The 50,124-nt window shown below is 53.5% G+C and carries 49 protein-coding genes, 7 tRNA genes, 1 rRNA gene and 1 other RNA gene (1 of these 58 cut by a window edge); 46 read left to right on the top strand and 12 right to left on the bottom strand.

Features of this window, described 5'->3' with window-relative positions; genetic code table 11:
* The 15 genes from DFP95_RS22435 to DFP95_RS22365 form a co-directional block, all read left to right on the top strand.
* A 23S ribosomal RNA gene (locus tag DFP95_RS22435) occupies positions 1-84 on the top strand; the annotation flags it as partial.
* Between the two features lie 104 nt (positions 85-188).
* Positions 189-265 (top strand) — tRNA-Met (locus DFP95_RS22430).
* Between the two features lie 18 nt (positions 266-283).
* Positions 284-359: transfer RNA gene (locus DFP95_RS22425), tRNA-Val, on the top strand.
* Positions 360-382: 23 nt separating this feature from the next.
* Positions 383-459, top strand: a tRNA-Asp gene (locus DFP95_RS22420).
* Positions 460-475: 16 nt separating this feature from the next.
* Positions 476-551 (top strand) — tRNA-Phe (locus DFP95_RS22415).
* 37 nt (positions 552-588) lie between these two features.
* Positions 589-672: transfer RNA gene (locus DFP95_RS22410), tRNA-Tyr, on the top strand.
* Between the two features lie 69 nt (positions 673-741).
* Positions 742-817: transfer RNA gene (locus tag DFP95_RS22405), tRNA-Lys, on the top strand.
* A 180-nt stretch (positions 818-997) separates the two neighbouring features.
* Entirely contained in the window at positions 998-1,945 is a 948-nt protein-coding gene (locus DFP95_RS22400; protein WP_115994925.1) for an MraY family glycosyltransferase, read from the top strand.
* Between the two features lie 81 nt (positions 1,946-2,026).
* Complete coding sequence (locus DFP95_RS22395; protein ID WP_115994924.1) at positions 2,027-3,121, top strand: PucR family transcriptional regulator; 1,095 nt, start codon at positions 2,027-2,029, stop codon at positions 3,119-3,121.
* 91 nt (positions 3,122-3,212) lie between these two features.
* Entirely contained in the window at positions 3,213-4,334 is a 1,122-nt protein-coding gene (locus DFP95_RS22390; protein ID WP_115994923.1) for an ABC transporter ATP-binding protein, read from the top strand.
* 167 nt (positions 4,335-4,501) lie between these two features.
* Positions 4,502-5,434, top strand: coding sequence for an HPr(Ser) kinase/phosphatase (hprK, locus tag DFP95_RS22385; protein WP_115994922.1), 933 nt, complete (start codon positions 4,502-4,504; stop codon positions 5,432-5,434).
* An 18-nt stretch (positions 5,435-5,452) separates the two neighbouring features.
* A complete protein-coding gene (gene lgt, locus DFP95_RS22380; protein WP_115994921.1) occupies positions 5,453-6,451 on the top strand; it encodes a prolipoprotein diacylglyceryl transferase in 999 nt (332 codons plus the stop codon).
* Positions 6,414-7,082 carry a pyrophosphatase PpaX gene (gene ppaX / locus DFP95_RS22375; protein WP_115994920.1) on the top strand — a complete coding sequence of 223 codons (669 nt, stop codon included), beginning with the start codon at positions 6,414-6,416 and terminating at the stop codon, positions 7,080-7,082. Before lgt ends, ppaX begins: the two co-directional genes overlap by 38 nt.
* Complete coding sequence (locus tag DFP95_RS22370) at positions 7,079-7,552, top strand: acyltransferase (protein WP_115994919.1); 474 nt, start codon at positions 7,079-7,081, stop codon at positions 7,550-7,552. Before ppaX ends, DFP95_RS22370 begins: the two co-directional genes overlap by 4 nt.
* Before the next feature lie 35 nt (positions 7,553-7,587).
* A complete protein-coding gene (locus DFP95_RS22365) occupies positions 7,588-9,486 on the top strand; it encodes an FAD-dependent oxidoreductase (protein ID WP_115994918.1) in 1,899 nt (632 codons plus the stop codon).
* 44 nt (positions 9,487-9,530) lie between these two features.
* On the opposite strand, the gene DFP95_RS22360 is transcribed toward DFP95_RS22365, so the two are convergent.
* From DFP95_RS22360 to DFP95_RS22345, 4 genes are read right to left on the bottom strand one after another with little or no spacing between them, the layout of a single operon-like run.
* A complete protein-coding gene (locus DFP95_RS22360; RefSeq protein WP_115994917.1) occupies positions 9,531-10,721 on the bottom strand; it encodes an ArnT family glycosyltransferase in 1,191 nt (396 codons plus the stop codon).
* A 28-nt stretch (positions 10,722-10,749) separates the two neighbouring features.
* Entirely contained in the window at positions 10,750-11,097 is a 348-nt protein-coding gene (locus DFP95_RS22355) for an EamA family transporter (RefSeq protein WP_342768280.1), read from the bottom strand.
* Positions 11,098-11,454, bottom strand: coding sequence for a DUF2304 domain-containing protein (locus DFP95_RS22350; protein ID WP_115994916.1), 357 nt, complete (start codon positions 11,452-11,454; stop codon positions 11,098-11,100).
* Positions 11,455-11,469: 15 nt separating this feature from the next.
* Positions 11,470-12,171: a glycosyltransferase family 2 protein gene (locus DFP95_RS22345; RefSeq protein ID WP_115994915.1), complete on the bottom strand. Its 702-nt coding sequence runs from the start codon at positions 12,169-12,171 to the stop codon at positions 11,470-11,472.
* Positions 12,172-12,393: 222 nt separating this feature from the next.
* Between DFP95_RS22345 and DFP95_RS22340 the strand changes: the two genes are divergently transcribed.
* The 18 genes from DFP95_RS22340 to DFP95_RS22255 all read left to right on the top strand — a co-directional run bounded on the left by DFP95_RS22340 (position 12,394) and on the right by DFP95_RS22255 (position 29,088).
* The gene (locus tag DFP95_RS22340; RefSeq protein WP_115994914.1) at positions 12,394-13,617 is read left to right on the top strand and encodes an ATP phosphoribosyltransferase regulatory subunit; all 1,224 of its coding nucleotides are present in this window, start codon (positions 12,394-12,396) and stop codon (positions 13,615-13,617) included.
* The gene (gene hisG / locus DFP95_RS22335; RefSeq protein ID WP_245987856.1) at positions 13,614-14,276 is read left to right on the top strand and encodes an ATP phosphoribosyltransferase; all 663 of its coding nucleotides are present in this window, start codon (positions 13,614-13,616) and stop codon (positions 14,274-14,276) included. Before DFP95_RS22340 ends, hisG begins: the two co-directional genes overlap by 4 nt.
* A 45-nt stretch (positions 14,277-14,321) precedes the next feature.
* Entirely contained in the window at positions 14,322-15,611 is a 1,290-nt protein-coding gene (gene hisD, locus DFP95_RS22330; RefSeq protein ID WP_115994913.1) for a histidinol dehydrogenase, read from the top strand.
* Positions 15,608-16,216: an imidazoleglycerol-phosphate dehydratase HisB gene (gene hisB / locus DFP95_RS22325; RefSeq protein ID WP_115994912.1), complete on the top strand. Its 609-nt coding sequence runs from the start codon at positions 15,608-15,610 to the stop codon at positions 16,214-16,216. Before hisD ends, hisB begins: the two co-directional genes overlap by 4 nt.
* The gene (gene hisH / locus DFP95_RS22320; protein WP_115994911.1) at positions 16,217-16,831 is read left to right on the top strand and encodes an imidazole glycerol phosphate synthase subunit HisH; all 615 of its coding nucleotides are present in this window, start codon (positions 16,217-16,219) and stop codon (positions 16,829-16,831) included. It begins immediately after the preceding gene.
* Positions 16,832-16,850: 19 nt separating this feature from the next.
* Complete coding sequence (gene hisA, locus DFP95_RS22315) at positions 16,851-17,618, top strand: phosphoribosylformimino-5-aminoimidazole carboxamide ribotide isomerase (protein ID WP_115994910.1); 768 nt, start codon at positions 16,851-16,853, stop codon at positions 17,616-17,618.
* 24 nt (positions 17,619-17,642) lie between these two features.
* Positions 17,643-18,401 (top strand): imidazole glycerol phosphate synthase subunit HisF, encoded by a 759-nt coding sequence (gene hisF, locus DFP95_RS22310; protein WP_115994909.1) that lies wholly within the window; start codon positions 17,643-17,645, stop codon positions 18,399-18,401.
* Entirely contained in the window at positions 18,398-19,069 is a 672-nt protein-coding gene (hisIE, locus tag DFP95_RS22305) for a bifunctional phosphoribosyl-AMP cyclohydrolase/phosphoribosyl-ATP diphosphatase HisIE (protein ID WP_115994908.1), read from the top strand. The genes hisF and hisIE overlap by 4 nt, the downstream gene beginning before the upstream one ends.
* 24 nt (positions 19,070-19,093) lie before the next feature.
* Positions 19,094-19,897, top strand: a complete 804-nt coding sequence (hisJ, locus tag DFP95_RS22300; protein ID WP_115994932.1) for a histidinol-phosphatase HisJ — start codon at positions 19,094-19,096, stop codon at positions 19,895-19,897.
* A 98-nt stretch (positions 19,898-19,995) separates the two neighbouring features.
* Positions 19,996-20,949, top strand: coding sequence for a ribose-phosphate diphosphokinase (locus tag DFP95_RS22295; RefSeq protein WP_115994907.1), 954 nt, complete (start codon positions 19,996-19,998; stop codon positions 20,947-20,949).
* Between the two features lie 181 nt (positions 20,950-21,130).
* Positions 21,131-22,861, top strand: coding sequence for a tetratricopeptide repeat protein (locus DFP95_RS22290; protein ID WP_115994906.1), 1,731 nt, complete (start codon positions 21,131-21,133; stop codon positions 22,859-22,861).
* A gap of 47 nt (positions 22,862-22,908) precedes the next feature.
* On the top strand, positions 22,909-23,859 hold the full coding sequence (gene trxB, locus DFP95_RS22285) for a thioredoxin-disulfide reductase (protein ID WP_115994905.1): 951 nt from the start codon (positions 22,909-22,911) through the stop codon (positions 23,857-23,859).
* A gap of 41 nt (positions 23,860-23,900) precedes the next feature.
* On the top strand, positions 23,901-24,854 hold the full coding sequence (locus DFP95_RS22280; protein ID WP_115994904.1) for an ROK family glucokinase: 954 nt from the start codon (positions 23,901-23,903) through the stop codon (positions 24,852-24,854).
* A 138-nt stretch (positions 24,855-24,992) separates the two neighbouring features.
* Positions 24,993-25,883, top strand: a complete 891-nt coding sequence (gene rapZ, locus DFP95_RS22275) for an RNase adapter RapZ (protein WP_115994903.1) — start codon at positions 24,993-24,995, stop codon at positions 25,881-25,883.
* 10 nt (positions 25,884-25,893) lie between these two features.
* Positions 25,894-26,877 carry a gluconeogenesis factor YvcK family protein gene (locus DFP95_RS22270; protein ID WP_115994902.1) on the top strand — a complete coding sequence of 328 codons (984 nt, stop codon included), beginning with the start codon at positions 25,894-25,896 and terminating at the stop codon, positions 26,875-26,877.
* A gap of 6 nt (positions 26,878-26,883) precedes the next feature.
* A complete protein-coding gene (whiA, locus tag DFP95_RS22265; protein WP_115994901.1) occupies positions 26,884-27,819 on the top strand; it encodes a DNA-binding protein WhiA in 936 nt (311 codons plus the stop codon).
* Between the two features lie 101 nt (positions 27,820-27,920).
* On the top strand, positions 27,921-28,190 hold the full coding sequence (locus DFP95_RS22260) for an HPr family phosphocarrier protein (RefSeq protein ID WP_115994900.1): 270 nt from the start codon (positions 27,921-27,923) through the stop codon (positions 28,188-28,190).
* A 121-nt stretch (positions 28,191-28,311) separates the two neighbouring features.
* Positions 28,312-29,088, top strand: coding sequence for an SIMPL domain-containing protein (locus tag DFP95_RS22255; protein ID WP_115994899.1), 777 nt, complete (start codon positions 28,312-28,314; stop codon positions 29,086-29,088).
* Between the two features lie 149 nt (positions 29,089-29,237).
* Here DFP95_RS22255 and sda read toward each other — a convergent pair whose 3' ends face one another.
* From sda to DFP95_RS22235, 4 genes are all read right to left on the bottom strand, one after another.
* A complete protein-coding gene (gene sda, locus DFP95_RS22250; RefSeq protein ID WP_245987855.1) occupies positions 29,238-29,498 on the bottom strand; it encodes a sporulation histidine kinase inhibitor Sda in 261 nt (86 codons plus the stop codon).
* A 221-nt stretch (positions 29,499-29,719) separates the two neighbouring features.
* Positions 29,720-30,304 carry an ATP-dependent Clp endopeptidase proteolytic subunit ClpP gene (gene clpP, locus DFP95_RS22245; RefSeq protein WP_115994898.1) on the bottom strand — a complete coding sequence of 195 codons (585 nt, stop codon included), beginning with the start codon at positions 30,302-30,304 and terminating at the stop codon, positions 29,720-29,722.
* Positions 30,305-30,452: 148 nt separating this feature from the next.
* Positions 30,453-30,854: a hypothetical protein gene (locus tag DFP95_RS22240; RefSeq protein ID WP_115994897.1), complete on the bottom strand. Its 402-nt coding sequence runs from the start codon at positions 30,852-30,854 to the stop codon at positions 30,453-30,455.
* A gap of 327 nt (positions 30,855-31,181) precedes the next feature.
* A tRNA-Arg gene (locus DFP95_RS22235) sits at positions 31,182-31,256 on the bottom strand.
* Between the two features lie 228 nt (positions 31,257-31,484).
* On the opposite strand from DFP95_RS22235, the gene DFP95_RS22230 reads away from it, so the two are divergent.
* From DFP95_RS22230 to eno, 6 genes are all read left to right on the top strand, one after another.
* On the top strand, positions 31,485-32,507 hold the full coding sequence (locus tag DFP95_RS22230) for a sugar-binding transcriptional regulator (RefSeq protein WP_115994896.1): 1,023 nt from the start codon (positions 31,485-31,487) through the stop codon (positions 32,505-32,507).
* 128 nt (positions 32,508-32,635) lie between these two features.
* Complete coding sequence (gene gap, locus DFP95_RS22225) at positions 32,636-33,646, top strand: type I glyceraldehyde-3-phosphate dehydrogenase (protein ID WP_115994895.1); 1,011 nt, start codon at positions 32,636-32,638, stop codon at positions 33,644-33,646.
* A 160-nt stretch (positions 33,647-33,806) separates the two neighbouring features.
* Positions 33,807-34,988 carry a phosphoglycerate kinase gene (locus DFP95_RS22220; RefSeq protein WP_115994894.1) on the top strand — a complete coding sequence of 394 codons (1,182 nt, stop codon included), beginning with the start codon at positions 33,807-33,809 and terminating at the stop codon, positions 34,986-34,988.
* Between the two features lie 12 nt (positions 34,989-35,000).
* Positions 35,001-35,756, top strand: coding sequence for a triose-phosphate isomerase (gene tpiA / locus DFP95_RS22215; protein WP_115994893.1), 756 nt, complete (start codon positions 35,001-35,003; stop codon positions 35,754-35,756).
* 1 nt (position 35,757) lies between these two features.
* Positions 35,758-37,290: a 2,3-bisphosphoglycerate-independent phosphoglycerate mutase gene (gene gpmI / locus DFP95_RS22210; RefSeq protein WP_115994892.1), complete on the top strand. Its 1,533-nt coding sequence runs from the start codon at positions 35,758-35,760 to the stop codon at positions 37,288-37,290.
* A gap of 43 nt (positions 37,291-37,333) precedes the next feature.
* Positions 37,334-38,626, top strand: a complete 1,293-nt coding sequence (gene eno, locus DFP95_RS22205; protein ID WP_115994891.1) for a phosphopyruvate hydratase — start codon at positions 37,334-37,336, stop codon at positions 38,624-38,626.
* Between the two features lie 97 nt (positions 38,627-38,723).
* Here eno and DFP95_RS22200 read toward each other — a convergent pair whose 3' ends face one another.
* The 3 genes from DFP95_RS22200 to DFP95_RS22190 all read right to left on the bottom strand — a co-directional run bounded on the left by DFP95_RS22200 (position 38,724) and on the right by DFP95_RS22190 (position 41,358).
* The gene (locus tag DFP95_RS22200; RefSeq protein WP_245987854.1) at positions 38,724-39,287 is read right to left on the bottom strand and encodes a dihydrofolate reductase family protein; all 564 of its coding nucleotides are present in this window, start codon (positions 39,285-39,287) and stop codon (positions 38,724-38,726) included.
* An 88-nt stretch (positions 39,288-39,375) separates the two neighbouring features.
* Positions 39,376-40,170: a helix-turn-helix transcriptional regulator gene (locus DFP95_RS22195; protein WP_115994889.1), complete on the bottom strand. Its 795-nt coding sequence runs from the start codon at positions 40,168-40,170 to the stop codon at positions 39,376-39,378.
* A 153-nt stretch (positions 40,171-40,323) separates the two neighbouring features.
* On the bottom strand, positions 40,324-41,358 hold the full coding sequence (locus tag DFP95_RS22190; RefSeq protein WP_115994888.1) for an LCP family protein: 1,035 nt from the start codon (positions 41,356-41,358) through the stop codon (positions 40,324-40,326).
* A gap of 219 nt (positions 41,359-41,577) precedes the next feature.
* Between DFP95_RS22190 and DFP95_RS22185 the strand changes: the two genes are divergently transcribed.
* The 7 genes from DFP95_RS22185 to ssrA all read left to right on the top strand — a co-directional run bounded on the left by DFP95_RS22185 (position 41,578) and on the right by ssrA (position 49,672).
* The gene (locus tag DFP95_RS22185) at positions 41,578-42,342 is read left to right on the top strand and encodes a sugar phosphate isomerase/epimerase family protein (protein ID WP_115994887.1); all 765 of its coding nucleotides are present in this window, start codon (positions 41,578-41,580) and stop codon (positions 42,340-42,342) included.
* Positions 42,343-42,501: 159 nt separating this feature from the next.
* Entirely contained in the window at positions 42,502-43,692 is a 1,191-nt protein-coding gene (locus DFP95_RS22180; protein ID WP_115994886.1) for a GNAT family N-acetyltransferase, read from the top strand.
* A 124-nt stretch (positions 43,693-43,816) separates the two neighbouring features.
* Positions 43,817-44,053 (top strand): preprotein translocase subunit SecG, encoded by a 237-nt coding sequence (gene secG, locus DFP95_RS22175; RefSeq protein ID WP_115994885.1) that lies wholly within the window; start codon positions 43,817-43,819, stop codon positions 44,051-44,053.
* Between the two features lie 135 nt (positions 44,054-44,188).
* Entirely contained in the window at positions 44,189-47,194 is a 3,006-nt protein-coding gene (gene rnr / locus DFP95_RS22170; protein ID WP_115994930.1) for a ribonuclease R, read from the top strand.
* 149 nt (positions 47,195-47,343) lie between these two features.
* On the top strand, positions 47,344-48,279 hold the full coding sequence (gene pyrB, locus DFP95_RS22165; protein WP_115994884.1) for an aspartate carbamoyltransferase: 936 nt from the start codon (positions 47,344-47,346) through the stop codon (positions 48,277-48,279).
* Between the two features lie 360 nt (positions 48,280-48,639).
* Complete coding sequence (smpB, locus tag DFP95_RS22160) at positions 48,640-49,122, top strand: SsrA-binding protein SmpB (RefSeq protein ID WP_115994883.1); 483 nt, start codon at positions 48,640-48,642, stop codon at positions 49,120-49,122.
* A 187-nt stretch (positions 49,123-49,309) separates the two neighbouring features.
* Positions 49,310-49,672: a transfer-messenger RNA gene (gene ssrA, locus DFP95_RS22155) on the top strand.
* A 384-nt stretch (positions 49,673-50,056) separates the two neighbouring features.
* On the opposite strand, the gene DFP95_RS22150 is transcribed toward ssrA, so the two are convergent.
* A protein-coding gene (locus DFP95_RS22150; RefSeq protein ID WP_115994882.1) for a sensor histidine kinase crosses the window boundary here: on the bottom strand, positions 50,057-50,124 show its 3' portion. The gene runs 1,081 nt beyond the window's last position; only the last 68 of its 1,149 coding nucleotides appear in the window; the start codon falls outside the window, past its right edge — the gene reads right to left on this strand; its stop codon occupies positions 50,057-50,059.

Raw genomic sequence — 50,124 nt, 5'->3', positions numbered from 1 at the left:
AAGAACACCAGGTTGATAGGCTCGGGGTGGAAGCGCGGTAACGTGTGCAGCTGACGAGTACTAATCGGTCGAGGGCTTATCCTAACGAATGGACATGGTAAGGCATATGTACCTCAGCATCTCTTCACCTTTGCTTGCTTCGCATCCAGTTTTCAAGATGCAAGTGCGCTTTAACGTCTTATTAATGTGGCGGTGTAGCTCAGTTGGCTAGAGCATTCGGTTCATACCCGGAGGGTCGGGGGTTCGAATCCCTTCGCCGCTACCACTGATTTCTTAATCCCATGGAGGCTTAGCTCAGCTGGGAGAGCATCTGCCTTACAAGCAGAGGGTCGGCGGTTCGATCCCGTCAGCCTCCACCATATCTTTACCCCTTAACTAGCATGGAGCTGTGGTGTAGTGGCCTAACATGCCTGCCTGTCACGCAGGAGACCGCGGGTTCGAATCCCGTCAGCTCCGCCATTATTACCCTGTTTAAGGCTCGATAGCTCAGCTGGTAGAGCAGAGGACTGAAAATCCTCGTGTCGGCGGTTCGATTCCGTCTCGAGCCACCATTTTCTTTACCCGGTTTACCAGACCGGCTTGTATTGCGGAGGATTAGCGAAGTGGCCAAACGCGGGAGACTGTAAATCTCTTCCTCACGGTTCGGTGGTTCGAATCCATCATCCTCCACCATTTTCACCCCAAAAAGTGAAGTTAAACGCTGTAGCGAATTCCAGATACTTTTCAGGGAACATGCAATAAGAGCCATTAGCTCAGTTGGTAGAGCACCTGACTTTTAATCAGGGTGTCGTAGGTTCGAGTCCTACATGGCTCACCAGTAAACAATTTCGGCAGACGCTTAGACGTCTGTTTTTTTGCGTTCACGGAATAATCGCTTCATTAATATACCGTGAAATATTAATTCCGCTAATATCCGGTAACAATGATCGTCAGGGCGTATGCCTGTAAGCGAGATGGGGGAATTTAAGTACAAACCGCCCAACCCGGAGGAACTTCTATGAATTATCTGTATGCGCTGGCATTCTCGTTTGCACTAGTAATGGTCCTTGTCCCGTTAGTTCGTCGACTCGCCGTACGGACGGGATTCGTCGATCGGCCGACGCGCCGTAAAATACACGAAGAGCCGATTCCGTTATCCGGGGGAGTCGCGATTTTCGCGGGCGTAATCGTGACATCTTTTCTGTTCATGGGACATCCTGCTTTGTTTAGGACGCTTCTAATCGGAGGAGCAACATTGGTTGCGATCGGTCTAATCGATGACGGATATAAGTCGCGAAGCCTGGAATTCCCGGTATGGCCGAGGCTCTTGGTTTACATTCTGGTCGCTTTGGTTCCTGTCTGGCAAGGCATTTCCATCCAAGGCGTATCATCGCCTTCCTCATCCGCTATGATATTGTTTTCGCCGGCAGTCGCAACGATATTCACGGTCGTATGGGTGTTCGCACTTATTAACATGCTTAACTTTATCGATGGAATAGACGGATTGGCATCTGGAGTATGCGTGATATCCTCTCTGACCTTATTCGCAGCGTCGTTAATCTCGAGCCATGCCGATACCGCATTGGTTGCTGTCGTGCTTGCGGGTTCCTGTTTGGCTTTTTTGGCGTACAACTTCCACCCCGCGCGTATTTTCATGGGGGATGCGGGAGCAACGTTTCTAGGATATACGCTTGCGGTTACCGCTATCGACGGAACGCTCAAGGGCGCAACGCTTCTATCCTTATCGGTTCCTTTGCTTGCATTGGGAGTGCCGATCCTGGATACGGTAATCGTCTTTAGCAGAAGGCTCTTGGAAGGCAAAGGATTGCACCGCGCGGACAATCTTCATACTCATCACAGTCTCATGAAGTGGGGGCTGACGCAAGTTCAAACGGTTTCATTCCTTTACCTGATTGCCGCGGTATTCTCTTTGCTGTCGATCGTCGTTCTCTTGGTGCTTCGCTAACGCTGACGATCCCCTTATAGGTGTCAAATATGTTACAATGACGCATATATCGCTTATCTGCGCTGACGAGGGGCTTCAAGAATGAATAAAACCAGGCTGCAGCAATTGGGACAACTTTTGAATGCAACCGTCGTGTCCAAGATACTGACGGCAGCGGATTGGGAGAAGGACGGCGGGAAAAGGCATCCCGAAATCGGAGACTCCGTCGATCTGAAGAAATCATGCTTAATGGTTATCCGCGTGAACGGTTCGGAGCTTCATTGCATCGAAATCGCGGCGACTTTGACTCAGGTGGAAAAACAACTTCTAGGTTGGGCCGTTCAGCAAGGTGGGACCATCCGTCCGGTTTCCGGAGCTTCGGATCTGGAAAGGCAGGCAAGGCGTCTCGGCGAGTGGATCCAACAATCCGTGACAGCGGGCGAATGGCGGGCGGAGCTTCCCGACCGCATGGAACTGAGGAATCGTCTCTTCGACGGGATGGTGCCTTTCCTGCTCCTGTGCGAACAGGTCGAGGAGAAGGAACCCTCCTACGGAGAACTGGAGAAAACGATCCGTACGTTTATTTCCGACGAAACTTTGCTCATTCCTCTAAGGGAACAAGAGTGGCTTATTCTGAGTAGCGACAGGGTGTTGACAGAGGCCGATACGGAAGGCGACGAGGTTCTCGGGCACGAGGAGACGAAAGAAGTATTATCCACGTTGGCGGAAGGCCTTCATCAGCTGATAACGGGCGAATGGGGCGGCGATTGCCACATTGCGGTGGGAGAGCCGATCGTTCCGTCCGAAAACGTCGTGCGAATAGTGGGAACGTTAAGAGAAACGATATTCCTTGGCCGCAAGTTCCACGTGGGGATGCAAATTCACTTGCCATGGCTCGTGCATTTGGAACGTCTGTTAAGCGGAATACCCGAACTCGTAAGATCGCGGTTCGTCGAAGAGATGATGGGCAGACCCGATCTATTCACCGATTCGGAAACGGTATCCACGCTTGACGCCTTCTTCTCCATGGATTGCAACGTAAGCGAAACTGCCAAAAAGCTCTACATTCACCGCAATACTTTATTGTACAGATTGGATAAAATAAAGCACGAAGCAGGCTTGGACGTACGGTCGTTTAATGATGCAGTCTTAGTCCGAATCTTATTGCTATTGTACAAAGTCACGAAAAGGAAATGAATTTTTTGTACGCTTTGTGCATAGTCAGTAAGCCCGGGTGTGAGGTAAGATAATCCTGTACCTTCAAACGAAGTTTAGGGGGAAATGTACAATGGCAGGCGTTCGCTTAGAAAAAGTGTACAAAAAATATGCTGGAACCGACAAAGCTTCGGTAACCGATTTTAACCTGGATATCCAGGACAAAGAATTTCTAGTTCTCGTTGGTCCTTCCGGTTGCGGTAAGTCGACCACTCTGCGTATGATCGCAGGTCTTGAAGAAATTTCCGAAGGCAAATTGTACATCGGCGACCGCGTCGTTAACGACGTAGCACCGAAAGATCGCGACATCGCAATGGTGTTCCAATCGTACGCTTTGTACCCTCATATGAACGTGTATCAAAACATGGCATTCGGTTTGAAATTGCGTAAATTCCGCAAGGACGAAATCGATCGCCGCGTACGCGAAGCAGCTCGCACGCTCGAAATCGAGCACTTGCTCGATCGCAAACCGAAAGCTCTTTCCGGGGGCCAACGCCAACGTGTTGCCTTGGGTCGCGCAATCGTTCGCGAACCGCAAGTATTCTTGATGGATGAGCCGCTTTCCAACTTGGATGCTAAGCTGCGTACGCAAATGCGCGCTAACATCTCCAAGCTCATGAAACGTCTTGAAACAACTTGTATCTACGTTACCCATGACCAAACGGAAGCAATGACAATGGGCGATCGCATCGTAGTTATGAAAGACGGATTCATTCAACAATCGGCAACTCCTGAAATTTTGTATAACCACCCGGTTAACCTGTTCGTAGCTGGATTCATCGGCGCTCCTTCGATGAACTTCATCACTGGTCAACTGGTTGAAGACGGCGGCTCGGTTCGTTTCCGCGCTACGGGCTTCAACGTTGAAATTCCAGAAGGCAAAGCAAAAGCGCTTCGCGCTAAAGGCTACATCGGCCGTGAGATCATTCTCGGAATTCGTCCGGAAGATTTCCACGAAGAGCCGGTATTTATCGAAGCTTCTCCGAACAGCGTCGTTAACGCAACGATCGAGGTTTCCGAGAACTTGGGTCACGAAATGTTCCTCTACTTGAACGGCTTGGGTAAAGAGAACGTAATCGCTCGCGTAGATGGCCGTGCCGGTCTTCGCGAAAACCAAAACATTAAGCTTGCCATCGACATGAACAAAATTCATGTATTCGATAAGGACTCGGAGCTTAACGTATTCGAGAACTAATATTCGATTAAAGCGGAAACCGTTCGGCCAATTGGTCGGGCGGTTTTTTTGCGAGAACGATTCGATGTATGGTAAGTACGCTGGATCGGAAAGAAATGAAGTATAAATTGCTTTGTTCGTTTTTTTTCGTTACGATAAATAGGGGAAATCAAGAAAGGAGCTGTACGATGGCTAAGAAAGTGAGAGTATCGGAGCTCGTGCAGCAATTTCACCTTGAAATTGTCGCCGGCGAAGACGGATTGCGGCGTACGATCGTGACGGACGACTTGAATCGCCCGGGCTTGGAGATGGCGGGATATTTCAATTATTATCCTGCGGACCGGGCACAAATGCTAGGTCGAACGGAGCTTGCGTTCCTTGAAACGTTAACGACGGAGGAACGGCGCGACCGCATGGAGCGTCTATGCCATGAGGAAACTCCTTGTATTATAGTTACGCGCGGATTGGATATTCCGGCGGAATTGATCGAAATCGCCAACGAGCGGCATTTTCCGGTACTGAGAAGCTCGGTCGCGACGACGATTCTGCTCAGCCGTATAACGAACTTCTTGGAGAAGAAGCTGGCTCCGTCGGCAACGATCCATGGGGTGCTCGTAGACGTATACGGAGTGGGTATGCTCATCACCGGAGGCAGCGGAATCGGTAAAAGCGAGACGGCTCTTGAGCTTGTAAAGCGAGGACATCGCTTGATCGCCGACGACGCGGTGGAAATCCGCCAAACCTCCGATAATAATCTATTCGGTACTGCACCTGACTTGATTCGCCACTTGCTCGAAATCAGGGGATTGGGTATTTTGAACGTAATGACCTTGTTCGGCGCGGGAGCGGTCCGTAATCAAACGGGTATCAGCCTTGTCGTTAAGCTCGAGAACTGGCAACAGGATAAGCAATATGACCGTTTGGGCTTGGACGAAGAAACGACCAAGATCATCGAAACGGAAGTGCCGTTGTTGACGGTTCCGGTTCGGCCTGGACGGAACTTAGCGGTTATTCTGGAAGTAGCGGCGATGAATTTCCGTCTGAAGCGGATGGGGTATAACGCGGCTCTGCAGTTCACGAATAAATTAACGGAAGCGATCTCCGACGACGAATACGAATAGATTTATTGGAGGATGACCATGTTCACTTTATTGTTGGATCCGATTGCGTTCACCCTTGGGCCGTTGACGGTGCATTGGTACGGTATCACCCTCGGTTTGGCCGCTCTGGCCGGGCTGCTGATAGCGGTGCAAGAAGGCAAACGGTTCGGACTCAGTCCGGATTTCTTCTTGGATTTGATGTTATACGGAGTGCCTTCTTCGATCATCGTGGCGCGTCTTTATTACGTTGGTTTCAAATGGGGATATTACAAGGATCATCCCGGCGAGATCATACAGATTTGGAACGGCGGCATTGCCATATACGGGGCATTGATCGGCGCATTGCTGTGCGGGTTCTTCTATATTCGCGCCAAGGGATTCGACTTCTGGCGCATAGTCGATATTTGCGCGCCTTCCCTGCTTATCGGTCAAATGATCGGACGTTGGGGCAACTTCATTAATCAAGAGGCATACGGCGGGGAAGTAGAACGTTCTTTCCTCAGCGATACCCTACATATTCCATCCTTCATCGTTAATCAGATGAACGTGCAAGGCGTTTACCACCATCCTACATTCTTATATGAATCCTTGTGGAGCTTGCTTGGATTGGTAATCTTATTCATTATTAGACGCCGGAATTTTCTTCGCGCCGGCGAACTGTTCTTCTGTTACATCATCTGGTATTCGATCGGACGGTTCTTCATCGAGGCGCTTCGTACCGATAGCTTGGCGTTTAAAGGACCGCAATGGTTGGTCGACTTATTGAGCGCTTTGTGGTCACCGATGAAGGGGTTATTCGAACAAGGTTACCTGAACCCCGATGAAGGGAACATTCGCATCTCGCAATTCCTTGCCCTCATGATTATCGTCGGCGGCATCATAATCGTCGTCGTGCGTCGTCAGTCGGGAGCGGCTAAGGAGAAGTATAACGACCCTCTTATTAATCATAAGAAAAAGGAAGCCGTAATCGCACCGCCGAAGGAAACGGAGAGCATCGAAGATGACGCAGAGAAAGAAAATCACGACCGTCCTGTTTGATCTTGACGGAACGATTATCGATACGAATGAATTGATTATCCAATCGTTCTTTCATGCTCTAAAAGGCGTCGTTCCCGAAGGCTTCGGAAGAGAGCACATTATCCCGAGCATGGGGCAACCACTAACGGTGCAACTGCAAGAGTTCTCCGGGCGGCAAGACGTAGCGTCGTTAACCCAAGCGTACAGGGAGTATAACCATTTGCGTCACGACGAGATGGTTGCTCTCTTTCCGGGCGTGTCGGAGACGGTTCGAAGGCTGCACGAGGAAGGGTTTCGTCTCGGGATCGTCACGACGAAGATGAGATCTACGACGCTTAGGGCGCTGGAATTGTTAGGCTTACTTCAGTACATGGATACAATCGTGACTCTGGATGACGTGGAGAATGCAAAGCCGCACCCGGAGCCGGTAGCAAAGGCCGTTCAAGCTCTAGGCTCTGATCCGGCGCAAACGCTAATGGTCGGAGACAGCTCCGTAGACATCAAGTCCGCTATCGCGGCGGGTGCTATTCCTGTGGGCGTCGCTTGGTCGTTAAAGGGAGAGCGTCATTTATTAGAGTCCGGTGCCGAGCATATGCTGCACGAGATGGACGAGCTTCTAGATCTATGCGGAATTGAAGGTGTAGGCGGTTGAGAAACGTAGAGCGATATCCGGTGGAAGGACCGAATGCGCTTTGGCAAATGTATCGAACCGTCTCGCGGTTCAAGGCTGTTCGCAATTTCATGTTCATTCAATTGAGCCGATACTGCCCGAGCTTGCCGGTGAAAAATTGGATCTACAGACGTGTCCTCGGCATGAAGGTGGGACGCCATACGGCGTTCGCGCTCATGGTGATGGTCGACGTCTTTTTTCCTGAGCGGATCACGATCGGGGACAATTCGATCATCGGATACAACTCGACTCTTCTTACGCACGAATATCTCATTAAGGAATATAGACTTGGAGATATCCATATCGGTTCGAACGTCATGATCGGAGCAAACGTAACGATTCTTCCGGGCGTGACGATCGGAGACGGGGCAGTCGTGGCGGCCGGATCGGTCGTCCATAAGGACGTTGCGCCTAATGCTCGCGTGGGAGGCAACCCGATAAGGGAGTTTTAACGGAAAGGTAGTCGCATTAAGGAGAGAAGTCGAACATGTCCGGCAAGCGATTCCGCCAATTTATAATGTTTCTGTGTCTCATCCCGTTATTCTTAAGCTTCACGTATTGCTATCGAATTAACGAGTCTACTTATCGACCCATGCAAGAGCAGCTTGAGACCGTATTATCTAACGAGAAAATCAAGGACGCGTATGACGTCATCGTGGCGGGGACGGATCCGGAAGGCGTCATGGCCGCTATTTCCGCGGCGCGTAACGGCCTTAAGGTACTGTTGGCGGATAATAGGGATCGCCCTATTCTTGGCGGCTTAATGACCTTAGGCTGGCTTAACTCGTTGGACCTCAACAAAGCGCCGGTCTCTTACCGTTTCTGGAACAAGCCGGTCTACTTGAATCGAGGATTATTTCAGGAATGGCATAACGGAATCGGGGGATCTTCGTTCGACGTTAACCATGCCGCGAATTTATTCCATCGCATGGTGGCGGCGGAACCGAACATCGATCTATTAATGAACGTCCGACAAATAGAACCCGTAACGGCCTTGAATAAAGTTGTCGGCATGCATATCGTTAAGGCTGACGGTTCGGATTTAGAAATCCATTCGAAATTCGTCATCGACGCGACGCAAGACGCGGATATCGCCGTAGCCGCAGGGGCGGAATATACGACCGGTCGCGAAGACCTCGGCGAGTCGGATGCGCAGATGGCGGTTACGCTGGTCTTTAAGCTGAGCGGGGTCACGAATGACATATGGAATGCCCTCAAACGTCATGAGAATACGGGTTATGACGATCGAAGCATATGGGGATATCAGGACGCCCGTGAATATAAGTCCTCCGATCCGAGCAGGGTCAAAATCCGCAGCTTGAATATGGGGCGGCAGGATGGAGATACCTTGCTCATCAATTCTATGCAAATCTACGGCGTCAATCCGCTCGATCCGGCTTCGGTGAAGGACGGCCTAAGATTGGGAGAGACAGAAGCGCCGCTTATCGTTGATTTTCTGAAGAAGAAATTCAAGGAATTCCGCAAGCTGGAATATGCGGGAACGGCTCCCGAGCTATACGTTAGGGAAACCCGGCATATTCGCGGAGAATACCGGTTGAGCATGGCTGATTTGATGGAAAACCGGGATCAGTGGGACGCGATTGCTTACGGCGCGTACGAAGTGGACATCCAGAGCTTAAACGCGAGCAGTAAAGGCTCGATTCTTATGGTGCCCGAACAATACGGAGTTCCGTTCCGTTGCTTGGTACCGCTTAAGGTAGACGGACTGCTCGTCGTCGGAAGATCCGCTAGCTTCGATACGCTTCCACATGGAAGCGCACGGGTCATGCCTCTCGGCATGGCAACGGGAGAAGCGGCTGGAGCGGCGGTAAAGCTTGCGCTCGATCTCGATCTCAGCTTGAGAGAGTTATCGCGTTCAAAGACGGGGATCTCGGAGCTTCGGCATCGGCTGGAATCCAATGGCATGGATCTGCGGATGAGAAGTTTCCCGACTCCTGCATACGCCAAACACAAGGATTATAAAGGGTTACTGGCGGCGACAAGCCTATCACTGACCATCGGGGGTTACTCCAACGATGGCTGGGAGCTTGATAAGGCATCGAGCCCGAGGAGATTTGCAAATGTAGTCCGTATCGTCCAGAAGAGATACCCGGAATTTTTCCCGGAGCCGTTGAAGGCGTCGATAATATCAGGACAATCGCGGGAGGATCCGCTCGATCTGGAGAGCGCCGCGCGCATGATCGTCGCAGCCGCGGGTCTTTCCGCCGGATCCGGAGAAGCTATTCAAACCATTACCGAGCGGGGATGGATTCGCGAGGATACCGTTCGCAAGCTTATCGTCGATCCTAGTAAGCTTACGAACGGGGATACGTTCACGATCATTCGCGATTTGATGGAATACGGATTAGGAATAACGTTCGAGTGACGGTGTAGAAGCTTTCAGAGAGCCGCTTGGTGCCGGAAACGGCATTAGGCGGCTTTGACGTATCGGACATAGAACCAGTTCAGGACTCGTACGATGAGCACGGCCGAGAATATGGCGAGTAGAGGCATGACGGTGAAATTATACCGGTATTCAGGCACGAACAGAAGCCGAAGAGCCGACATTACGACAACGACTACGGTAAGAGCGGTTAAGGGACGTCGCCAATGGCGGAGGCAAGCTAGCATAGATAGCAAAGACGATATAACCAAGCCGACATGGAAGGCTCCGCCGAAAGGGATCGGGCGATAACGAGGCGTATGGCCGCTTCCGACGAACATATTGGAATAGATGTAATAGAGCTTGCCGACCGTGTACCATTTGACGAACGTCCAGGTATGCTCGGTGAACCCGAATTTCAAACGCTCTAAAGCGTACTGACGTTGGGTCATCCCCGCTCGATCCACCATGTTGTCGTTATAGTTTTTACCGGGAAAGGTCCCCGCCGCGAAAGGATTGGTCTGCGTTGCCGTCAAGACAACGCGATGAAGAGTGGCGATATTGCGTATCCACCAAGGCGACATGACGATGCATAGACCGATTAGGGCGATGAGCAAAGGTTTCCAAAACTGGCGATCGCGAGTCCACAATCCGTAAAATAAATAAATCGGAACGCAAAGAGGCATGAACTCGGGGCGAACGAGCGAGGTTAGGCCAAGCAGCGCCCCGGCTAATCCTGCATGCAAGAGGCGTCGAGACTCGAAGGCTATCAATTGCACGTAGAGATATAGCATAAGCAGAAAGGCCGCGGGTACTTCGGTTAAGATCGCGCCGTTCGTCCAGACGAAGGCCGGGTAGATCGCGACCAAGAACGAGGCAGCCAGCGCTACGAACGCCCCGGCTACTCTACGAGCGATTAGGAAGACAAGACATAAGGTAGCCAAACTAAGAAGAACGTTCAGATACCTAAGGTATGGAAACGGTTCGCGGACCTTATAATCGACTATTCGATATACGGCGGCCATGATCAAAGGAAGGCCCGGAGTTACCTTGGCGTTCGGCTCGAGGCTCTTGTAAGCGTAGATTCCATGCTCCAAAAGCTGGCGAACCATGATATCGTAGTATTTGGAATCATGGGTGACCAAATGATAGACGGATACCAAGAAGTCGAAGCGCAGCCATGCGGCTAACAGAAAAATGCCGGCAAACGCGATCCCGATCTTGTAGTTAGAAGCCATCGATAATCTCTCCTGCCGCGTACCGGAATTATTTCCAACTGAGAACGGTAATGCCGGCCAATACGATACCTGCGCCGATCCAACGGTTAAGAGGAACACTCTCTTTGAATAAATAGAAGGCGATGAAAAGAGCGAACACGTAGGCGCAGCTTTGCATGGGATAGGCGATGCTCAACGGCAGCCGCGATAAGACGTAGAGCCAAAGAACGGTGGCCAAACCGTAGAGGACGATACCCAGAAGGATAAAGGGGGACGTCATCACCTCGAACCCGTTGCCAAGGCGAAGGCCGCCGGCTTTTTCCAGTCCTATTTTCCAAACCGTCTGACCGACGACCAGAAGCACTATGTTCGCGAACAAGATGAGGTAGACCATCATTTAGCGGGTGTTCGCTTTCTCATAGAGCTCGTGCTCGTGCTTCATGAGGCCCAATTCCTGAGTAAGAAGTACGATGCGTTCCGTTAACTTGGACACGACTACGGTCAAATGCAAGATCAAGACAAAGCTGAGCGTAATCCCGACCAGAAAAAGAAGAGATGGCGCATAGACGATTCGAGCATAGGATGCAAGTTGCTCCAGCCAGCCGGTGTTCATGGATAGGACAAGCATGACTACGCCGAATAGCAGCCATAACAAGCAGTATTGTTCTTTGATCACCCTTCTTCGGCCGAGGTGCATGACGAAGAGAATAAGCGATAAGCTGAGCATCATCGATAGAATTTGGATTCTCTCCATGGACGTTCCTCCTCGTTAACGAAAGCTTTTTATCATAATGGATAACGTGACCTTCAACATGTAGTACATAGACCGTATTGGCGTAATGGAAGAGCGGCCGGCTTGCCTTCGATCCATCTCGACCGGAACCTCGAGGATGCGGAGTCGATGCTTCTTAAGAAGAACGAGCGAATCCACTTCCGGATAGTCGGTGGAATAGTCGCGCGCGAACAGCTCGATTCCCCGGCGGTTGACCGCTCGGAAGCCGGAGGTAGGGTCGGTGACGGACTGGCGGACGAACAGGCTGACGAGCTTGGACAGGATGAAGATTCCTACGCGGCGCCCCAACGTCGAACGATAGCTCGTCTTCTCCAAGAATCGGGATCCCAGCACCATATCGGCTCGGCCATCCACGATCGGTTGAATGATTTTGGCTAGTTCCTCCGGCTTGTGTTGCCCGTCCGCATCGACTTGCACGGCGATCTTGAAACCTTTTCTGGCGCAATATAAGTAGCCCGTCTGTACGGCGCCGCCAATACCAAGATTGTGCGGAAGCGTTACGACGCGTGCCCCGGCCGCGGCGGCGACTTCCGCCGTAAGATCGGAGGAGCCATCGTTGACGACGAGTACCGTGAAGTCCGGATAACGGCGAAGCAAGGCATGGATGACGTACGGGATGCTGATTTCTTCGTTGAAGGCGGGGATAACGATGCAAATTCCCGACGAATCAGAGGTCATGCGGACTGTCCTTTCGGCTGATCGCTATCCTTGTCTAACGCTCCGAACGATGGGATTGACTGAGCGAAACCGACATGGTAATATACGACTAACCTCTTTATTTTGGCAGCATGGTAACTTGGTAGCACTTTAACGCATTAAACTATAATAGATGTGATTGATAAAGAAAAGCCTTGAAGAAAGCGATAACGACTTTACGGGATAGAAACGAGGAAAAGCAGCATGACGAAACCGAAAGTATTCGAGAAACCGACGGGCGTGAAAGACTATTTGCCGCACGCGGTCGCCAAGATGCGCCGAATCGAGCGCAGCGTTCTGGAGTGCATGCGCCTATGGGGATACGATCAGATCATGACGCCGACGATGGAATATTACGATACGGTAGGAGTGGCCAGCGCGACTTCGGATCAGAAGCTGTTTAAGCTGCTTAACCAACGCGGGACGACGATCGTTCTACGATCGGACATGACGGCTCCGATTGCCCGGGTAGTCGGATCTCTGCTGAAGGATAAACCTTTTCCGATTCGCTTGAGCTACCATGGCAACGTATTTCGGGCATTCGAAGAAGAAGGCGGTCGCGAAGCCGAGTTCCTCCAGACAGGCGTCGAATTGGTCGGCGATTCTTCACCGGAAGCGGATGCCGAGGTGATTGCCTTGGCGATCGCATCGCTGCAGGCGGCGGGAGTGCCTTCCTTCAAGATCGCGATGGGCCATGTCGGTTTCCTTAACGGATTGTTCCAAGAAACGCTACCCGGCCGGGAAAGCGAGCAGGAAGCGCTGAAGGCGTGTTTGCTGCAACGGGACCATGTCGGCTATCGGGACGTCATCCGCAAGCTGTCGCTGGATGCCGCTTGGCAGCGCGAGCTCGAAGATATCCTTCGCCTTCGCGGCGGGCAGGAAGTATGCGCGCAAGCGCTGGAGCTGAGCGCGAACGAGAGCGCGCAGGCAGCGATCAAGCATCTTTGCGAAGTGTGGGACGTTCTTGAAGCATACGGCATACAGGAGCACGTTCTGATCGATTTGACGATGATTGGAGATTTTTCCTATTATACGGGAATGACTTTCGAAGGTTATGCTTCTCATTTGGGATTCCCAGTATGCAGCGGCGGTCGATACGATAATTTGCTGGCGCAATTCGGGAGGCCGGCGCAGGCGACGGGCTTCGCCCTGAAAACGACCCGTATCCTCGAAGTCGTGGAAGATACGGCCGACGAGGGGGAACGGACCTTGATCGTGTACGAGCAAGAGTTTCGGCGTGAAGCGCTGCAGGATGCCGCTCGTCGGCGCGTTGCAGGTGAGTCAGTTCTGGCCGTTCTTGAAACATCGGAAGAAGATTCGGAGTTGATCGCGGCTAAAGCGTGGAACCGGAGCGGAGCGTTCTTATATCATGGAACTTCGTACAACCAATTGGTGCTTATAGGCAAGAAATCGGAGGGGTTGGCATGACTGTAAACGGAGGAATGAGCGTGGCGAATAGCGGCATTCTGAAGGTCGCCATGCCGAAGGGACGTATCTATAAGCAGGCCAGTAAGCTGTTCCGGCAAGCGGGACTTCCGATTCCGGAAGATTTCGACGATTCGCGCAGATTAATCATCCAGGTGCCGGAAGCGAACATGGAATTCATCATGGCCAAGCCGGTCGATGTGCCGACTTACGTGGAGTACGGGGTCGCGGATATCGGGATCGTGGGCAAAGACGTGCTCATGGAAGAAAACAAGGACGTCTACGAGCTGCTCGATCTCGGCATCGCCAAATGCCGGATGTCGGTTATCGGAATGCCGGATTGGAAGCCGGTAATCCATCCGCGAGTCGCGACGAAATATCCGAGCGTGGCTTCCCAATATTTCCGCGAGCAGGGGCAGCAGGTCGAAGTGATCAAGCTGAACGGCTCGATCGAGCTTGCGCCGCTGATCGGATTGGCCGATCGCATCGTGGATATGGTGGAAACGGGGCAGACGCTGAGGGAGAACGGACTCGTGGAGATGGAGACGCTGTTCCAAGTGACGAGCAGATTGATCGCGAACCGCGTGAGCTATAGGCTTAAGAATACGGCGATCCAAGAGCTGTGCGATCGGTTAGGCGTGGCGATATCGGAGAGGGTTTAGGGATGAGCAAGGATAGAACAAGGATAGAGGATTGGAGAGTTGGCGATGTATGTAGGGAAAGCTTCCGATTTCCGGCTGGAGCGGGAAAGCGAATACGGCTCTCCGGAGCAGAACGCGGCGGTCAAGGAAATCGTGAACGCGGTTCGGCTCGAGGGCGATGAAGCCCTTCTTAGATTTACGGAGGAATTCGATAAAGTCGCGCTGAAGCCGGGGCAGTTAAGGGTTACGGACGAAGAGATCCAAGGAGCATACGCGCTTGTGGAGCCGGAGTTTTTGAGCGCGCTGCGGCAAGCGGCCGCGAACATAACGGCGTTCCATGAGAAGCAGAAGCGCGGAACATGGATCGACGTTGCCGAAGACGGCACGATGCTGGGCATGGTGCTCCGGCCGCTGAGGCGGGTAGGGCTCTACGTGCCCGGAGGCAAGGCGGCGTATCCGTCGTCCGTGCTGATGAACGTGCTTCCGGCGAGGGTGGCCGGCGTGCCGGAGATCGTGATGGTGACGCCGCCGTCGACCGGCGGCAAGGAAGGCATCGACCCGTACATTCTGGTGGCGGCCGCGGAAGCGGGCGTGACGGAGATGTACCGGGTCGGAGGGGCGCAGGCGGTAGCTGCGCTGGCTTACGGGACGGCGAGCATTCCCGCCGTCGACAAGGTCTGCGGGCCCGGCAACATCTACGTGGCGCTGGCGAAACGCGCCGTGTACGGCGCGGTCGACATCGACAGCATCGCCGGCCCGAGCGAGATCGTCGTGCTGGCGGATGACAGCGCGGATCCGCGGTATATCGCCGCGGATATGCTGTCGCAAGCGGAGCACGATGAGATGGCGTCGGCGGTGCTCGTCACGCCGTCGCAGGGGCTAGCCGACGCGGTCGCGTCGGAGCTGGAGCGGCAGGTGGCTACGCTGCCGCGGGTCGAGATTGCTCGGCGCTCGCTCGAGCAATACGGCGCGATCTTGGTCGTCGACAGCCTGGACGAAGGACTGGACGTCGTGAACAAGCTGGCGCCGGAACATCTGGAAGTGATGACGGAGGATCCGCTCGATCTGCTCGGAAGAATCGAGACGGCGGGAGCGATATTCCTGGGGCCGTACAGCTCCGAGCCGGTAGGAGATTATTTCGCCGGTCCGAACCACATTCTGCCGACGAACGGAACCGCACGGTTCTCCTCGCCGCTGAACGTGGACGATTTTCTGAAGAAATCCAGCTTGATCCGATATAGTAAGAAGGCGTTGTTCAGAGACGCGGCAGGAATTGCCACGCTCGCCCGCCACGAGGGACTGGAAGGCCATGCCCGCGCGGTGGAAATCAGATTGGAAGGCAGGGACGCAAAGTGAGCGAAGATCAAGCAAAAGCAGGCCGCAGCGCGGCGGTATCCCGCAAGACGAACGAAACGGACATTCAGCTATCCTTGGGCGTTGACGGAACCGGTGCGGTTTCCATCGAAACCGACGTCCCGTTCTTGAACCATATGCTTGATTTGTTTGCCAAGCATGGACAATTCGATCTGAAGGTCGAGGCTCGCGGCGACGTAGACATCGACGATCATCACACCGTCGAGGATATCGGAATCTGCCTAGGTCAGGTGCTTCGCGAAGCGCTTGGAGACAAAGCCGGCATTAAACGTTACGCCAGCGTGTTCGTGCCGATGGACGAAGCGCTTGCGCAAGTCGTTATCGACATTAGCAACCGTCCTCATTTCGAATTACGGGCCGATTTCCCTGCCGCAACGGTTGGAAGCTTCTCGTCGGAGCTCGTTCACGAGTTTCTGTGGAAGCTAGCTTTAGAAGCGCGTATCACCTTGCACGTTATCGTCCACTATGGACGCAATACGCATCACATGATCGAGGCGGTATTCAAGGCGCTCGGGCGCGCCCTCGACGAGGCGACCTCGATCGACCCGCGCGTGAAAGGCGTACCTTCCACCAAAGGAGTGTTGTAAGTGATCGCCATTATCGACTACGGCATGGGGAACCTGCATAGCGTCAGCAAAGCCGTAGAAAGGCTGGGCCGCGACATGGTCGTGACCTCCGACCCGGAGGCGATTCTCGCCGCCGACGGAGCGATTCTTCCCGGCGTCGGAGCGTTCGGCGACGCGATGGCCAACCTGCGCGGCACGGGACTGGCGGATGTGGTGCAGGCTTATGCGGCATCCGGGAAGCCGTTGCTCGGTATTTGTCTCGGCATGCAGTTGCTGTTCACGGAAGGCGAAGAGCACGGAGTTCACCGAGGCTTGGATTTGCTTCCGGGCCGCGTCGTCCGTTTCCAAGGCGACTATAAGGTGCCGCATATGGGATGGAACGAGCTGACGTTCAAGCAGACGAGCCCGTTGCTCGAGGGAGTGGATCCTGGACACGTCTACTTCGTGCATTCCTACCATGCGTTGCCCGAGCAAAGCTCGGATTTACTGGCGGTTGCGGATTATCACCAGCCGGTGACGGCCATCGTGGGAAGAGGCAATCTGTTCGGGATGCAATTCCATCCGGAGAAGAGCGGCGATCTCGGCATGGCTCTGCTCCGCAACTTCACTGATCTGACAGGCGCGAAGCGAAAATGACAATAAAGGACTGAGGGCTTTGAGGTTCAGACCTTGCATCGATATTCATCAAGGAAAAGTGAAGCAGATCGTCGGGGAAACGCTGCAAGCGGACGCCTCGAAGGTCGTGGAGAACTTCGTCTCCGAACGGGGGGCGGACTACTTTGCTTCGTTGTATAAGCAAGACGGATTAACCGGCGGGCATATCATCATGCTCGGCGAAGGCAACAGAGAGGCGGCTTTGTCCGCGCTGCGGGCTTATCCCGGCGGTTTGCAGATCGGCGGCGGGATAACGGCGGACAACGCGGCAGCTTACTTAAGCGAAGGGGCTTCGCACGTCATCGTTACTTCGTACGTATTTCGGGACGGTCGGCTGCAGATGGATAACCTGCGGCGGATCGTTTCGGAGGTCGGCCGGGAACGTCTCGTGCTCGACCTTAGCTGCAAGGAACGCGATGGCAAATGGTACGTGGTGACGAACCAATGGACAAAGTTCAGCGACCTGGAAGTGAACGAAGAGAACGTTCGGGAGCTGGAAAGCTACTGCGACGAGTTTCTGATCCATGCCGTCGACGTCGAGGGGAAGCGGGAAGGCGTCCAGGAGAAGCTGGCGGAGAAGCTTGCCGAATGGGCGACAATTCCGGCCACGTACGCGGGCGGAGCGCGCTCGATCGCGGACTTGGAACGATTCCGCGAGTTGACGGACGGCAAGCTGGACATTACGATCGGCAGCGCTCTCGATATTTTCGGAGGGGCGTTGCCTTACAGCGAAGTCGTTGCTTATTGCGATCCGTCGCAATCGCGATAACGTACTAAAAGGGGGGAACGCCGCATGTTAGCGAAAAGAATCATCCCGTGCTTGGACGTAAAGGACGGACGGGTCGTGAAAGGCGTTAATTTCGTGAACCTGCGGGATGCCGGAGACCCGGTGGAGCTCGCGGCCATCTACGATCGCGAAGGCGCGGATGAGCTTGTGTTCCTGGATATCTCGGCTTCCGTAGAGGGCCGGGCGACGATGGTGGATGTCGTTCGCCGGACCGCCGGCGAAATCACGATTCCGTTCACGGTCGGCGGCGGCATATCAGCGGTCGAAGACATGAAGCGGCTGTTGAGAGCCGGAGCGGACAAAATCGGCATTAACACGGCGGCGATCCGCAATCCGGATCTGATTACGGACGGCTCGAGAACCTTCGGGACGCAGTGTATCGTCGTCGCGATCGACGCGAAGTATAACGCGGAATGGGGCGAGTGGGAAGTATTCACCCACGGCGGCCGCAACGCGACGGGCATTCGCGCGATCGAATGGGCGCGCGAGGCAGAACGCCGAGGTGCGGGTGAGCTACTTCTCACCAGCATGGACGCGGACGGAACGAAGGACGGTTTCGATATCAAGCTGACGAGCGCGGTTTCCGGCAGCGTCGGTATTCCGGTAATCGCCTCCGGGGGAGCTGGGAATGCCGGGCACTTCGCGGACGTGTTCGCGGAGGGGCTTGCCGACGCCGCGCTGGCCGCGAGTATTTTCCACTACAAGGAAGTATCGGTGCAAGAAGTGAAGACCGCCTTGCACGGTAAAGGAGTGAACGTTCGATGACGCAATCGCAGCATTTATGGGAGCAAATCAAGTGGAGCGCGGATGGGCTGGTTCCAGCCGTCGTTCAGGACGCCTTGAGCAAAGAAGTGTTGATGCTGGCATATATGAACGAAGAGTCCCTTCGGTTATCTCTGGAGAGCGGGCAAACTTGGTTCTGGAGCCGATCACGCGGCGAGCTATGGAATAAAGGGGCGACTAGCGGCAATACGCAGCAAATCGTTTCCTTGCACTACGACTGCGACGGCGATACGCTGCTCGTGAAAGTCAACCAGAAAGGCCCGGCGTGTCATACGGGAGCTTATAGCTGCTTCTACCGCGACGGATCGTTGACCGGCGAAGCGCAAGCGTCTCCGGCTCCGGTAGAAGACCGGTTCGGCCCGTTGAGCCGCCTCGAAGCGACGATCGCGCAGAGGGACGCGGAGCGTCCGGAAGGCGCTTATACGACCTATCTGTTCGAGAAGGGCGTCGACAAAATCCTGAAGAAGGTCGGAGAGGAAACGGCGGAAGTCATCATCGCGGCGAAGAACCGCGACCAAGACGAGCTTCGTTGCGAAGCGGCCGACCTGATCTTCCACCTGATGGTTCTTCTGCGCGAGCAAGGCATCCCGTTCGACGGCGTCCTGCAGGAGCTCGAATTCCGGCATAGGAAGCCGGTTAAGAAAGACTAGGTGAAGACGATGACCTCGAAAGGCATGCCTATCGACTACCATACGCACAATTATCGTTGCGGCCACGCGGTCGGAACGTTGGAAGAGTACGTCCTGAGCGCCATAGACCAAGGACTGGAGCAAATCGGGCTATCCGATCATATGCCGCTCATCCACGTTAGCCCCGAGGAGCATCCCGACATCGCGATGTCGATGGAGGAGCTCCCGCGTTATGTGGAGGAATGCTTGCGCTTGCAGGAGAAATATAAGGACCGGATAGCCGTTAGAGTCGGCCTCGAGGGGGACTTCATAGAAGGCTACGAAGAGAAGATCGAAGCCATCGTGAATGGTTATCCTTGGGATTACGTGATCGGCTCCGTCCATTTTCTGGGAACGTGGGATGTGACGGATTTCCGACAAGTTCATCAGTGGGAAGGCCGGAGCGTCATAGGCGCATACGAGCAATATTTCGATGCGATACAGAAAGCGGCCGCCACCGGGTTGTACGATTACATCGGTCACGTCGATGCGATCAAGCGTTTCGGATTCCGTCCGGAAGAAGACGCGACCCCCTTGGAAAACGCCGCCCTGCAAGCGATTAAGCAACATGACGTGGCTTTCGAGCTGAATGCCGCGGGCATTCACGCGCCTTGCAAAGAGATGTATCCGTCCTTAAGAATGCTGGAACGCGCGAAGGCTTACGACATCCCGGTAACCTTCGGTTCGGACGCCCATCATCCCGACAAAGTCGGACAAAAAGGGACAGATGCCCGAACGATGCTGAAAAACGCCGGATACGCGCAAATAGCTACGTTTGAGCGGCGTAAACGGGTTATGAAACCTTATTGAATTATATCCGTACTCCTGTATAATGATGCTTGACTAAGTAGCATGAATGACGGTTTTCGACACGTGAATGTGTTGAAGAGCTAAATTTGGAGGGGCACATGTATAGCAGCAGCAAGCTTCGTATCTTTTCGGGATCATCCAATCCGTTATTGGCCAGCAAGATCGCCGAGAATCTCGGATTACCGCTCGGGAAAATCAAACTTTCCCGGTTCAAGAGCGGCGAAGTGTACGTTCACTTCGAGGAGACGATTCGCAATTGCGACGTTTTCCTAGTCCAATCGTTATCGCATCCGATCAATGACTATTTCGTTGAGTTGCTGGTCATGATCGATGCAGCGAAAAGGGCATCCGCCCGCACCATCAATGTCGTACTGCCTTATTACGGCTATGCCCGGCAAGAACGCAAAGCCGCTCCGCGCGAGCCGATCTCCGCGAAGATGGTTGCCGATGTCTTGACGACGGTGGGCGCGCACCGGATCGTAACGATTGACCTGCATGCTCCGGCTATACAAGGCTTCTTTAATATCCCGGTAGATCACTTGACCGCACTGGACTTAATCAGCGATTACTTGAAGGCCAAAGACATTCGCAACCCGGTCGTCGTTTCTCCGGATGCGGGACGCGCGTCGACGGCCGAGAAGCTCGCGAACCAGTTGGATTGCGCCTTCGCCATCATGATCAAGAAACGTCCGGCGCATAACGAATCCGTTATTACTCACGTCATCGGAGACGTGGAAGGATACACGCCTATCATTATCGAAGACATGATCGATACCGGAACGACGATCGTGAACGTCGTGGAAGGACTGAAGGAACGCGGCGCGGAAGACGTATTCGTATGCGCGACGCATCCGTTGTTCTCGGGGCCTGCCCTGCAGCGGCTCGATCATCCGAATATCAAGGAGGTCGTCGTTACGGACTCCATCCTGTTGCCCGAAGAACGTTCCTCGCGCTTCAAGGTCATCACTGTAGCGCCGATGCTGGCGGAAGCCACGCGCATCATCATGGAGGGCGGCTCGATAAGCACGTTGTTCAAGAACGCCGGCGTTTAATTAAATTCCGGTAACTTAGAGGGGTGTCCCGAAGGCCGATAAGGCCCTGGCGGACACCCCTTTATTTATTTAAGGACGCGGTCGTTCCCGACTTCCAGCAGAGTCTTATTTTATGGATGGCGTATGCTGTGTTATAATCGTGGTTGATGGAGTTCCAGAACAACTAGGAGGTGCCTTGCCGATGAGTCAGCGGAAACGTGCGGCCAATCCCCGACGTCCCAAAGTGATCCCGATGCGTCTGGACGCGACCTTTTTCTTCGAACGTGCCGTGCAGTCGCTGGATCGTTACCACTACGACAAGGCACTTAAATATTTTCGCCGAGCGGTGGAGTACGAGCCGGAGAACCCGGTTAATCACTGCAATATGGCGGGGATTCTGTCCGAAATGGGAAGGTACGAGGAGTCGAACGTCATTCTGCGCTCGGTATTGGATCAGATCGATCCGGCTATGACCGAATGCTACTATTATTTAGCCAATAATTACGCCAATATGGAGCTGTACGAAGCTGCCGAGGAGGCGCTTGTCCGATACCTCGAGAACGACCTGGAAGGGCAATTCCTTGACGAGTCGGATGAATTGCTCGATCTGCTTAATTACGAGCTGAACCGGCCGACGAAGCTTGTCACCATAAAGGCGAAAGAAAACATATACGCGCACGACAAAGCCCGCGAACTGCTGGAAGCGGGCAGATTCGCGGAAGCGGTCAGCATGCTGGAAGAAATTATCGGACGCGAGCCGGATTTCTTGGCGGCGAGAAATAACCTGGGGCTGGCATACTATTATATGGGCCAATTCGAGAAATCGGTGACCACCATTACCGAAGTGCTCGAGGCGGAACCCGGCAATTTGCACGCCCTGTGCAATCTCGCGATCTTCTATCAGCATTCCAATCAGGAAGGTCCATTGCATTCGTTGATCGAGAAGCTCAACAAGACGGTGCCGTTCCATCCGGAGCACGTGTTCAAGATGGCAACGACGCTCGGAATCGTCGGGGAGCACCGCGAGGCTTATATCCACTTCCGCCGGTTACTCAAGACGGGCGAACTGTCCGGGGAGCCTAGCCTTCACCATTTTGCGGCTGTAGCCGCAGTTAATCTGCAAAGATACGACGACGCGGAGAAGCATTGGAAGCAGGCTGAGAAGCTGGATGCGGAATCGCCGGTTCCTTCGTTCTACCTCCGGAGACTGGAGAAGGTACGGACGGGCGAGGAAAGTCCGCCTACTCATTACCATTACCATCTTCCCTTCGAAGAGCAATTCAAGCAGTGGGAGAATAGTCCGGGTCAAGTCACGGAAGCCTTGAAGCGCGATCCGCTGATCCGTTCGTCCTTCTTCTGGGCGCTTCGCCATGGAGACCGCCGCACGAAGGTGCAGGTTATACAAGCGCTCGGTCTCGTAGCCGACGAAGAAGTGATCGATGCGTTGAAGGCTTTCCTGATCGATGCGGACGAGGAAGACGAGTTGAAAAGAGTTGCCGTTCTCGTCCTGCGTTCCATAGGGGTGCAGGATTCCTTGAACGTGACGTTCAGCGGGCGAACGCTGACTTTGGAAGCGAGACGAAAGTCGGCGAAGCTTCCGGTATGGGATAGCGCTTGGCAGGCTGTGCTCGAGCATGCTCTCGAGGGCATGTCGGGCCGATACGACGTCGTTCAGCAGCATGATATGATGACGTTGTGGGTCGACTATCTATCCCGGGTCTACCCGGAAGTCCCCAAGCTTCATAAGTCTCTAGGATGGGCGGCAGCCTTGGAATATTGGACGGCTAAGATGCATCGCAGAACCGTTACGTACGCGGATCTGGTCAATCGCTACGGGGTCTCCCAAGCCAGCATCAGCCGTTATGCGAACCGCATTGACGAAGCTTGCGGCATTCGGGAGAAACTAGACTTAACGACGCCGTCTTTTCACTAATTGATCGTAAAAATCCGCAGTCGATTGCACAATAGGAGGAAATGTAAATGCATAAAACGATTGTTATCGGAACAGGCCCTGCCGGATTAACGGCGGCCATTTATTTAGCGCGGGCGAACTTGTCCCCGCTCGTCATTGAAGGCCCTGAGCCGGGCGGCCAATTGACGACCACCACGGAAGTCGAGAATTTCCCGGGTTTCCCGGAAGGCATCATGGGACCGGACCTTATGGCGAACATGCGCAAGCAAGCGGAACGCTTCGGCGCGGAGTTCCGTACGGGTTGGATCAACACGGTCGATACGTCCAAACGTCCGTTCACTCTCTCGTTGGAGGGCGGAGAAACGTTGCAAGCCGAAACCTTGATCATCTCTACGGGAGCATCCGCGAAATACATGGGCATCCCGGGCGAAAGGGATAACGTGGGACGCGGCGTCAGTACTTGCGCGACGTGCGACGGATTTTTCTTCCGCGGCAAGAAAATCATCGTCGTAGGTGGCGGAGACTCGGCCATGGAGGAAGCGAGCTTCCTGACTCGTTTCGCATCCGAGGTCACTCTGGTTCATCGCCGCGACGAGATGAGAGCTTCCAAAATCATGCAGGATCGCGCCCGCGAAAACAATAAAATTTTGTGGGGCTTGAATAAAACTCCGATCGAAGTCGTTGCCGGCCCTATGGGCGTTACTGGGCTTAAAGTCCTCGACAACGCGACCGGAAAAGAAGAGATCATCGATACGCAAGGCTTGTTCGTTGCGATCGGGCACACGCCTAACACGAAGTTCTTGGACAATCAGATCGAGATGGACGAACTCGGCTACATTAAGGTGACTCCGGGAACGACGGAGACGAACGTGCCGGGAATCTTCGCGTGCGGAGACGTACAGGACCACAAATATCGCCAAGCGATTACGGCTGCCGGCAGCGGCTGCATGGCCGCGCTTGATTGCGAGAAGTTCCTGGAAGGCTCGATGGTACACGATTGGAGCCAATCACTTTCTTAATATCAGCAACCAATATTATTCCTTATGAGGTGTCGACTATCATGTCAGAATCGTTGTTCGTAGGCGTTGATTTAGGTGGAACCGCCATTAAAGTCGGCTTGTGCAACGCGGATGGGGAATTGCTCCGTACGTATGAAGGGCCAACGCAAGCCGCCGATGGAGCGGACGCCGTGTTATCCAACATTGCGGCCTATGTCAAGGAGCTCGTACCTCCGGGAACTCCCGAGTGGAATGCCTTAGCCGGCGTCGGAATCGGAATCGCCGGTTTTCTGGATATTCCCGCGGGAGTGATTAACTTCTCGCCTAATCTTCCTTTCAAGAATGTTCCCGTGAAGGCAATCATGGAAGAGAAGATCGGCAAACCGGTCAAGATTAATAACGATGCCAACGTGGCTGCTCTAGGCGAAGCGTGGGGCGGCGCGGGCAAAGGCATTCCCCATTGCGTATGCTATACGCTAGGCACCGGAGTCGGCGGGGGGATCATCCTGCACAACCGGTTGATCGAAGGGTTCTCGGGTATGGCGGGAGAGCTGGGTCATATGTCGATCGTGCCCGATCTGGAAGCCATTCAATGCGGCTGCGGTAAAATGGGCTGCTTGGAGACAGTATCGTCCGGGACGGGAATCATCCGCATGGCTAACGACGCGGTAGCTCGCGGGGATAAGACTTCGCTTGCTATGATCGAGGAAGAGATTACCGCTAAGGACGTATTCGATGCAGCGAAGAGCGGTGACGAAGTATCGCAGCGGATCGTCACCAGGGCAGCCTTCTATTTAGGTAAATCGATGGCGGCGGTAGCGGTGGTCGTGAATCCGCAACGGTTCATCGTCGGCGGCGGAGTCAGCAAGGCCGGAGAGTTCCTGTTCGAACAAATCCGGGAAGTATTCCATAAGTTAACGCCGGGCAATGCACGGGAAGGCGTTGAGATCGTAGCTGCGGAGTTGGGCAATAACGCGGGCGTCGTCGGAGCAGCGGGCTTGTTCCTTCGAGCATAATTGAAGCAAACGCTCGGCTCCGCAGCTAATCGACGCGGGTCGGGCGTTCTTTCGTTTCAACTACGAAATATCGACATCGGTTGTTCAGAGTGACGACTTAGTCTTTATTGCTTGATGGTCACTGGGAGGGGGGAAAGCATGGATACGATTACGACACAGCCGACGCTAGTCATCATTACGGGGATGTCGGGCGCGGGAAAGACGATCGCGGTGCAGAGCTTAGAGGATTTGGGTTTTTTCTGCGTCGATAATCTACCGCCCGTACTCATTCCTAAGTTCGCTGAGTTGATTGAACAGTCGCAAGGCCGGATCGCTAAAGTGGCATTGGTTATCGATTTGCGCGGGCGCGAGTTTTTTACCGCGCTATCGGAATCTCTTAATCACATTCGCGAGCATTACACGATTCATTACGAAATTCTTTTCTTGGATGCGACGGATTCCATTCTTGTGCAACGGTACAAGGAGAGCCGGCGCAGGCACCCTCTTGCTCCGGACGGCTTGCCGCTGGACGGGATTCACTTGGAGCGGAAGCTGCTGGAGGACTTGAAGGGCTGGGCTACTCAGGTTATCGACACAAGCAGTCTTAAGCCGGCTGCCCTGAAGGAGAAGATTATCGGGCGGTTCACGAACCTTGATCGCAATAATATCTCGATTAACGTGACTTCGTTCGGATTTAAGTACGGGGTTCCGATCGATGCGGATTTAATCTTCGACGTGCGTTTTCTACCGAATCCGCATTACGTGGACAGTCTTCGGCCTAAGACCGGAGTTGATCCCGAAGTGTATGACTATGTCATGAAGTGGCCGGAAACGCAAACCTTCCTGACCAAGTTGCTGGATATGTTACAATATTTAATACCGTTATATCATAAAGAAGGCAAGAGCCAGGTCGTGATCGGAATCGGGTGCACCGGAGGAAAGCACCGTTCCGTCGCTTTGGCCGAATATTTAGGACGAAGGTTAGGCTCGAGCGACACCGAATCGGTGCGAGTGAGCCATCGCGATTCCGATCGCGATCGGCAAAGCTGAGGTGGAGACGATGATACAACCTAATCTCGCCCGCAAACCGCGGATCGTCGTCATCGGCGGAGGTACGGGGCTGTCCGTCATGCTTCGCGGTCTGAAGCAGAAGCCTCTGGACATTACGGCCATCGTTACGGTCGCCGATGATGGAGGAAGCTCCGGCATTCTACGCGAAGAGTTGCAGATCCCCCCTCCGGGGGATATCCGCAACGTGTTATCCGCTCTTGCGGACACCGAGCCGTTGCTCGCCGAGGTTCTGAAGTATAGATTCAGCAACGGTACCGGATTAGCGGGGCATAGTCTCGGGAATCTTATTCTCGCTGCGATGACCGATATTACCGGAGATTTCGTTACCGGCGTTACGGAGTTGAGTCGCATATTCGCGGTGCGGGGCAGGGTTCTGCCGGCTGCTAATCAAGCCATCGTGCTGAAGGCCGAGATGGAAGACGGCTCGATCGTCGTGGGGGAATCCACGATTCCGAAATCGGGCTTGGCTATCCGCAAGGTGTTCCTAGAGCCCGCCGACGTCGAGGCGTTGCCGGAAGCCGTTCAAGCTCTACGCGAGGCGGACGCGATACTCATAGGGCCGGGAAGCTTGTATACGAGTATTATTCCTAATTTGATCGTACCGAAGCTTGCGGAAGCCATCATCCAGTCGGATGCGGTGAAGCTGTTCGTCTGCAACGTGATGACGCAGCCCGGCGAAACCGATAATTATTCCGTGAGCGACCATTTGGCGGCGGTTCACGCTCATATCGGCCATCATCTATTCGATTACGTGATCGTGAACGACGGAGAAATTCCTCCTCAGGTGCAGAGCCTCTATGCCGAACAAGGTTCGACGGCGGTGCATTTGGATCTAGACGAGGTAACCAAACGCGGATATAAGGTAATAGCGGATACGCTTGTGCTTTTTAGAACCTATTTACGGCACGACGCTGCCAAGCTTAGCGATCATATTTATCATCTGGTCGAAGATTGGATGTTGCGGAAAGGGTGAATAAGCATGTCGTTCGCGGCACTTACGAAAAAAGAACTGACAATGCTCGAATCCGACCATTGCTGCGAGAAAGCGGAATTGTCGGCGTTGATCCGGATGAACGGTACGATCTCCCTGACCAATAAGCGGGTCGTATTGGATATCGCTACCGAGAATGCCGCGATTTCGCGCCGGATGTACACCCTTCTCAAGCGACATTTTACCGTAGTGACCGAACTTCTCGTTCGCAAAAAAATGCGTCTTAAGAAAAACAACGTGTACGTCGTCCGCGTGCCTGCCGGCGCGGAAGCTATCCTGAACGATCTGTCCATCGTCTCGGAAGGGTTCTTGTTCCATCCGAGCATCGACAAGGAGCTAGTGCGCAAGCCGTGCTGCAAGAAAGCTTATCTACGCGGCGCTTTTCTGGCAGGAGGCTCCGTCAACAATCCGGAAGGCTCATCTTACCATCTGGAGATCGCGTCGATGTACGAGGAGCATTGTCAGGCGCTGGTGGATCTTGCGAATAAATTTCATTTGAACGCGAGATTTATCGAACGCAAGAAGGGATTTATCCTCTATATTAAAGAGGGCGAGAAAATCATCGAATTTCTGAGCATTATAGGCGCCCATCAGGCTTTGTTCAAGTTCGAGGACGTTCGCATTATGCGGGACATGCGCAATTCCGTTAACCGGATCGTGAATTGCGAGACGGCGAATCTGAACAAAACGATCGGGGCGGCAGTAAGGCAAATCGATAATATCAAGCTGCTCGTTAGAGAAGTCGGCCTGAACAATCTTCCCGATAAACTGCGCGAGGTCGCGGAAGTAAGGCTTCAGCATCCGGATATCAACCTAAAGGAAGTCGGGGATTTGCTCAAGGGTCAAGTCAGTAAATCGGGGGTAAATCACCGGCTGAGGAAGCTTGACGAATGGGCTGAAAAAATCCGGAATGGCGGAGCATAACCGTATAGCGTATTTGTTGACATCAATGGTATAATAGTTAAGAAACTGTAGCACGGGGGTCCCGGGTAGCGGGACGAACAAAGATAGGGGGTATCCGGTCCATGACGAGACAGCCGGTGGTAGTTCGGCTTAAAACGGGTCTTCACGCCAGACCGGCGGCACTATTCGTGCAAGAAGCCAATAAATTCTCCTCCGACGTCTTCGTGGAGAAGGATGACAAGAAAGTTAACGCGAAAAGCATCATGGGTATCATGAGCTTGGCGATCAGCTCCGGTACGGAAGTCGCGATCAGCGCGGAAGGTTCCTACGCAGAGCAAGCTGTAACCGCTTTAGTGCAGCTTGTAAGCAAAGAAGAGCTTGAGAACCAATAGTTACCTTCGCATGGGGCTCCCTAAGGGGAGCTTTTTGCATTTATGTGGGAGAAAATGAAACCTTTGGGATAATAATTACGTCATAAGGGGGCAGGTCATATACTCGAAAGGGGTTTGGGTTATGGACAATCGCAAGCGAACGTTGCAAGTGCTGTCGGTGGTTTTGGCTGCAGCGGTAATCGGTTGGTTCGGATTTGGACGAGGGGAGGTCGGCGAGGTGTCAGCGGAATCTATGCCAGCCGTCACGGCTGCAACGCCAGCGTACACGGTTACGGTGGGAGCGACCGGTTCGATCATGGTGGAGCCGGACGTCGCGTACTTGAACTTGGCCGTCGAAACGCGCGGAGCGAAGGCTTCGGAAGCCCAGCAAGCGAATGCGGACACGTTCGCCGGAGTGGAGAAGACATTGTACGAGAAGTTCGCGATCGATAAAAAAGACGTGAAGACGACCGGACTAGACGTACAGCCGGAATACAACTATACGGAGAAGGATGGTCGCGTGCTTAAAGGTTACGTCGCGGTACATTCCATTCAGGTAACCTATCGCAAGCTTCCCGAGATCGGAAAGCTGTTCGATGCATTGACTGCTTCCGGCGCGAACCGTTTGGATGGCGTTCAATTCTCGACGGAGAAAAAGGACCAATACGAGCTCGACGCCATGAAGAAAGCGATGGACAATGCGGCGGCGAAGGCAGGCGTGTTGGCAACTTCGGCCAAACGTCAGTTGAAAGGCGTCGTTAACATCGTGCAAGGAGACGTATCCGACAATCCGATCCTATACGCAAGGGCAGAGTCGATGAGCATGGCGAAAGCGGCGGATGGAGCGGCTCCGACGTCGGTTCAATCCGGCCAGATCGAAATAAGCGCGCAGGTGACGGTGCAATACGAAATGCAGTAAACCCGCTTGTGCGGAGGGCGTACGAGGTACGCGGCGGCGGATCGGAGGATATCCTCTGATTCGCCTTTTTGCGCGTTGTTTCGGATAGAAATAAATAAACCGCCGTCCTGTGAAGGAGGCGGTTTGAGGCAGGGATTGCAACGCTATAATTAAGCTTCTCTGTAGTGACTTATTTGTCGAATAGAGAGCGCTTCTTCAAGCAACTCGATGAATTCAGCTGATAAGTTCATTTTCTTAGCTTCCCTGTAAACTTCCAGTAAATGTTCGTCCTTGAGCGGGCGAAGAAGAGATGCTTTATCGCTCAACCGACGAGCGGCCACCATGTCGATGTGACTTTCGTTGGGGCTTCGGAAAGGCATTAAATCTTCGGTCTGCTTGTTCACGAGATATGGATAGGTCCGTCCCGGCATAAAAATCCCTCTCTTCCAGAGTTCCTAAGAGATGACTAGAATTGGAGGTAAATGGTATTACCTCATAAAACAGCATATCATGGATTGTCCGCGTAGCAGAGAGGGCATTCAAAGTTTTGAATTTATGTTGACGAAAGTTACGTAGTGTGGTATGTGGTCTTTTGGAATAAAAAGAAGAGTGCCGTCGTTCTTGGGAACGGAGGCACTCTTCTGTTGTTGCCTTAGGTGACTTTATCGATGACTTTGTCGATTAGTCCGTATTCTCTAGCGACTTCGGCTTCCATGAAGTTATCGCGGTCCGTATCTTTCTCGATGCGCTCAAGCGGTTGGCCCGTACGCTCCGAAAGAATGCCGTTTAACTTATCGCGCAATTTAAGGATGCGGCGAGCGCGAATTTCGATATCGCTCGCTTGTCCTTCCGCTCCGCCGAGCGGTTGGTGAATCATGACTTCGCTGTTCGGAAGAGCGAAACGTTTGCCTTTGGCGCCTGCGGCTAGCAGGAACGCTCCCATGGATGCGGCCATGCCGACGCAGATCGTAGATACATCAGGCTTGATGAACTGCATCGTATCGTAAATGGCCATTCCGGAAGTGATGGAGCCGCCGGGGCTGTTGATGTATAAGTGGATGTCTTTTTCCGGATCTTCGGCTGCCAGGAACAGCAACTGCGCGATGATGGAGTTGGCAACCACGTCATTGACCTGAGTGCCTAGAAATACGATTCTGTCCTTGAGTAAGCGGGAATAAATGTCGTAGGCCCGTTCTCCTCGATTAGTTTGCTCGACAACCATAGGTACGAAACTCATGTTTGACGTCCCTCCTCATGATTTTGATTTTTTTATCATAGCGAATCCGGATGTAAAAGTCAAAGAAAGTCAAAGGAGCTTTTCCGGCAAAAAAATGCCAACCTTGCGGAGGTGGGAAAAAGGGAAGTTAACTGCATGCCAAAAGTAGCTACGAACCACCGAATACCCACGCGAGGACGGCTATTTCGCCCAAAGTAGCTACGAACCACCGAATACCCGCGCGAGGAACGGCTATTTTGCCCAAGGTAGCTACGAACCACCGAATACCCGCGCGAGGAACGGTTATTTCGCCCAAAGTAGCTACGAACCACCGAATACCCGCGCGAGGAACGGCTATTTTGCCCAAGGTAGCTACGAACCAACGAATACCCGCGCGAGGAACGGCTATTTTGCCCGAAGTAGCTCCGAACCACCAAATACCCACGTGAGGAACGGCTATTTCGCCCGAAGTAGCTCCGAACCACTGAATACCCGCGCCAGAAACGGCTATTTCGCCTGAAGTAGCCCCGAACCACCAAATACCCACGTGAGGAACGGCTATTTCGCCCAAAGTAGCTACGAACCACCGAATACCCGCGCCAGAAACGGCTATTTCGCCTGAAGTAGCCCCGAACCACCCAATACCCGTGCCAGAAGCGGCTATTTCGCATATCCCCCAGGTTATATCGCCGTAAGAAGAACTTTGAAGGGAAAAAGCTGGTATGTGCAGCTTAACTAGCGAATTGGCGGTGTTGAAGGTTTAAATAGTTGAATGTCGAGGGCTAGAGAAGGAATTGCGCAGAGGCTCGGCACTGGCGAAATTATTGAATAAATCAAAAAACCGACCGTATGGAACGGTCGGTTGTGCTGAATGCTATTGTTTGTTGAAATTGAAGATTGGCGCGCCCGTGAGGAATCGAACCTCAATCTCAGCCTTCGGAGGGCTGCGTCATATCCGTTGGACCACGGGCGCTCATTAAATGCAGCAAGAGTTATTATAGGCGATACAACCGCAAAAAGCAAGAGAATGAGCGGGGCTAAATTTGTTATTTTCGTGGACGGTAAGTCTTGCATCCGACTGAGATTTTAGATAAAATAAAGGTGGGACTTAAAATGATATGGCGGGACGTTTTACGTCCAACAATTATATCGCATCGTTGCCCACGGTAGTCATCCGGTCTCAGGAGGATAAGCGGACAGAATGCGAAAAATCGTAGACATTCAGAAGAAGCTGCTACCCGACCTCATGCAGGTGATGGAGAAGAGGTACGATATTCTTCATCGAATTTACCTGGCCGGCACGATCGGACGGCGAACGCTAGCCACTAGCGTCGATTTAACCGAGAGAGTACTGCGATCGGAGCTAGAGGTGTTAAGGGCGCAGGGGTTGCTGGATACAGCCGCTTCAGGAATGAGGCTAAGCGAGAGCGGAAGGCAGTTAGTTGAAGAGATGGAACCGATCGTCAAGGAAATATTCGGACTATCGGATCTGGAAGAAGCGGTTCGTACCGCATTCGGATTGAAACGGGTCATAATCGTACCCGGCGACTCCGACGACTCGGACCATATTAAGATCGAGATGGGCAGGGCGGGAAGCCGAGTGCTGAGAGAGAGCCTTTCATCCGGCGATGTCGTAGCGGTTATGGGCGGATCGACGATGGCTCGCATGGCCACTCAATTCGCGACGCCGACGCAACTGAAGGACAATTGGTTCGTTCCGGCTCGCGGAGGCTTAGGCGAGAGCGTGGACTTCCAAGCGAACACGATTGCTTCGGAGCTAGCCAAGCGCACGGGAGCAAGATACCGGATGCTACACGTTCCGGATCACCTGAGCGAGGAAGCGTACCAAACGATCATGCAAGAACCTAACGTACGCGAAGTCGTCGACATGATACGAAGCGCGCGCATAGTGGTACACGGAATCGGAGATGCCGTGACCATGGCCCGGAGAAGGAAGCTTAAGGACGAGACGAAGGAAGAGTTGGTCAAGGACGGAGCGTTGGCGGAAGCCTTCGGCTACTACTTCGACCGATCGGGCAAAGTCGTTCATCGGATGGCGACGGCGGGCTTGCGCCTAGAAGACATCGAAGCCGCGGGAGTGGTTATCGGTATCGCGGGCGGAAGCAGCAAAGGCGAGGCGATCGCGTCGGTAATGAGATTCGGTCACGACGACGTCCTGGTTACGGATGAAGCGGCTGCCATAGAAGCTCTGAAGCATGTTTAAGTTAGAAGGATAAGTTACAAGCCCGAGAAAAGGGTAATCCTATTTATAGCGAGCATAGTGGTCTCGGCGCTAACGGCGCCTGACATATAGATCAAAAAAATCATAGTTATTCCAAGGAGGAACCAATCATGGCAGTAGTAAAAGTTGGTATCAACGGATTTGGTCGTATTGGACGTAACGTATTCCGCGCTTCCCTGAACAACCCGAACGTAGAAATCGTGGCGATCAACGACCTTACGGACGTTAGCACGCTTGCTCACCTTCTTAAATATGACACGACGCACGGCAAATTGGACGGAACGGTTGAAGTGGGCGAAGGCGCGCTTATCGTAAACGGCAGAACGGTTAAAGTATTCGCGGAGCGCGATCCTGGCAACTTGCCTTGGTCTTCCGTAGGCGCTGAAATCGTCGTTGAATCCACGGGTATTTTCACGGCGAAAGAAAAAGCCGAGCTTCACTTGAAAGGCGGCGCGAAGAAAGTCATCATCTCCGCACCTGCTACGAACGAAGACATCACGATCGTTATGGGCGTTAACAACGACAAATACGATCCTTCCGCTCATACAATCATCTCCAACGCATCTTGTACGACGAACTGCTTGGCTCCTTTCGCCAAAGTGTTGAACGACCAGTTCGGAATCGTTAAAGGCATGATGAACACGATTCACTCGTACACGAACGATCAAAGCGTATTGGATCTTCCTCATAAAGACCTGCGTCGCGCTCGCGCTGCAGCGGAAAACATCATTCCTTCTTCCACGGGCGCAGCGAAAGCCGTATCCCTCGTATTGCCGGAATTGAAAGGCAAATTGAACGGTATGTCCATGCGCGTACCTACGCCTAACGTATCCGTTACGGATCTTGTAGCGGAATTGAAAGTTAACGTTACGGTAGAAGAAGTTAACGCGGCTCTGAAAGCTGCTGCGGACGGTCCTCTGAAAGGCATCTTGAACTACTCGGAAGAGCCGCTCGTATCCAGCGACTACAACGGCGATCCTGCTTCTTCCACGATCGATTCGTTGTCGACTATGGTTGTCGAAGGCAACATGGTTAAAGTTATCTCTTGGTACGATAACGAGTGGGGCTATTCCAACCGCGTTGTAGATTTGGCTGCTTTCATCGCAAGCAAAGGTTTGTAAGATTCAATTTCATAACAAGCTAACGTCCCGGGTTGCACAGCGAACCGGGACACGCTTTTGCAACGAGCAAGTTATGCGTGACGGACACGAGGCAGGGCTCTCTTAAGCGGAGCCTAGCTTTGCGCCCGGGGATTTACAGCCACCCTAGGAGGTTTGACTCTTGAACAAAAAAAGCGTTAGAGACGTCGATGTTGCAGGGAAAAAAGTATTCGTCCGGGTAGATTTCAACGTACCGCTCGAGAACGGAGCCATTACGGACGATACGCGGATACGCGAAACGTTGCCGACGATTAAGTTTCTGATCGAAAAAGGCGCTAAGGTCATCCTCGCTAGCCATTTAGGCCGTCCTAAGGGCGAAGTCGTTGAAGAATTACGTTTGACGCCGGTTGCTGCACGGTTGTCCGACCTTCTGGGCAAGCAAGTGAACAAAGCCGACGAAGTCGTGGGCGCAAGCGTACAAGCAAAGGTTGACGCGTTAAAAGACGGAGACGTCCTTCTGCTCGAGAACGTGCGGTTTCATCCGGGCGAAGAGAGCAACGATGCGGAATTGTCCAAAGCTTTCGCCGCATTGGCCGATTTGTTCGTGAACGACGCTTTCGGAGCGGCGCACCGCGCGCATGCTTCCACGGAAGGCATCGCTCACCATATCCCGGCCGTGTCCGGTCTGCTTATGGAGAAAGAGCTTGACGTGCTCGGCAAAGCGCTTCATAACCCAGAGCGCCCATTCACTGCGATCGTTGGCGGATCCAAGGTTAAAGACAAAATCGACGTCATCAGCAAGATGATCGAGATCGCGGACAACATCATCATCGGCGGCGGTCTTTCCTATACGTTCCTCAAAGCGCAAGGCAAAGAAATCGGCAAATCCCTGCTCGACAACACCAAGCTGGAGCAATCCCTTGGATTCATCGAGAAGGCGAAACAACTCGGCAAGAACTTTTACCTCCCGGTCGACATCGTTGTCGCCGACGGCTTCAGTGCATCCGCTAATACGCAAATCGTAGACACGGACTCCATCCCTGCGGATTGGGAAGGCATCGACATCGGACCTAAGACGCGCGAAATCTACGCGGATGTCATCAAGAACTCCAAGCTTGTCGTCTGGAACGGACCGATGGGCGTATTCGAAATCGAGCCGTTCTCCCACGGCACGCGCGCGGTCGCGCAAGCTTGCGCGACGACGGATGCTTACACCGTAATCGGCGGCGGAGATTCCGCGGCTGCGGCCGAGAAGTTTAAGCTGGCCGACAAGATGAACCATATTTCCACGGGCGGCGGAGCGTCGCTGGAATTCATGGAAGGCAAAGTTCTTCCTGGCGTAGTAGCGCTAAACGACAAATAGAGGTGAACGAAAATGAGCAGAACACCGATTATCGCGGGTAACTGGAAAATGTTCAAAACGGTAGGAGAAGCTACGGCTTTCGTGTCCGAAGTGAAAGGCAAAGCGGAAGTCTCCGGCGTGGAGAGCGTTATCTGCGCTCCTTTCACCGCTCTTCCCGCATTGGTCGAAGCGGTTAAAGGCACGACGATCAAGGTAGGCGCGCAAAATCTTCACTTCGAGGACAACGGTGCCTTCACGGGCGAGATTAGCGGCGTATTCTTGAAGGATCTTGGCGTTCAATACGTCATTATCGGTCACTCGGAGCGTCGTCAATATTTTGCCGAGACGGACGAGATCGTGAACAAGAAAGCCCACGCGGCATATCGTCACGGCTTGACACCGATCATCTGCGTAGGCGAGAAGCTCGAAGAGCGCGAAGCCGGACAGACCAAAGAAGTCGTACGCGTACAAACGGAAGGCGCGCTTGCGGGATTGTCCGCCGAGCAAGTAGCTACGTCCGTTATCGCATACGAGCCGATCTGGGCGATCGGAACTGGAAAATCTTCGACTTCCGAAGACGCGAACGAAGTGACCAGCTACATTCGCGGCGTCGTTGCAGGACTATACAGCGCGGAAGTGGCTGAGCAAGTTCGCATTCAATACGGCGGTAGCGTTAAGCCGAACACGGTAGCCGAGTACATGGGCCAATCCGATATCGATGGCGCTTTGGTAGGCGGAGCTAGCTTGGAGCCGGCTTCCTACGTGGCGTTAGTAGAAGGGGCGAAGTAAGATGGCAGCACCGAGACCGGTAGCTCTCATTATTCTTGACGGCTTCGGATTGCGCGAAAGCACGCACGGCAACGCCGTCGCGCTCGCCAACAAACCGAATTTCGACTTGCTGTGGAAAACCTTCCCCCATACGACCTTAACGGCAAGCGGAGAAGCCGTAGGATTGCCGGAAGGTCAAATGGGCAACTCCGAGGTGGGTCATCTGAACATCGGGGCGGGGCGCATCGTGTACCAGGATTTAACCCGTATTTCCAAATCGATTCGCGATCAGGAATTTTACGATAACTCCACGTTGCTGGGCGCTGTTCGGCATGCGAAGACGAACAACAAGAAGCTGCATCTGTACGGCTTGCTATCCGACGGCGGCGTGCATAGCCATATCGCGCATTTGTTCGCGCTGCTGGAATTGGCGAAGAAGGAAGGCTTGGATCATGTATACATCCATGCCTTCCTAGACGGACGCGACGTGTCCCCGGACAGCGCGGTCGGTTACCTGACCCAATTGCAAGGCAAGATCGAAGAGCTCGGCGTTGGACAGGTCGCGACGATCCAAGGTCGCTATTACGCCATGGACCGGGATAAGCGTTGGGAGCGGACGGAGAAATCCTACCGCGCCATGGTATACGGAGACGGCCCGACGGCGACGGATCCGATCGGAGCGGTCAAGGAATCCTACGAGAGATCGGTATACGACGAGTTCGTCATGCCGACGGTAATCGTAGGTGCGGACGGCAAGCCGGTAGGGCTCGTGGAATCCGAAGATGCGGTCATCTTCTTCAACTTCCGTCCCGATCGCGCGATTCAGCTGTCGAACGTATTCACGAACGAGGATTTCCGCGGCTTCGATCGCGGATTGAACTTCCCGAAAAATCTGTATTTCGTCTGCATGACTCTTTTCGCGGAAACCGTAGGCGGGTTCGTTGCGTATAAGCCTAAGGAGTTGGATAACACTCTCGGCGAAGTACTTGTGCAGCATGGGAAAAAGCAGCTTCGTATCGCCGAAACCGAGAAATATCCGCACGTAACGTTCTTCTTCAGCGGCGGTCGGGATCATGTGCTGGAAGGCGAGACGCGAATTCTCATCAACTCGCCGAAGGTCGCGACTTACGACTTGCAGCCGGAGATGAGCATCTACGAAGTGACGGATGCTCTCGTGAAGGAAATCGAAGCGGAGCACCATGACGCGATCATCCTCAACTTCGCGAACGCGGATATGGTCGGTCATTCCGGAATGCTGGCACCGACGATCAAAGCCGTGGAAGCGACGGACGAATGCCTCGGCAGAGTGGTTGACGCGGTAACGGCCAAAGGCGGCGTCTGCGTTATCATCGCGGATCACGGCAATGCGGACATGGTCATCGACGACAACGAGCGTCCGTTCACGGCGCACACGACGAATCCGGTGCCTTGCATCGTGACGGAAGCCGGACACGTGCTTCGCGAGGGCGGAATATTGGCGGATGTCGCGCCGACGATCCTGGCGCTTATGCAGCTTCCTCAACCCGAGCAAATGACGGGCAAAGCTTTGTTTTAATTAAACCATCTTAAATCTAAACCCCATTAAAGGAGCGTTACTCATGACGATTATTTCCGACGTATATGCACGCGAAGTACTGGATTCCCGCGGTAACCCGACGGTAGAAGTAGAAGTTCGTTTGGAATCCGGAGCTCTTGGACGCGCTATCGTACCATCCGGCGCATCCACCGGCGCTCACGAAGCGGTCGAGCTTCGCGACGGCGACAAAAGCCGTTACCTAGGTAAAGGCGTTCTGAAAGCGGTCGAGAACGTAAACATGATCATCGCTCCCGAAATCATCGGCTACGATGCTCTCGAGCAAGTCGTTATCGATCAGAAGCTGATCGAAATCGACGGTACGCCTAACAAAGCTAAGCTCGGAGCTAACGCAATCCTAGCGGTATCCATCGCAACGGCTCGCGCCGCTGCGGAAGCTTTGGACGTGCCATTGTACACGTACCTTGGCGGATTCAACGCGAAAACGTTGCCGGTTCCTATGCTTAACATCATCAACGGCGGAGCGCATGCCGACAATAACGTCGACGTTCAAGAATTCATGGTTCTGCCTGTCGGCGCTCCAACATTCGCGGAAGCACTTCGCACGGGCGCGGAAATTTTCCACTCCTTGAAGAGCGTATTGAAAGCTAAAGGCCTTAACACGGCTGTCGGCGACGAAGGCGGATTCGCTCCTAACTTCGCTTCCAACGAAGAAGCGATCGTTACCGTTCTCGAAGCGATCGAGAAAGCCGGATTCAAACCGGGCGTTGACGTATTCCTCGGTATGGACGTTGCGTCCACCGAATTCTTCAAAGACGGCAAATACCACCTCGAAGGCGAAGGAAAATCCTACACGCCTGCGGAATTCGTTGACCTGCTTGCTAGCTGGGCCGACAAATATCCGATCATCACGATCGAAGACGGTTGCTCCGAAGACGATTGGGAAGGTTGGAAATTGCTTACAGAGAAATTGGGCGGCAAAGTACAACTCGTTGGAGACGATTTGTTCGTAACGAACACCGAGCGTCTGGCCGACGGTATCGAAAAAGGAGTGGGTAACTCCATTCTGGTTAAAGTTAACCAAATCGGTACGTTGACGGAAACTTTCGACGCCATCGAAATGGCGAAACGCGCGGGTTATACGGCGATCATTTCCCACCGTTCCGGCGAATCCGAAGACAGCACGATCGCGGACATCGCGGTCGCTACGAACGCCGGCCAGATCAAGACGGGTGCTCCTTCCCGTTCCGACCGCGTCGCGAAATACAACCAATTGCTTCGCATCGAAGACAACTTGGGTGCTACCGCTATCTACGGCGGCAAAAAAGCGTTCTACAACCTTAAAAACTTCAAGTAATTCTCTAGCGTCAGCTAGATCTCATACCTCTTAGTCAGTCGGAACGCAATATCACAAAAAGGCCGGACCCTTGCGCTTAAGCGCGGTCCGGTCTTTTTTAATTAACGACGCTATATCTTAGATGGACAGCACCGGGGCTCTCGATGACCCGCGTGCTCTTCAGTTCGATTCGGTCATTGCCGAACTGCTCGAACAATCGGATTCCCCGTCCGAACAGAACCGGAGCGACGTGAATCTGCAATTCGTCGAATAATCCTGCCCGAAGGAATTGCTGGGCGATATTCGCGCCGCCCATCACCCATACGTCTTTGCCGCGGGCGACTTCCCGAGCATGCGCGATCGCGCTGTCTATTCCCCAGGTGACGAAGGTGAATCCCGGAACTTTCTTAGCCGGCTTCGGGATCTCCGAACAAACGACGAACGCGGGAACCAAGAAGGGGGAAACTCCGCCCCAAGCCTCCTCTATGGCGATGTCGTACGTTCGGCCGCCAACGATAACGGCACCGGAGTTTTCTACGGTTTCTTCCATGATCTCTTCGTCGACGGAGGTTTTGGCTCCGAATATCCAATCGTGCAGCCGCAGTCCGCCTTCTCCCATGTTCGGTCCGGCGATAAACCCGTCAAGCGACATCGTAATGTCCAGAATTACTTTTCCCATCATCAACATCCTTCGTTGGAAATTTTTCCGACGATCAAGCGTCGCATCCCTATTCCTTCGTATTCTAGCACGAGGAACGGAGCCCGATTTCTTATCGATTGCGCGATCGCTTGACTCTCTCGAGAAAATGATTCATTAACAAAGGAAGAGAAATCAGAATGGGCGGATCGTCCGGACGCGGAACATGCAGCATAACCCTCTGATGGGGGACGAGCGAATTCATCCCGACGACGATAGGAGTCTTGGTGCGGGTGCGCAGAGTATGGTGCGGGAGTAAGATGTCCATGCTTTGCATGCCCCAAGGGACGGAAGTGGCCATGAGATAGTAGGTGCCCGGCTGGACGTCCGTGAAGCGAAAATGGCCGAGAGAAGAGAGAAGGGTGCCGTAGAGGGGGTAACCTTCGGGAATAGGCTTGGCGAATAAGCCGATGAGGATGACGCCGTGGAACGGAACCGAGGCCTCGATCGTCCCCTCTATTCGCGCTAAATTGCTGAAGGTGGGAATCCAGGTCGACCAATCGTCAAGCTCTCGCAACGATTGAAACGGATCGTTCGCGTGCTGGACGGAGTTGCGGAAGTTGGCCGGAGTAAGACCTACTTTGTCGGCGAAGCGGGTAGTGAACGTTCCCAGACTTTGTTGTCCGATCTCCATTCCGATATCCCGAACGCTTAGATTCGTGCGAAGCAACAGATCCTTCGCCTTCTGCAGCCGAAGGGAAGAAATATAATAGAGGGGCGAGAGACCGATTCGTTCCTTGAAAATCCGAGTGAAATGAAAAGGACTGTACGAGACGTGTTTGGCTAACCTCGAGAGAGGAATCGGATCGTAAATATGCTTATGGATATAGGCAATCGCCGCATCGATTTCCGAATAGCGTTCCGTCACGGGAGGTCCACCTTCTCTACATGTATTAGAACGTAAGTTCGTATAATAACTTTACCACAATTTGCATAAATGTGAATCTATTTATCCATTTTTAAACAAGAAAAAAAGCCGGTTGCATAGCGTGCAACCGACGGATTATCGCATGTATAGAATTCAACCGGCCAATTGCTCCCGAACATAGCTCCTGATCTGATCGGGATCGGCCACGAGAACATCCATGTCGCTGATGATCTGGTTCTTGAAAGCGCCCATCTTCGGGATTTGAATGCCCGCTAAGCGGCTAGTGTCGAGCTTCATGCCAAGCCGGGCTAGCTTAACGAGATCGCCGGGCGGGATGCTAGTCTCGATATAAGGCGCTATGCCGTTGAGCAATTGGGGAAGCTTAAGCAGGGACGTCGTTTTCTGCAGCTTGCCCGCGATGGCGGAGAGGAATTGTCGCTGCCGGTCGGAACGAGAGAAGTCGGACATGGCGTCGCTCCGGAAACGGACGTATTGCAATGCGGTGATGCCGTCGAGATGTTGCATCCCTTTTTCCAGCTTAATGCTGTATCTGGGGTCGTCTCTCTTATCGATATGGGTCATGTTCTTGTCGACTTCATAGTCGATTCCACCAAGCTCGTCGATCAACGAGATGAATCCTTCGAAATCGGTGTAGACGTAATAATGGATGGGCAGGTCGAGAAGGTTGCCGACGGTCTCCATGGAGAGGAGCGGGCCGCCCATCGTAATCGCGGCGTTGAGCCGGTTCGAGCCATGCCGGGGAATATCGACGTAGGTGTCGCGTAGAAGAGAGAACAAATGAGTGCTCTTATCGACGGGATCGATGGACGCGACCATCATCGTATCGGAGCGGGGCTTGGCGTTGCTCTTGACCCCTCGGGAATCGCCGCCGAGAAGTAGGATATTGATGCGTTCGCTTCCGCTCCATTCGGGAGGCTCGACGACGGGAACGGGAATCGGGGTGCTGCCGTCCGTAGGAATATGCATGCTCGGCGGTTGGACAACTTGCGGGGCTACGTAGATTTTGTCCGCGAAGGAGTAAATGGAGTACATGTAATAAGCGATAACGGAGGCGACGATCAGCGCGACGCCGCCAAGGCTATAAAGCCAGATTCTAAACTTCCTGCTTCTGTTCGTAGATGAGGATTTCTTAGGTGGGAGAGCCGGTTGAGCGGTTGGTTCGTCCATGCGCCCGACATCCTTTCCTTTCCGAATCATCGTCAACCATAATACGAGAGATAGAGCAGGAAAGTTGTTCCATTTTACAAAATGCCATATAAAGAGGACAAAAACCCTTATCGTGAGAACGCATACTTAAGCCTATAATAAAGGAGTTAAGAAGAAGCATTAGCCGCGCGGACTTACCGTTCGGACGAGGATTCAATCATAGGGATGGGTGGGAACGATATGAGTAAACCGCAAGTAGGCATTCAATTATATTCCGTTCGCGATCGCAGCGAGAAGGATTTCCTGGGTACGATCAAGGAGATCGGCGAAATCGGTTACCGTAACGTCGAGTTGGCTGGGTATTACGGACATTCCGCTAAGGAAGTTCGCAAAGCGTTGGAAGACGCGGGCCTTAATGCTCCATCCGCGCACGTTGGCTTATCCGTAGGCGACGACGCGATTTGGGATAAACTGAAGACTCAAGTCGATTACGGCTTGGAGCTTGGGTTGAAACGTTTTATCGTTCCGTGGTATCCGTTGGGCGACAACCCGACGTTGGCGGATGTTCATAAAATGGCGGACACTTTGGCGCAAGCCGCGAAAATCGTGCAAGACAACGGCTTGCAATTCGGTTACCATAACCATGCGTTCGAATTCAAGCCGGTAGAAGGCAAGCTCGTTATCGATCATATTCTGGAAAGAGTTCCGGCAGACTTGCTGTTCGCGGAATTCGACCTGGGTTGGGTGAAAGTAGCGGGTCAAGACCCTGCGGCATACGTGAAAAAATACGCGGGACGCCTACCCGTCGTTCACGCGAAGGATTTCAAAGAAGACGGCACGGATACGGAAATCGGCAAAGGCTCCGTTGATTGGGATTCGGCGCTTGCGGCATGCGAAGAAGCGGGCGTGGAATACGTCATCATCGAACAAGAGCGTTACGACGTTTCGTCTCTCGAGAGCGCGAAGCTGAACTTTGCTTGGTTTAAGGCGCTCGGCTGGCTGTAAATCATATCTTCGATTAATGGGAAGCCCGGCGAATGCCGGGCTTTCTTTGGCTATAAGGGCGAAGTCGTATTATACGATTGTTCTGCACCTTACTTAGGCGTATTTATTTTGATAGTATAGTGAGGAAGCTACGAGAACAGGGATTGGACGGTGCGGATAATGGAAATCAGGCAACTGCGCGCGAGCGATTACGAGGAAAGAATGGCGCTATCGCAATATGCATTTCAATATCAGCTGACGCCAGAGGATATGGAGAAACGGCGAAGCAAGTACCTTCCGGAGCAGGATTGGGGCGCTTTCGACGAACAGGGCGCATTGCTGTCGGCTCTCTTGCTGATCCCGTTGGAAGCATGGGTTCAAGGAAAGCTGTTCTCGATGGGCGGAATCGCGGGCGTCGCGACTTGGCCGGATGCGAGAAGGCAAGGCTGCGTCAACAAACTGCTCGTTCAAACGTTGGAGACGATGAAGAACAACGGTCAAACGATCAGCATGCTGCATCCGTTCTCATTCCCCTTTTATCGCAAATACGGTTACGAGCTAACGGTCGAGCGCAAGAAATATACGATCGAGACGCGACTGCTTCCTCCGCGGAGAGAGACGCCGGGACAGGTAAAGCGCATGCCGAAGCCGGATATCGAGGTGTTAAACGGAGTTTATACGGCATATGCCTCCAGGTTCAGCGGTACGCTCGTTCGGACTTGGGACTGGTGGGAAAATCGGATTCTGACGAAGACCGGCAATGTCGCCGTCTATTATAACGAGAACGAAACAGCCGCGGGTTACTTGTTCTATCAGATCGAGAACGGCAAGCTGACGGTTCACGATTGGGCGAGCACGACGGAAAATTCCCGCGTAGCGTTGTGGACCTTCATCGGCAATCACGATTCGATGATTACGGAAGTGAATATTATCGTGCCGGCGGACGATCCTCTACCGTATTTGTTGCCGGACCCACGTATTAAGCAGGAGGTCATTCCGTACTTCATGTCGCGAATCGTGGATGCGGAGGCTTTCATCGAAGGATATGCTTGGGCGGCGAGCGAGCGGGCGGAATCCGTAACGCTTGAACTTAGCGATGCGCATGCTCCGTGGAACAATGGAGTGTATCGGCTGGATTGGAGTGCAGAGGGCTCGGGACGCTTAGTACGGAAGGGCGAGGGTTCGGGTTCTTCGGACGTGGGGGACGGAGCGATCGTCTGCGATATTCAATCGTTGACGGCGATGCTGCTCGGAAATCGGAAGCCGTCGTTGCTGGTGGAAGCGGGAAGGATTCGCGGCTCGGCGGACGAAGTTAGCAAGCTCGAGATCCGTATCCCGGAACGGACGTCGTACTTAATGGATTTCTTCTGATCTTGGATGGCGGAGAGTTCCGAGTGACATTTTCTCGCAGAAAATAGAGACGGTTGTCAACGGGACTCGCTGTGTGATAAAATAAGAATACTGTTTTTGTATGGGTAATTAGGGGGTGTAAGGGATGGACGTCGTTCTTAAAATAATTCTGGTTATTTTCTCGTTAGGGTTGATAGCGGTAGTTCTTCTGCAGCGCGGTAAGAGCGCGGGCTTGTCGGGCGCGATCTCCGGCGGCGCCGAGCATTTGTTCGGTAAACAGAAGGCGCGCGGTATCGATTTGTTCTTGCAGCGTCTAACGATCGGATTAGCTGTAGGTTTCTTTATCCTTTCTTTGGTGGTCGCTTATTTCGTGAAAAACTAACCAACAGAGATCAGGCAGGGAGCGCGAGCTTCCCTGCCTTTTTTTGTGCGATTGCGCATGAGGTGAGAAGGTTCATCCGGTTGCCGAGGACGCAAAATGTGTATACTATACTTGGACGAGGTGATACGGATGCCGATGTGCACAGAGCAGGAGTTGCTCGATTTCATGCGGGAAACCGCTTATAAACCTATGACTTACAAAGAATTAGAGAAGCATTTCGGCATAGAGGATGCCGCCGAATTCAAGGCATTCCTGCGATTGCTGACCGAAATGGAGCAGGACGGTAAAATTCTGCTCACCCGTACGGAGCGCTATGGCGTCCCGGAACGGATGAATTTGTTGCGCGGACGCATACAGTCCCATCCGAAGGGATTCGCCTTCTTGATTCCCGACGACAAGGAGCACCCGGATCTGTACATTCATGCCAACGACATGAAAGGTACGATGAACGGGGATATCGTACTCGCTCGCGTCTCCGCCAAGAACGAGAACGGCAAGCTGGAAGGCGAGATCGTTCGCATCGTTAAGCGGTCGATCACGCAGGTAGTCGGCTTGTTCCATAATCATGAGAGCTACGGATTCGTGGTGCCGGACGATAAGCGGATCAACAAGGATATTTTCATTCGGGGAGAAGGCTTCAAGGGCGCGGTGACCGGACAGAAGGTCGTCGTGAATATCTTGACTTACCCGGAAGGCCGCGCCGCCGCGGAAGGCGAGATTATCGAGATTCTCGGACATAAGGACGATCCGGGCGTCGATATTCTGAGTATCATCCGCAAGCATGGCTTGCCGGAGAGTTTCCCAGGAGACGTCATCGAGGAAGCCGAAGACGCTCCCGATACGATCACGGAGGACGAGATCGTTCAGCAGGGACGTCGGGATTTGCGCGACAAAGTCATCGTAACGATCGACGGAGAAGATGCCAAGGATCTGGATGACGCCGTCAACGTAGAACGATTGCCGAACGGCAACTTCGTGTTAGGCGTACATATCGCCGACGTAAGCTATTACGTGCGCGAGAAATCGAAGCTGGACGAAGAGGCGTATAACAGGGGTTGCAGCGTTTACTTGGTCGATCGCGTCATTCCGATGCTTCCGCATCGGTTGTCCAACGGGATCTGTTCCTTGAATCCGCAGGTCGATCGGCTTACGATGTCGTGCGAGATGGAATTCGAGCCGGATACGATGAAGCAGGTTCGCCACGATATTTTCACGAGCGTCATTCGGACGACGGAGAGAATGACGTACACGAACGTTCGTAAAATATTGAACGAAGAAGATCCGGAAGTGACCGAGCGGTATTCCGGATTGGTAGACACCTTCAAGACGATGCGCGAATTGGCTATGGGCTTGCGTTCGATGAGGATGCGCCGCGGGGCGATCGATTTCGAATTCCAGGAATCGAAGGTTATCGTGGACGAGCAAGGCAAACCGGTCGAGATCGTGAAGCGGGAGCGTTCGATCGCCGAACAAATTATCGAGGAATTCATGCTCGTGGCGAACGAGACGGTGGCGGAGCATTTCCACTGGTTGAAGGTTCCTTTCATCTACCGGATCCATGAAGAGCCGACCAACGAGAAGCTGATGACGTTCATGCAGTTCGCCAGCAACTTCGGCTATGCGGTACGGGGCAAAGGAAACACCGTTCACCCGCGCGCGTTGCAGACTTTATTGGAAGAGATCCAAGGTACGAAGGAAGAGACGGTCTTGAGCACGATGATGCTCCGGTCGATGAAGCAGGCGAAGTACGATGCCGAGAGCTTGGGGCATTTCGGATTGGCCGCGGAGTATTACTCCCACTTCACTTCTCCGATTCGTCGTTACCCGGATCTCGCTATCCATCGGGTTATGCGCGAGGTGCTGGAAAACGGCGGTACTTTACCGGAAAATAGATTCGACGCGCTTAACGCGCGCATGCCTGACATCGCAACGCAATCTTCGGAACGAGAGCGAGTGGCGGTCGACGCGGAGCGGGATACCGAGAAGCTGAAGAAAGCCGAGTTCATGCTGGACAAGATCGGCGAGGAATTCACGGGCATGATTAGCGGCGTGACGAGCTTCGGAATGTTCATCGAGCTGGAGAACACGGTGGAAGGCCTCATTCGTCTTAGCGATATGACCGACGACTACTATCACTTCCATGAGCTGCATATGGCCTTGATCGGCGAGCGCACTTCGAAGATTTACCGGATCGGCGACGAGGTGAAGATTCGCGTCGGCCGCGTGAACATGAGCGACCACACGATCGATTTCGAGATGGTGGATATGAAGTCTCGCAGCGGCAACCGCGTTAACTTCGTGGATGCGCGCGGACCGGGCGGCTTCGACCGGAAGCGCAAGAAGCAGAACGCGGCCGGCAAGTTCGTCGGCATCGGCGGCAATGGTCGCGGCGAACGGGGCGGAAGAGGCGGCGGCGGACGCGGAGGCCCTGGCGGCGGCCAGCAGGATCGCGGCGGACGGGCTTCCTCCGATAACAGGCCGGGGGCTAATGGCGGCGGTGCTGCGGCGAATGCAGGGACGGACGCAAGCGTCGCGGTCGGAAGCAGTAAGCGCAAGCGGAAGCCGAAGAACAAAGGCGCAGCGTTAGAGGTTCAAGCGCCGGTGGAGTCGGTAGGCATTCAGGCACCGCTGGTTCATGCGCCAGCTGCCAACGTGGGCGAACGTTCGAAACGCAAAGGCGGCGATCGGGAGCGTTCCGTTCCGGTCAACGGAAATGGAAGTGGCAACGTCGCTTCCGAATCGAGAAGCAACGGCTCGGGTAATGGGAATGGTAACGGCGCAGGCCCATCCGAATCGAGAAGCAACGGCTCGGGGAACGGAAACGGCAGCGGCCATTCCGAATCGAGAAGCAGGGGGAATGGCTCGTCCAGCCAAGGCTCGAGAAGCTCCGGCGTTTCGGAGACTTCTTTCCCGGCTAGGCGCGGCAAGCTGGATATGTGGGGACTTCCTCGCTCCGGCAACTACCCTAAGAACGCCGATGACGGCACGGATGGTGGCATGTCCTCCAAGCCTCGCAAAGGCGGAGGCGGGAATAACGGCGGACGTCAGAATCGGGCGCCGAAGCCGTTCACGAAGGCGGAAGCCTCCGTTCCTAAGCCGAGCGGCGAGAAGGCAAGAAGGCAGAGAAAACCGAAAGAATAACATAAGGAACCTTCCGGAGCCATTGACCGGAGGGTTCTTTTTCCGCGTGCGGATATCGTCGAAAAAAGCTCGAATTCCATTTTACAAAATTCGCCGTATCTTATAGGATAGTACTTAGTGTGTACGGAGACGTCGGGGAGGCTGACAGGATGAAACAGAACTATCACGTGCTTGGGGCGAAGCAATTCGAGAGGGAACAGCTAGAGGAATTATTCGATGCGGCTAAGGCGATGGAAGGCGTCGTCAAGCGGGGCGGGGACAGACGGCACGAGGGCAGGATCATGACTTCGCTGTTCTTCGAAGCCAGCACGCGGACGAGGCTGTCGTTCGAATCGGCGATGCACCGGTTGGGCGGCGGCGTTATCGGGACCGAGAATGCGGCGCAATTCTCGTCGGCGATCAAGGGCGAGACGCTCGAGGACACGATTCGGATCATTAGCGGCTACAGCGACGTCATCGTGATGCGGCATACCGATATCGGGGCGGCGAAACGCGCAGCGAAGGTGTCGAGCATTCCGGTCATCAACGCGGGAGACGGAGCGGGAGAGCATCCGACGCAGGCGCTGCTGGATGCTTACACGATTCGCAAGGAGCTTGGCAGAATCGACGGATTGCATATCGCTATGGTCGGGGATCTCGCGTATGGACGGACGGTTCACTCTCTCAGTTATATTTTGGCCAACTACCAGGATGTCGTGGTTCATTATATTTCGCCGGATAACGTGCGGATTCCGGAGAATGTTAAGCAGTACATGGACGAGAAGGGCATTCGTTACGCCGAGTCGAACGACCTCGACTCCGTCGCGGGCTCGATAGACGTACTGTACCAGACGCGGATTCAGAAGGAGCGGTTCCCGTCTCTCGACGAGTACGAGAAGGCTGCCGGACAATTCATCGTCGACGCCGAGCTCATGGACCGGATGCGCAAGGACTCGGTCGTGCTTCATCCGCTTCCGCGCCTGGGCGAGATTACGGAGGAGGTCGATTCCGACCCTCGCGCGGCGTACTTCCGCCAAGCCGTGAACGGCTTGTACATTCGGATGGCGCTGATAGACAAGTGCATTACGGAGTCTCAGGGCAAGTAGGTTGGGGTGGAGACGGAGTAAGCAAAGATGGTTCGTTAATTCGGCGGGAATGGCGCTGGGCGGGCGGAGTTAGCGAAGCTAGTTTGTTAATTCGGCGGGAATGGCGCTAGGCTGGTGGAGTTAGTGAAGATAGTTTGTTAATTCGGCGGGAATGGCGCTAGGCTGGTGGAGTTAGCGAAGTTAGTTTGTTAATTCGGCGGGAATGGCGCTAGGCTGGTGGAGTTAACGAAGTTTGTTCGTTTATTCCGGTTGGATTTCGTTCGGTTGATGGCGCGGGTCGGCGCATGCTATAATGAATGTCCGGCAAGCGTTGTCATGCCGGTACAATGAACGGCACGGATAGCGGAGAGGTGAAGGAAAATGGGCAAGAAAGATCAGTTCGACAAGCCGTTGGCTCAGAATAAGAAGGCGTCCCATGATTACTTCATCGAGGAAGCCATCGAAGCAGGAATGGTGCTAACGGGTACGGAGATCAAGTCTCTACGAACGGGCCGCGCGACATTAGGCGATGCTTTCGCAACGATACGTAATGGCGAGATGTTCCTGCACAACATGCACATCAGTCCTTTTGCGCAAGGTAATCGCAGTAATCCGGATGATCCGACTCGGGCCCGCAAGCTTTTGCTGCATAAAGCTCAGATTACTAAGATGCTTGGTTCGGTAAAGCGGGACGGATACACGTTGGTTCCTCTCCGAGTTTACATCAAGAACGGCTTCGCCAAATGCTTGATCGGTTTAGGTAAAGGGAAGAAGCAGTACGACAAGCGTGAATCGGATGCCAAGCGGGATTCGCAGCGCGATATTCAGCGGATTCTTCGCGAAAAGCAGAAAGTCAGCAGATAATGATTTGATGCATAAGCGGAGTCTTAGGGCATGGGAATGAAGTGCCATCTTTGCCATCAACAACTTTAGTATCTGTAAGCCGCACGTGTTATAATATATGAAGTAACGATGCTTGATCTTCACTCTCTTCTCTTTTTCGGAGAGTGCCTGGATGTCCAACCGCGAATGCGGTGGCGACCAGTTTCTCGGGGGCGTTTATGGATTCGACGGGGATAGAACGAGCGTGGGTAGCGGGTAGTAGGGCTGCGTCTGCTTCAACAACGCGGAAAGCCTATTAAATGGCAAACAACAACCAACTTTAGCAGCAGCCTAAGAAACTGACTGTTAAGCTTCTACTCTCCATCGCCCATGTGGCGGGATAGGGGCCAACTTTAGTGGGATACGCTAGCTAGTCTCCGCCTGGGGCTGACTAGAGGAAGATAATCAGGCTGACCTGAAGGGAATCCTGTGACAGGGAGTCTCTAGGGTGACATCAAATCTGTCACTACACCCGTAGAAGCACATGTGGCGTTGTCTTCGGACAGGGGTTCGACTCCCCTCGCCTCCACCATAAGAACACTGACCGCATGAGGTCAGTGTTTTTTTGTGGAGAAAATAGGGGAGTCGACCCAGTCCGAAGGAGGACATGGGGGTTCGATCACGCGGAAGGGAGCGGAGTGGACTGAGCACGCAATTCAATTTTACCGCTAAGAACGTCATCATCGAGTTTTCTTCGTGAGCCATTCAATTCGGAATTGGATACTCCCCTTAAGCCGCCACCATACAAATAACTCCCCAAGCAATCGACACGAAGTAGTCGGTTTCGTTTGGGGAGCCGATTGTCGAAAGACAAGAACAATATTCGAGAGAAAAAACATCGAAGAAGCCATGTTTAGCGTAGCCTTGGTAATGAACTTCGGCTGGAGTGAATTCGATCAATTCAAGCAAGGAATTATTAATTATTATTATATTTACCCGAAGGCAAATAAACGGTAAATGTCGTACCTTGATCAGGCTCGCTCT

This window comes from Cohnella lupini, from assembly GCF_003386205.1.
GTDB classification, from domain to species: domain Bacteria; phylum Bacillota; class Bacilli; order Paenibacillales; family Paenibacillaceae; genus Cohnella; species Cohnella lupini.
Note: the sequence above shows the minus strand (reverse complement) of the source record. Positions and strands in the feature narration are given on the sequence as shown.

Bases quoted from the DNA above. Each gene is read 5' to 3' on its own strand.
- gap (WP_115994895.1), top strand. From the start codon at position 32,636: ATGGCAGTAGTAAAAGTTGGTATCAACGGATTTGGTCGTATTGGACGT.
- sda (WP_245987855.1), bottom strand. From the start codon at position 29,498: ATGCCGGGACGGACCTATCCATATCTCGTGAACAAGCAGACCGAAGAT.
- hisIE (WP_115994908.1), top strand. From the start codon at position 18,398: ATGACGCAATCGCAGCATTTATGGGAGCAAATCAAGTGGAGCGCGGAT.
- DFP95_RS22290 (WP_115994906.1), top strand. From the start codon at position 21,131: ATGAGTCAGCGGAAACGTGCGGCCAATCCCCGACGTCCCAAAGTGATC.
- rapZ (WP_115994903.1), top strand. From the start codon at position 24,993: ATGGATACGATTACGACACAGCCGACGCTAGTCATCATTACGGGGATG.
- eno (WP_115994891.1), top strand. From the start codon at position 37,334: ATGACGATTATTTCCGACGTATATGCACGCGAAGTACTGGATTCCCGC.
- trxB (WP_115994905.1), top strand. From the start codon at position 22,909: ATGCATAAAACGATTGTTATCGGAACAGGCCCTGCCGGATTAACGGCG.
- hisD (WP_115994913.1), top strand. From the start codon at position 14,322: ATGTATGTAGGGAAAGCTTCCGATTTCCGGCTGGAGCGGGAAAGCGAA.
- DFP95_RS22280 (WP_115994904.1), top strand. From the start codon at position 23,901: ATGTCAGAATCGTTGTTCGTAGGCGTTGATTTAGGTGGAACCGCCATT.
- hisG (WP_245987856.1), top strand. From the start codon at position 13,614: ATGACTGTAAACGGAGGAATGAGCGTGGCGAATAGCGGCATTCTGAAG.
- gpmI (WP_115994892.1), top strand. From the start codon at position 35,758: ATGGCAGCACCGAGACCGGTAGCTCTCATTATTCTTGACGGCTTCGGA.
- DFP95_RS22365 (WP_115994918.1), top strand. From the start codon at position 7,588: ATGTCCGGCAAGCGATTCCGCCAATTTATAATGTTTCTGTGTCTCATC.
- DFP95_RS22395 (WP_115994924.1), top strand. From the start codon at position 2,027: ATGAATAAAACCAGGCTGCAGCAATTGGGACAACTTTTGAATGCAACC.
- lgt (WP_115994921.1), top strand. From the start codon at position 5,453: ATGTTCACTTTATTGTTGGATCCGATTGCGTTCACCCTTGGGCCGTTG.
- secG (WP_115994885.1), top strand. From the start codon at position 43,817: ATGGACGTCGTTCTTAAAATAATTCTGGTTATTTTCTCGTTAGGGTTG.
- DFP95_RS22180 (WP_115994886.1), top strand. From the start codon at position 42,502: ATGGAAATCAGGCAACTGCGCGCGAGCGATTACGAGGAAAGAATGGCG.
- DFP95_RS22345 (WP_115994915.1), bottom strand. From the start codon at position 12,171: ATGACCTCTGATTCGTCGGGAATTTGCATCGTTATCCCCGCCTTCAAC.
- whiA (WP_115994901.1), top strand. From the start codon at position 26,884: ATGTCGTTCGCGGCACTTACGAAAAAAGAACTGACAATGCTCGAATCC.
- DFP95_RS22355 (WP_342768280.1), bottom strand. From the start codon at position 11,097: ATGATGGTCTACCTCATCTTGTTCGCGAACATAGTGCTTCTGGTCGTC.
- ppaX (WP_115994920.1), top strand. From the start codon at position 6,414: ATGACGCAGAGAAAGAAAATCACGACCGTCCTGTTTGATCTTGACGGA.
- DFP95_RS22295 (WP_115994907.1), top strand. From the start codon at position 19,996: ATGTATAGCAGCAGCAAGCTTCGTATCTTTTCGGGATCATCCAATCCG.
- clpP (WP_115994898.1), bottom strand. From the start codon at position 30,304: ATGAGTTTCGTACCTATGGTTGTCGAGCAAACTAATCGAGGAGAACGG.
- pyrB (WP_115994884.1), top strand. From the start codon at position 47,344: ATGAAACAGAACTATCACGTGCTTGGGGCGAAGCAATTCGAGAGGGAA.
- DFP95_RS22185 (WP_115994887.1), top strand. From the start codon at position 41,578: ATGAGTAAACCGCAAGTAGGCATTCAATTATATTCCGTTCGCGATCGC.
- DFP95_RS22190 (WP_115994888.1), bottom strand. From the start codon at position 41,358: ATGGACGAACCAACCGCTCAACCGGCTCTCCCACCTAAGAAATCCTCA.
- DFP95_RS22200 (WP_245987854.1), bottom strand. From the start codon at position 39,287: ATGATGGGAAAAGTAATTCTGGACATTACGATGTCGCTTGACGGGTTT.
- DFP95_RS22270 (WP_115994902.1), top strand. From the start codon at position 25,894: ATGATACAACCTAATCTCGCCCGCAAACCGCGGATCGTCGTCATCGGC.
- DFP95_RS22390 (WP_115994923.1), top strand. From the start codon at position 3,213: ATGGCAGGCGTTCGCTTAGAAAAAGTGTACAAAAAATATGCTGGAACC.
- DFP95_RS22230 (WP_115994896.1), top strand. From the start codon at position 31,485: ATGCGAAAAATCGTAGACATTCAGAAGAAGCTGCTACCCGACCTCATG.
- hprK (WP_115994922.1), top strand. From the start codon at position 4,502: ATGGCTAAGAAAGTGAGAGTATCGGAGCTCGTGCAGCAATTTCACCTT.
- smpB (WP_115994883.1), top strand. From the start codon at position 48,640: ATGGGCAAGAAAGATCAGTTCGACAAGCCGTTGGCTCAGAATAAGAAG.
- DFP95_RS22350 (WP_115994916.1), bottom strand. From the start codon at position 11,454: ATGGAGAGAATCCAAATTCTATCGATGATGCTCAGCTTATCGCTTATT.
- rnr (WP_115994930.1), top strand. From the start codon at position 44,189: ATGTGCACAGAGCAGGAGTTGCTCGATTTCATGCGGGAAACCGCTTAT.
- DFP95_RS22260 (WP_115994900.1), top strand. From the start codon at position 27,921: ATGACGAGACAGCCGGTGGTAGTTCGGCTTAAAACGGGTCTTCACGCC.
- DFP95_RS22255 (WP_115994899.1), top strand. From the start codon at position 28,312: ATGGACAATCGCAAGCGAACGTTGCAAGTGCTGTCGGTGGTTTTGGCT.
- hisJ (WP_115994932.1), top strand. From the start codon at position 19,094: ATGCCTATCGACTACCATACGCACAATTATCGTTGCGGCCACGCGGTC.
- DFP95_RS22360 (WP_115994917.1), bottom strand. From the start codon at position 10,721: ATGGCTTCTAACTACAAGATCGGGATCGCGTTTGCCGGCATTTTTCTG.
- DFP95_RS22340 (WP_115994914.1), top strand. From the start codon at position 12,394: ATGACGAAACCGAAAGTATTCGAGAAACCGACGGGCGTGAAAGACTAT.
- DFP95_RS22400 (WP_115994925.1), top strand. From the start codon at position 998: ATGAATTATCTGTATGCGCTGGCATTCTCGTTTGCACTAGTAATGGTC.
- hisF (WP_115994909.1), top strand. From the start codon at position 17,643: ATGTTAGCGAAAAGAATCATCCCGTGCTTGGACGTAAAGGACGGACGG.
- tpiA (WP_115994893.1), top strand. From the start codon at position 35,001: ATGAGCAGAACACCGATTATCGCGGGTAACTGGAAAATGTTCAAAACG.